The organism is Pseudomonas sp. B6001 (genome assembly GCF_013386015.1).
Lineage (GTDB): Bacteria > Pseudomonadota > Gammaproteobacteria > Pseudomonadales > Pseudomonadaceae > Aquipseudomonas.
In genome coordinates this window covers 1-43,498 of sequence record NZ_JACAOX010000004.1, presented here as the reverse complement: position 1 = coordinate 43,498, position 43,498 = coordinate 1, and the positions used below count along the sequence as shown (strand labels likewise).

45 protein-coding genes are annotated in these 43,498 nt (G+C 58.9%); 16 read left to right on the top strand and 29 right to left on the bottom strand.

Annotated elements, in window-relative coordinates; genetic code table 11:
* Positions 1-7: 7 nt before the first annotated feature.
* On the bottom strand, positions 8-787 hold the full coding sequence (locus HX821_RS06255) for an IclR family transcriptional regulator (RefSeq protein WP_008435411.1): 780 nt from the start codon (positions 785-787) through the stop codon (positions 8-10).
* 215 nt (positions 788-1,002) lie between these two features.
* On the opposite strand from HX821_RS06255, the gene HX821_RS06250 reads away from it, so the two are divergent.
* Genes HX821_RS06250 through HX821_RS06235 form a run of 4 tightly spaced genes read left to right on the top strand, consistent with a single transcriptional unit; the run spans position 1,003 to position 4,461 of the window.
* Positions 1,003-1,785 (top strand): ABC transporter substrate-binding protein, encoded by a 783-nt coding sequence (locus HX821_RS06250; RefSeq protein ID WP_177035429.1) that lies wholly within the window; start codon positions 1,003-1,005, stop codon positions 1,783-1,785.
* Positions 1,782-2,450, top strand: a complete 669-nt coding sequence (ehuD, locus tag HX821_RS06245; RefSeq protein WP_003211406.1) for an ectoine/hydroxyectoine ABC transporter permease subunit EhuD — start codon at positions 1,782-1,784, stop codon at positions 2,448-2,450. Before HX821_RS06250 ends, ehuD begins: the two co-directional genes overlap by 4 nt.
* Positions 2,447-3,199, top strand: a complete 753-nt coding sequence (locus HX821_RS06240) for an amino acid ABC transporter ATP-binding protein (RefSeq protein WP_008435413.1) — start codon at positions 2,447-2,449, stop codon at positions 3,197-3,199. The genes ehuD and HX821_RS06240 overlap by 4 nt, the downstream gene beginning before the upstream one ends.
* Positions 3,196-4,461, top strand: coding sequence for an FAD-binding oxidoreductase (locus HX821_RS06235; RefSeq protein ID WP_177035428.1), 1,266 nt, complete (start codon positions 3,196-3,198; stop codon positions 4,459-4,461). Before HX821_RS06240 ends, HX821_RS06235 begins: the two co-directional genes overlap by 4 nt.
* A 62-nt stretch (positions 4,462-4,523) precedes the next feature.
* On the opposite strand, the gene HX821_RS06230 is transcribed toward HX821_RS06235, so the two are convergent.
* Positions 4,524-5,210, bottom strand: a complete 687-nt coding sequence (locus HX821_RS06230; protein WP_177035427.1) for a M24 family metallopeptidase — start codon at positions 5,208-5,210, stop codon at positions 4,524-4,526.
* Positions 5,211-5,772: 562 nt separating this feature from the next.
* On the opposite strand from HX821_RS06230, the gene HX821_RS06225 reads away from it, so the two are divergent.
* Complete coding sequence (locus HX821_RS06225; protein WP_177035426.1) at positions 5,773-6,120, top strand: DUF6124 family protein; 348 nt, start codon at positions 5,773-5,775, stop codon at positions 6,118-6,120.
* Positions 6,121-6,180: 60 nt separating this feature from the next.
* On the opposite strand, the gene HX821_RS06220 is transcribed toward HX821_RS06225, so the two are convergent.
* Together HX821_RS06220 and glsB are read right to left on the bottom strand one after the other, a co-directional pair.
* Positions 6,181-6,741 (bottom strand): hypothetical protein, encoded by a 561-nt coding sequence (locus HX821_RS06220; RefSeq protein ID WP_177035425.1) that lies wholly within the window; start codon positions 6,739-6,741, stop codon positions 6,181-6,183.
* A 201-nt stretch (positions 6,742-6,942) separates the two neighbouring features.
* Positions 6,943-7,851 (bottom strand): glutaminase B, encoded by a 909-nt coding sequence (glsB, locus tag HX821_RS06215; protein ID WP_003211397.1) that lies wholly within the window; start codon positions 7,849-7,851, stop codon positions 6,943-6,945.
* 164 nt (positions 7,852-8,015) lie between these two features.
* Here glsB and lspA point away from each other — a divergent pair, with 164 nt between their 5' ends.
* Positions 8,016-8,519, top strand: coding sequence for a signal peptidase II (lspA, locus tag HX821_RS06210; RefSeq protein WP_256344162.1), 504 nt, complete (start codon positions 8,016-8,018; stop codon positions 8,517-8,519).
* Between the two features lie 166 nt (positions 8,520-8,685).
* On the opposite strand, the gene HX821_RS06205 is transcribed toward lspA, so the two are convergent.
* Genes HX821_RS06205 through HX821_RS06195 form a run of 3 tightly spaced genes read right to left on the bottom strand, consistent with a single transcriptional unit; the run spans position 8,686 to position 12,140 of the window.
* Positions 8,686-9,900 (bottom strand): nucleoside permease, encoded by a 1,215-nt coding sequence (locus HX821_RS06205; RefSeq protein WP_177008620.1) that lies wholly within the window; start codon positions 9,898-9,900, stop codon positions 8,686-8,688.
* A gap of 42 nt (positions 9,901-9,942) precedes the next feature.
* Positions 9,943-10,995 carry a sugar phosphate isomerase/epimerase gene (locus HX821_RS06200; protein ID WP_177035558.1) on the bottom strand — a complete coding sequence of 351 codons (1,053 nt, stop codon included), beginning with the start codon at positions 10,993-10,995 and terminating at the stop codon, positions 9,943-9,945.
* A gap of 14 nt (positions 10,996-11,009) precedes the next feature.
* Entirely contained in the window at positions 11,010-12,140 is a 1,131-nt protein-coding gene (locus HX821_RS06195) for a Gfo/Idh/MocA family protein (protein ID WP_177035557.1), read from the bottom strand.
* Positions 12,141-12,307: 167 nt separating this feature from the next.
* Here HX821_RS06195 and HX821_RS06190 point away from each other — a divergent pair, with 167 nt between their 5' ends.
* Complete coding sequence (locus HX821_RS06190; protein ID WP_177035424.1) at positions 12,308-13,303, top strand: LacI family DNA-binding transcriptional regulator; 996 nt, start codon at positions 12,308-12,310, stop codon at positions 13,301-13,303.
* On the opposite strand, the gene HX821_RS06185 is transcribed toward HX821_RS06190, so the two are convergent.
* Complete coding sequence (locus tag HX821_RS06185) at positions 13,297-13,707, bottom strand: hypothetical protein (RefSeq protein ID WP_003211385.1); 411 nt, start codon at positions 13,705-13,707, stop codon at positions 13,297-13,299. The genes HX821_RS06190 and HX821_RS06185 overlap by 7 nt on opposite strands.
* A 109-nt stretch (positions 13,708-13,816) precedes the next feature.
* Between HX821_RS06185 and HX821_RS06180 the strand changes: the two genes are divergently transcribed.
* From HX821_RS06180 to HX821_RS06160, 5 genes are all read left to right on the top strand, one after another.
* The gene (locus HX821_RS06180) at positions 13,817-14,668 is read left to right on the top strand and encodes a helix-turn-helix domain-containing protein (protein ID WP_003211383.1); all 852 of its coding nucleotides are present in this window, start codon (positions 13,817-13,819) and stop codon (positions 14,666-14,668) included.
* 291 nt (positions 14,669-14,959) lie between these two features.
* A complete protein-coding gene (locus HX821_RS06175; protein WP_003211381.1) occupies positions 14,960-15,688 on the top strand; it encodes a winged helix-turn-helix domain-containing protein in 729 nt (242 codons plus the stop codon).
* Positions 15,681-16,436 (top strand): EAL domain-containing protein, encoded by a 756-nt coding sequence (locus HX821_RS31640; RefSeq protein WP_008435428.1) that lies wholly within the window; start codon positions 15,681-15,683, stop codon positions 16,434-16,436. The genes HX821_RS06175 and HX821_RS31640 overlap by 8 nt, the downstream gene beginning before the upstream one ends.
* Positions 16,437-16,468: 32 nt before the next feature.
* The gene (locus tag HX821_RS06165; RefSeq protein ID WP_003211376.1) at positions 16,469-17,158 is read left to right on the top strand and encodes a winged helix-turn-helix domain-containing protein; all 690 of its coding nucleotides are present in this window, start codon (positions 16,469-16,471) and stop codon (positions 17,156-17,158) included.
* 220 nt (positions 17,159-17,378) lie between these two features.
* Positions 17,379-18,773 (top strand): undecaprenyl-phosphate glucose phosphotransferase, encoded by a 1,395-nt coding sequence (locus HX821_RS06160; RefSeq protein ID WP_087694227.1) that lies wholly within the window; start codon positions 17,379-17,381, stop codon positions 18,771-18,773.
* A 264-nt stretch (positions 18,774-19,037) separates the two neighbouring features.
* On the opposite strand, the gene HX821_RS06155 is transcribed toward HX821_RS06160, so the two are convergent.
* From HX821_RS06155 to HX821_RS06075, 17 genes are all read right to left on the bottom strand, one after another.
* A complete protein-coding gene (locus HX821_RS06155; RefSeq protein WP_177035423.1) occupies positions 19,038-21,128 on the bottom strand; it encodes a YjbH domain-containing protein in 2,091 nt (696 codons plus the stop codon).
* Positions 21,125-21,892 carry a capsule biosynthesis GfcC family protein gene (locus HX821_RS06150; RefSeq protein WP_134326352.1) on the bottom strand — a complete coding sequence of 256 codons (768 nt, stop codon included), beginning with the start codon at positions 21,890-21,892 and terminating at the stop codon, positions 21,125-21,127. Before HX821_RS06150 ends, HX821_RS06155 begins: the two co-directional genes overlap by 4 nt.
* Positions 21,889-22,548, bottom strand: coding sequence for a YjbF family lipoprotein (locus HX821_RS06145; RefSeq protein ID WP_305883257.1), 660 nt, complete (start codon positions 22,546-22,548; stop codon positions 21,889-21,891). Before HX821_RS06145 ends, HX821_RS06150 begins: the two co-directional genes overlap by 4 nt.
* 14 nt (positions 22,549-22,562) lie before the next feature.
* Positions 22,563-23,675 carry a polysaccharide export protein gene (locus HX821_RS06140; RefSeq protein WP_143495494.1) on the bottom strand — a complete coding sequence of 371 codons (1,113 nt, stop codon included), beginning with the start codon at positions 23,673-23,675 and terminating at the stop codon, positions 22,563-22,565.
* An 85-nt stretch (positions 23,676-23,760) separates the two neighbouring features.
* Positions 23,761-24,045, bottom strand: a complete 285-nt coding sequence (locus tag HX821_RS06135; protein ID WP_003211359.1) for a hypothetical protein — start codon at positions 24,043-24,045, stop codon at positions 23,761-23,763.
* 179 nt (positions 24,046-24,224) lie between these two features.
* Entirely contained in the window at positions 24,225-25,568 is a 1,344-nt protein-coding gene (locus HX821_RS06130) for a UDP-glucose/GDP-mannose dehydrogenase family protein (protein WP_003211357.1), read from the bottom strand.
* A gap of 12 nt (positions 25,569-25,580) precedes the next feature.
* Positions 25,581-27,008 carry a mannose-1-phosphate guanylyltransferase/mannose-6-phosphate isomerase gene (locus HX821_RS06125; protein WP_134326350.1) on the bottom strand — a complete coding sequence of 476 codons (1,428 nt, stop codon included), beginning with the start codon at positions 27,006-27,008 and terminating at the stop codon, positions 25,581-25,583.
* 54 nt (positions 27,009-27,062) lie between these two features.
* The gene (locus tag HX821_RS06120) at positions 27,063-27,539 is read right to left on the bottom strand and encodes a glycosyltransferase (protein WP_177035422.1); all 477 of its coding nucleotides are present in this window, start codon (positions 27,537-27,539) and stop codon (positions 27,063-27,065) included.
* Complete coding sequence (locus HX821_RS06115) at positions 27,540-27,995, bottom strand: hypothetical protein (protein ID WP_023658755.1); 456 nt, start codon at positions 27,993-27,995, stop codon at positions 27,540-27,542. It abuts the gene before it with no gap.
* A 35-nt stretch (positions 27,996-28,030) separates the two neighbouring features.
* Positions 28,031-28,993: a hypothetical protein gene (locus HX821_RS06110; protein WP_087694223.1), complete on the bottom strand. Its 963-nt coding sequence runs from the start codon at positions 28,991-28,993 to the stop codon at positions 28,031-28,033.
* A 54-nt stretch (positions 28,994-29,047) separates the two neighbouring features.
* Positions 29,048-29,590 (bottom strand): DapH/DapD/GlmU-related protein, encoded by a 543-nt coding sequence (locus HX821_RS06105; RefSeq protein WP_008435461.1) that lies wholly within the window; start codon positions 29,588-29,590, stop codon positions 29,048-29,050.
* Positions 29,591-30,436 carry a polysaccharide lyase gene (locus tag HX821_RS06100; protein ID WP_371316146.1) on the bottom strand — a complete coding sequence of 282 codons (846 nt, stop codon included), beginning with the start codon at positions 30,434-30,436 and terminating at the stop codon, positions 29,591-29,593.
* Positions 30,437-30,454: 18 nt separating this feature from the next.
* A complete protein-coding gene (locus tag HX821_RS06095; protein ID WP_023658752.1) occupies positions 30,455-31,606 on the bottom strand; it encodes a polysaccharide pyruvyl transferase family protein in 1,152 nt (383 codons plus the stop codon).
* Entirely contained in the window at positions 31,603-33,063 is a 1,461-nt protein-coding gene (locus tag HX821_RS06090; protein ID WP_177035421.1) for an oligosaccharide flippase family protein, read from the bottom strand. Before HX821_RS06090 ends, HX821_RS06095 begins: the two co-directional genes overlap by 4 nt.
* Complete coding sequence (locus tag HX821_RS06085) at positions 33,060-34,331, bottom strand: DUF6369 family protein (protein ID WP_023658751.1); 1,272 nt, start codon at positions 34,329-34,331, stop codon at positions 33,060-33,062. Before HX821_RS06085 ends, HX821_RS06090 begins: the two co-directional genes overlap by 4 nt.
* A gap of 105 nt (positions 34,332-34,436) precedes the next feature.
* The gene (locus tag HX821_RS06080) at positions 34,437-36,665 is read right to left on the bottom strand and encodes a polysaccharide biosynthesis tyrosine autokinase (RefSeq protein WP_177035420.1); all 2,229 of its coding nucleotides are present in this window, start codon (positions 36,663-36,665) and stop codon (positions 34,437-34,439) included.
* Positions 36,666-36,710: 45 nt separating this feature from the next.
* A complete protein-coding gene (locus HX821_RS06075; protein ID WP_032899408.1) occupies positions 36,711-37,151 on the bottom strand; it encodes a low molecular weight protein-tyrosine-phosphatase in 441 nt (146 codons plus the stop codon).
* Positions 37,152-37,383: 232 nt separating this feature from the next.
* Here HX821_RS06075 and rfaH point away from each other — a divergent pair, with 232 nt between their 5' ends.
* The 3 genes from rfaH to HX821_RS06060 all read left to right on the top strand — a co-directional run bounded on the left by rfaH (position 37,384) and on the right by HX821_RS06060 (position 38,666).
* A complete protein-coding gene (rfaH, locus tag HX821_RS06070; RefSeq protein WP_003211330.1) occupies positions 37,384-37,893 on the top strand; it encodes a transcription/translation regulatory transformer protein RfaH in 510 nt (169 codons plus the stop codon).
* Between the two features lie 120 nt (positions 37,894-38,013).
* On the top strand, positions 38,014-38,322 hold the full coding sequence (locus HX821_RS06065; RefSeq protein ID WP_023658750.1) for a hypothetical protein: 309 nt from the start codon (positions 38,014-38,016) through the stop codon (positions 38,320-38,322).
* Positions 38,319-38,666, top strand: a complete 348-nt coding sequence (locus HX821_RS06060) for a hypothetical protein (protein WP_102368810.1) — start codon at positions 38,319-38,321, stop codon at positions 38,664-38,666. The genes HX821_RS06065 and HX821_RS06060 overlap by 4 nt, the downstream gene beginning before the upstream one ends.
* Here HX821_RS06060 and HX821_RS06055 read toward each other — a convergent pair.
* From HX821_RS06055 to HX821_RS06040, 4 genes are all read right to left on the bottom strand, one after another.
* Entirely contained in the window at positions 38,618-39,241 is a 624-nt protein-coding gene (locus tag HX821_RS06055; RefSeq protein ID WP_008435482.1) for a hypothetical protein, read from the bottom strand. The genes HX821_RS06060 and HX821_RS06055 overlap by 49 nt on opposite strands.
* Before the next feature lie 69 nt (positions 39,242-39,310).
* Positions 39,311-40,300 carry an ABC transporter substrate-binding protein gene (locus HX821_RS06050; RefSeq protein ID WP_177035419.1) on the bottom strand — a complete coding sequence of 330 codons (990 nt, stop codon included), beginning with the start codon at positions 40,298-40,300 and terminating at the stop codon, positions 39,311-39,313.
* Positions 40,293-41,060 carry an ABC transporter ATP-binding protein gene (locus HX821_RS06045; RefSeq protein ID WP_008435484.1) on the bottom strand — a complete coding sequence of 256 codons (768 nt, stop codon included), beginning with the start codon at positions 41,058-41,060 and terminating at the stop codon, positions 40,293-40,295. Before HX821_RS06045 ends, HX821_RS06050 begins: the two co-directional genes overlap by 8 nt.
* A 1-nt stretch (position 41,061) precedes the next feature.
* Positions 41,062-41,925: an ABC transporter permease gene (locus HX821_RS06040; RefSeq protein WP_003211316.1), complete on the bottom strand. Its 864-nt coding sequence runs from the start codon at positions 41,923-41,925 to the stop codon at positions 41,062-41,064.
* 250 nt (positions 41,926-42,175) lie between these two features.
* Here HX821_RS06040 and HX821_RS06035 point away from each other — a divergent pair, with 250 nt between their 5' ends.
* Positions 42,176-43,264 (top strand): LLM class flavin-dependent oxidoreductase, encoded by a 1,089-nt coding sequence (locus tag HX821_RS06035; protein ID WP_177035418.1) that lies wholly within the window; start codon positions 42,176-42,178, stop codon positions 43,262-43,264.
* The last annotated feature ends 234 nt before the right edge of the window (positions 43,265-43,498 follow it).

The window sequence follows — 43,498 nt, the reverse complement described above, 5'->3', positions numbered from 1 at the left end:
GAGCGGGTTACTCCAGGTTACGCGCCGAATTGCTCAACGCCCTTGAGCACTGCAACAACGCCGGCGCCAACTGCTTCTCTGCATCCGCCCGGCTCCAGCGACTGGTCGGCGCCACCACATGCACCGCTGCCACCGGCCGACCGTTCGCCCCCAGCACCGGCGCGCCGATGGTCATGTCCCCCAGGAACAGTTCCTGGCCATTCACCGCATAGCCTTGCTCGCGCACCTGCTGCAACGACTCCATGATCCTGTCGACCTCAGTCAACGTCTGGCTGGTGTGCGCCACCCGCTGGCTGTGCTCGATCAACGCCAGCGCCTCATCCTGCGGCAACGCACTCAGATACGCGCGCCCCGACGCCGTGCAGTACATCGGCACCCGCGAGCCAATCGGCATGTGTACCGGCACGAAGCCCGAGCTGACAAACCGCGCGATATACGTCATGTCGTAACCCGCAGGCTCGGTCAGGCACGAGGTTTCTCCCGTCAGGCGGGTCAATTCCGAGAGGAACGGGTTGGCCACTTCAATCAGCGAATGCGCATCCAGATAACTGAAGCCCAACTCCAGCACCCGTGGTGTGAGTTGGTAATGACGGGTGCGCGAGTGTTTCCGAAGGTAACCCAGGCTCTCGAGGGTAAACACCATGCGCTGGGCCGAGCTTTTGGTCATGCCGGCGGCCTCGGCCACCTCTGCAAGGCTCATGCTGCGGCGCTGGGCGCTGAATGCCTTGAGCACCGACAGGCCTTTTTCCAGGGATTGGTTGTGCAAGCTGTTGCGTTCTTCGGACATGGCGAACTCGCGGTCAGGTCGATCAAGCGTGGCGATATTTCTACACGAAATCGCGAAATTCGACCACTAAAAATCGCATACCGATACAAATGGTTCATTTTATCTATTTTCTATAGCTTAAAACGATTTTATTTAATCGAAATGGCACAGAGCTTGCGGTTTGCTCGGTAACCGCTCGCGGTACTGACGATCCGTTTTCCTTCTGGAGTAACCCGATGAACAGTCTTTCGCCCTTGTTTCGCCGCCTCGCCTTCGGTCTTTGCGCCACCTTTTGCGTGGCCACCGTGCACGCCGCCGGTGCAGCCTCGTACAAAGTCGGTGCAACGGCCAGCGGTTCGCCGTTCACCTTCCTCGACATCAAGAGCAACAGCATCCAGGGCGTGATGGTCGACGTCGCCAACGCAGTGGGCAAGGCCGGTGGTTTCACCAGCGAAATCGAGCAGACCAACTTTGCCGCGCTGATCCCGTCCCTCACCTCGGGCAAGCTCGACTTCATCGCCGCCGGCATGCTCAAGACCCCGGAGCGTGCCCAGGTGGTGGACTTCAGCGCGCCGGTGTACGCCTACGGTGAAGGGCTGATCGTGAGTGCCGACGACAACGCGACCTATACCGACCTCAGCTCCTTGAAGGACCAGGTAGTGGGTGTACAAGCCGGCACGATCTTCTACGACATGCTCAACAAGCTGGGAATCTTCAAGGAAATCCGCACCTACGACTCCATCGGCGAAATGGTCCGCGACCTGAGCCTGGGCCGCATCAAGGCCGCCGTGGGTGACCAGCCGGTGGTGGCGTACCAGATCCGCCAGAAGCTGTTCAAGGGCGTGAAGCTCGCCGCCGACTACAAGCCGGTCAACGTCGGCGAGGTGTGCCTGGTGGTGCGCAAAGGCGACAGCGAAACCCTCGCACGCCTGAACCAGGCCATCGCCAGCATCAAGGCCGACGGCACCCTGGACGCGATCCTGAAGAAGTGGGGGCTTGATGCCCGGGTGCAGCCATGAACCCGGCTGAATTCCTGCAAAATGCCCGGGACTTCCTGCCGATCCTGCTGCAAGGCGCCTGGGTGACGATCCAGATCACCGTGCTGTCGTTCCTGCTCAGCAGCGCTATCGGCCTGGTGCTGGCGCTGCTCAAACTGTCGCCGATCAAGGCGCTGTCGTGGGCGGCGAGCACCGTGATCAATGTGATTCGCGGCCTGCCGATCATCGTGCAGCTGTTCTACATCTACTTCGTGTTGCCGGACATGGGCGTGCACCTCAGTGCATTCCAGGCGGGTGTGATCGGCATGGGCATCGCCTACTCGGCGTACCAGGCGGAGAACTTCCGTACCGGCATCATCGCCGTCGAACAGGGCCAGCGTGAAGCCGCCGAAGCCCTGGGCATGCGCTCGGTGCTGATGATGCGCCGGGTAATCCTGCCCCAGGCGTTTCGCATCGCCTTGCCGCCCTACGGCAACACCCTGGTGATGATGCTCAAGGACTCATCGCTGGTGTCGACCATCACCGTGGCCGAGATGACGCGCCAGGGCCAACTGATCGCCTCGTCCACCTTCCAGAACATGACCGTCTACACCCTGGTCGCCCTGCTCTACCTGCTGATGAGCCTGCCGCTGGTGTATGGCCTGCGCCGCATGGAACAGCACCTGGGCCGGAGGAAAAAAGCATGATCGAGATTCGCCAACTGCAAAAGCACTACGGCACCCATCGCGTGCTGCACGGCGTCGACCTGGACGTGGCCAAGGGCGAAGTGGTGTGCCTGATCGGCCCGTCCGGCTCGGGCAAATCCACCTTGCTGCGCTGCATCAACGCCCTGGAAGCCTACGACGGCGGCACCATCAACGTGTTCGGCGAAACCGTGCAACGTGGCAGCAAGACCGTACACGCCCTGCGCAGCCGCATGGGCATGGTGTTCCAGCGCTTCAACCTGTTCCCCCATCGCACCGTGCTGGAAAACGTGATGGAAGGCCCGGTGTACGTCAAGGGCGAACCGCTGCAACAGGCCCGGGAAGAAGCCTTGGCGCTGCTGGATAAAGTCGGCCTGTCGGCCAAGGCCGATGCCTACCCGGAACAACTCTCCGGCGGCCAGCAACAGCGGGTGGCCATCGCCCGCGCACTGGCGATGAAACCCGACGCCATGCTGTTCGACGAACCCACTTCGGCCCTCGACCCGGAACTGGTGGGCGATGTGCTGGAGGTGATGCGCACCCTCGCGGACGAAGGCATGACCATGATCGTGGTGACCCACGAAATGGGCTTTGCCCGGGAAGTGGCCGACCGCGTGTGCTTCCTGCACGGCGGCTACATCGTGGAGAGCGGGCCGGCCGAGCAGGTGCTGGGCAACCCGCAACAACCGCGCACCCAGGACTTCCTGCGCCGCGTGCTGCACCCGACGGCCAATACCCGGAGCCTGTCATGAAGTCACTCTGGGCCGCGACGGCGCCCGCTGCACCGCCGACACCCGCGCTGGCTGAGTCATTGAAGGTGGACGTGGCCATCGTCGGCGCCGGGTATACCGGTTTGTCCACGGCGCTGCACCTGGCGGAGCGCGGCGTCAGCGTGTGCGTGCTGGAGGCCAACGAGCCCGGCTGGGGCGCGTCGGGGCGCAATGGCGGGCAGGTCAACCCGACACTCAAATACGACCCGGATCAACTGGTGCAGATGTACGGTGCCGAGCGCGCCGAGCCACTGATCAACACCGTGTCCAACTCGGCAGACCTGGTGTTCAACCTGATCGAGCGCCATGGCATTGACTGTGCGCCCACACGCAAGGGCTGGATGCAGGTTTCCTATTCCGAAAAAGGCGTGGCGGGCCTGCACGCCCGGGCCGAACAGTGGGCGCGTCGCGGGGTGCCGGTGCAGCGCCTGGATGCCGGCGCGGTGTCCGCCCGCATGGGCAGCCAGGCGTTTGCCGGTGGCTGGCTGGACGGTCGCGCGGGCGCCATCCAACCCTTGGCCTATGCTCGGGGCCTGGTGCGTGCAGCCCAGGCGGCGGGCGTGCGCATTCATGGGCAGAGCGCAGTGACCGCGATGCAACAGGCGGGCGCGGGCTGGAAGTTGCAGACCGCGAGCGGCGCGCAGGTGTCGGCCGGCCAGGTGGTACTGGCCACCAACGGCTACAGCGGCGACTTGTGGCCCGGCATGGCCCAGAGTGTGCTGGCGGCCAACAGTTTTATCGTCGCCACCCGGCCCTTGAGCGGGCCTGCGGCCGAGAGCATTTTGCCGGGGCAGGAAACCGTCTCAACCGCACAGCGCCTGTTGCTTTACTTTCGCAAGGATGCCCATGGCCGCCTGCTGATGGGCGGGCGCGGGTTGTTCGAAGATCCCACCGGGCCCGCAGATTTTGCGCACCTGGAACGTTCGCTGGCACTGTTGTTTCCCCAGCTGGGCAAGCTGGACTTCGAGTACCGCTGGGCGGGCCGGATCGCGATCACCCGGGACTTTATGCCCCACGTCCACGAGCCCGCACCCGGCCTGACCCTGGCATTGGGCTGTAACGGACGCGGGATAGCCCTGTGCACCAGCCTCGGCCAGCAACTGGCCGGACGCCTGTGTGACAGCCGCTCCGACTTCGCTTACCCGGTAACGCCTTTGCAGCGGTTGCCACTGCATGGCTTGCAACGCTTCTACATCGGCGCGGGCGTGGCGTGGTACAGCCTGCTGGATCGCCTCTCCCTGTAGGAGCGAGCTTGCTCGCGAAAAAACCGAAGGCGCCGCGTGTCCTCAGGAGACCGGCGCCTTCGTCAAAGCTCGCAGACCTTTCCCTCATCACTGAAGAAATAGATATTTTCATGCTTGTAGCCCCAGCGACCGCCTCGCTCGCGAGCATGCGGCTCGAAGGTAAAGCACGTCACCTCCTCCAGGCGCCGATGATTGCCCGCCTCGATGTAGAGCCTTTGGTCACGCTGCTCGCAGATGCTGTGGCCGACGTTGCCGGCGAAATCGAGGTTCTCGAAACCCTCGGATGCGATCAGGTCATTGGCGAACGCGTGGAGATCGTTGAACGTGGTTTCAGGCCGGGCGAATGTGCGCATCATCGCGTGTAGCAGGTGCTCGACTTCATAACCCCTGCTGAACTCGGCCCCCACCGGCACCGCCCGGCACACGCCCTCCTCCACATAGAAAGAGCGGGCACAGTCGCCCCACACATTGCCTCCTCTCGGGCTCAAATCCACCGTGATCAGATTGTGTAAACCAACGGCTTCATCACTGGGCCGATAGTCGCGTCCCGACACCGAAAGCGCACTGCGCGAACCCAGCAATACAAAGGCCGGGCAGTCGTAATACCAGGTCTGCGGATAGCCGCAATCCGCGAGCATCTGCGTCGCCATTTCGGCGATGGAGGCTTCGGTGGACTGTGGCGTGATCCGCGTAACGAGCTGCTGCAGCACCGACTTGGCGGCGGCCTGGACCACGCGATTAGGCAACATGGATTGTCTCTGACTGATGAGGGATTGCGTCGATGGTAGCAGCACTCTCCTCGACAGCGAGACGTGCTCGGATTTTAAGCTCGTTCCCACGCTCCGCGTGGGAATGCCTACGGTGACGCTCCGCGTCACAAAGGCAGACGCAGAGCGTCCAGGGCTGCGCTCCCACGCAGAGCGTGGGAGCGATCAATAGCCGGAGCACCGACTTGGCGGGGCCTGGACGACACGATTGGGCAACATGGACCGTCTCTGACTGAGGGAGACATGCTCGGATTTTTCCGACAACTGTTTCAGGTTGTCGGTCGGACCCGGGCTGACTAACCTCCCGCAGTCGCTGCCAATTCAGCGACCGGATTTGACCGTCCGCAACCATAGAACAACTGCGCCAAAACCGATCTTGGGCGTTTTTTTTACGCCTGATGTATTGTGTCGCGGCAGCTGTACGCGGGATACCTTCGGGTATGCCGGTTTTGTTCTTTGGGCCGGTCGGTCAACCCGCGTATAGCTGCCACCCTAATCGTTTGACCGCGAATCGTGGCAGCTCCATTCACAAAGGAGCTTCACCATGATTAAAGACAGCCCAAATCCCCCACCGCATACCGACCGGCTTCAAGAAGCCGCTTACCGCGCCATTCACCACTATCTGAAACCTGACGCCCAACCCCAACCGCCTGAACCCACCGAGCTACCGTTCGATGGATTGTTTACCGTGCGTAAGGACCTGGACACAGAAACCTTGCTGGCCAATGCATCGCAAGACCTGGCGTCGATCAATGTCATCGCAGCTCACCTGGCATTCGAAGTAGACGGTACCCAACGTAACGTGGCGCTGGGCATTTGCCGGATGCTGGAAGGGGTACAAATGCTAGTGGATAAAGTGTTGGACGGGCACGCGGAAACTGCACCAACATAAAACTCACGGCGCTAACCGTTCCCATGCGAGCATGGGCACGGTTAGCAGTAACTCTTTGCCTTAAGGCAAGCATTCCCATGGATTAAGGTTGAGAGTTTCAGGGCCCGGTTTTGCAACACATAAAACAAATTCAGCGCCATAGGGAAGACTGAAATGATGGAAAGTGCCATAGACGATTTCCGCACGTTCTGAGAAAACCTTTCGGCCATTCAGTGTCGCGCCATCAAGAGTCCAAACTGCCTTATGACCACTTGTACCTTGAGGGTTAGCTGTACCGACTACTTGCTTATCACCAATATCGTAATCAAAACCAACATTTACGATAGCAGTTTTTTGTCCGAGACTAGTAACCGTGACATTACTGTCAAATTTCGCTTTTCCAATTTCACACTCTGTTCTTTCTTTATTACAAACGCGAACACTTGCAACAGAAGACTTGAAATTTTCCGGCTCAGCGCCTTTCACCGTCGCGATCCGTGACTCCCGAGTCACGTTAGCGGATGGAAAAATCCCGTTTGAATCTTTAAAGCTTGATACTGCGACGATAGGTACTGGCTGTGCGGCGCAACCGCCAAGAAAAATCAAACCAAAGACCGACGCACACTTTAAATAGTTTTTCAAAGCCAACTCTCCTTATGACTACAAAGTCCATTATCAAAGATAGGGAGGATGTGTATCTACCTCCCAACGCGGATTGTTATTTTGCGGTTTGCCCAAATAAAGGCAATAAGCCATCATACCCCGATTCAGTTAAAATCAACAATAAATGTCTATTACCATAACGTGAAAAAATCATGCGTTCGTTTTTGTTCATTTTCGCATTTAAAAAACCGACCACCCAATCCGCTCGCTCAACAACTCCAACGCCTTCATCCCCGCCAGGGAATTGCCCGCCGCATTCAACTCCGGCGACCACACGCACACCGTAAACTGCCCCGGCACCACCGCGAGAATCCCGCCGCCTACCCCGCTCTTGCCCGGCAAGCCAACGCGATACGCAAAATTCCCCGCCTCGTCATACAGCCCGCTGGTGGCCATGATCGAGTTCACTTGCTTGGTCTGGCGCGCCGTCAGAATCTGCTCGCCGCTGTGGGTGCACACCCCCTCATTCGCCAGGAAGCAAAATGCCTTGGCCAGGTCCAGGCAGCTCATCTGCAATGCGCAATAGTTGAAGTAGCTGTGCAGCACTGCATCCACGTCATTGTGGAAGTTGCCGAAGGACTTCATCAGGTACGCCATGGCCGCATTACGCGCACCGTGCTGGGCTTCGGATTCGGCCACCACGCTGTTGACCAGGATCTGCGGGTTGCCCGACAGCCGCCGCACAAAATCACGCATGGACAAAATCGGCACGGCAAAGCGCGATTGGTTGATGTCGCAGATCACCAGCGCACCGGCGTTGATAAACGGGTTGCGTGGCCGCCCGCGCTCGAACTCCAGCTGCACCATGGAGTTGAACGGCTGCCCCGAGGGTTCGTGGCCCAGGCGTTCCCAGATGCTCTCGCCGCCATGGTCGATGGCCTGCACCAGGCTGAATACCTTGGAGATGCTCTGTACGGAGAACAAGGTGTGAGCATCGCCCGCGCAGTAGGACGAGCCGTCATTGCCATACACGGCGATGCCCAGTTGCTGGGCCGGCACGTCGGCGAGCGCGGGGATGTAGTCGGCGACCTTGCCGAGGCCGATCAGTGGACGGACTTCGTCGAGGATCGACTCCAACAGGGCCTGCATGTTTTGTTCTGGCATGGTATGGGAATAGTTGTTGAGCGGGGCGCGGAGGATACCTGAAACGCCGGAGCCAGGCAGGCTGCCGGTGCAAAGATGGACGCTGTGCAGGCCGTGCTATATCTTCGGGGCGCCGCCGGCTCAGGCGAAAAACATGAAGGAGTGAAACGTTGAAGAAGCAGGACGCCTTGAGAGGAAGAAGCTTTGCGGTGCTGATGGGCATTGCGTTTATCGCCGTGGACCAGTTGATCAAACTGCTGGCGCTGTTTTCGCTTCAAGCCACAACGTTCCGGTTCGGTTCAAGCCCGGTCAACATGGCCTTGGAGCTGAGCTTGAACCCGGGTGCGTTCCTCAGCTTGGGCGCTAGCCTGCCAACCCAGGTCAAGCAACTGATCTTTATCGTCGGCGTGGCCGCGGTGGTGTGCTGGGCGGGTTATTGGGCCTGGACGAACTGGAACCACTCCCTGCGCAAGGCCGCAGCACTTTTCCTGATTGCCCTGGGCGGCGCCGGGAACCTGATTGACCGGGTCTTTCGCGACGGCCATGTCGTCGATTATCTGGTGGTGAATGTCGGCCCGCTGCATACGGGTGTGTTCAATCTCGCCGATATCGCGATCACTCTGGGTGCGTTGTTGCTGATGCTTGATCTGTTCAAGAGCCCCGGTAAAGCCTGAGTTCCACACCAGCCAACAACACGCTCAAACAGGCAAAGAGAATCAGTGTGGGAGCTGGCTTGCCTGCGATGCAGACACCTCGATGTATCAGTTGCACCGAGGCGATGCTATCGCAGGCAAGCCAGCTCCCACCTTTGATTTTGGCTGGCCTTGACATCGTACTCAGTCAGCCCGCCACCCGCTCCCGCCCCTTGAACGCCAGCGAAAAACAAAAAAAGATCACCAGCGCAAACCCCGCCGGAAACAACCAGATGCTGCGCCAGTCATGGCTGCCACCCGCCGCCACATAGTGGTCGGTCACCTGCCCCGCCACCCAGAACCCAATCAACATGCCCACACCGTACGTAGCCAGGGTAATCAGCCCCTGCGCCGAACTCCTGAAGCGCTCCGGCGCTTTCGCGTCGGTGTAGATCTGCCCCGAGACAAAGAAGAAGTCATAGCAGATGCCATGCAGCGCAATCCCGGTAAACAGCATGAAGGCCAGCTCGCCGTTATTCCCATAGGCGAACAGTGCATAGCGCAGCGCCCACGCCAGCATGCCCACCAACAGGGCGACCTTGATGCCAAAACGCTGGATGAACAGCGGCAATAGCAGCATGAACAGCACCTCGGACACTTGCCCAATGGCCATTTTTGCCGTGGGGTTGGTCACGCCGATTTCCGCGAGAAACGGGTTGGCGTTCTGGTAGTAGAACGCCAGGGGAATGCAGATCAGGATCGAGGCGATGAAGAACACCAGGTAGCTGCGATCCTTGAGCAACCCCAGCGCATCCAGCCCGAGCAGTTGCTTGATATCACCCTTGCCCGCCTCGGCTTTCAAGGGCGCGGTACGCGGCAAGGTGAAGCTGTAGAAACCCAGCACCACTGACGCGATGGCAGACATCAGGAAGGTGTTGCGCAACGCGCCTGTGGTGATCGACTGCTGCGAATCCCAGGCGAACACAAAGCTGATCACCAGCCCCGCAACAATCCAGCCCAGGGTGCCCCACACACGGATGCGCGAAAACTCCTGGGCCGGGTCGCTCATTTGCCGGAAGGCCACCGAGTTCACCAGTGCCAGGGTCGGCATGTAGATGACCATGTATGCCAGCACGTAGGGATAAAAGCCGACGAAGTCCGGCGCGCGGTACAGCTGGTACAGCAGCACCGCGCCGATCAGGTGCAGCACCGCCAGGATGCGCTCGGCGTTGAAGTAGCGGTCGGCGATCAGGCCGATGATAAACGGGGCGATGATCGCCCCCCACGACTGGGTGGAAAACGCCATGCCGATCTGCCCGCCGCTGGCCCCCAGGTTGCTGGCGAGGAAGGTGCCGAGGGTGACGAACCAGCCGCCCCAGATGAAGAATTGCAGGAACATCATGACGCTCAGTCGCGCTTTCATTGTGGTCACCGTTTTATTGTTATTTTGAGTCAGAAGCGCTGTTCAGGCGTCGGGCAGGCCCAGCAGCCGTCGGTTGGATTGCTCGTCGGATGTCACGCCGGCGAAGTCATCGAATGCCTTGCTGGTCTTGCGGATCATGTGCTGGCGGATGAACTCCGCCCCTTCTGCCGCGCCTTGTTGCGCGTCCTTCAGGCAGCACTCCCACTCCAGCACGGCCCAGCCGTGGAAGTCGTATTGGGTGAGCTTGCTGAAGATCGATTTGAAGTCGATCTGGCCATCGCCCAATGAGCGAAAACGGCCAGGGCGGTCGACCCATCCTTGGTAGCCGCCATACACGCCGGAGCGCGCGTCGGGGCGAAACTCGGCGTCCTTGACGTGGAACATGCGGATGCGCGCGTGGTAGCGGTCGATGAAGCCCAGGTAATCCATTTGCTGCAGCAGCAGGTGGCTGGGGTCGTAGAGAATGTTGGCCCGGGGATGGTGGTCGACGGCTTCGAGGAAGCGCTCGAAAGAGGCGCCGTCGTGAAGGTCTTCGCCGGGGTGGATTTCGTAGCACAGGTCGACGCCGGCCGCCTCGAAGCAATCGAGAATCGGCAGCCAGCGCTTGGCCAACTCGGCAAAGCCTTGCTCCACCAGGCCGCTGGGGCGTTGTGGCCAGGGGTAGATGTACGGCCAGAGCAGCGCGCCGGAGAAGGTCGCGTGGGCCGTCAAGCCAAGGCGCTGGCTGGCGCGGGCGGCGAGTTTCAATTGGTCGATGGCCCACTCGGTCCGTGCCTGGGGCTGGCCGCGCAGATGGGCCGGGGCGAAGTCGTCGAACAGCGTGTCGAATGCCGGGTGCACGGCCACAAGTTGGCCCTGCAGGTGGGTCGATAGCTCGCTGATTTCGACGCCGGCATGGGCGCAGGTCGCCTTGAGTTCATCGCAGTAGGCCTGGCTTTCTGCAGCGCGGGCCAGATCAATGTAGTGGGTGCCGAGTGTGGGCAACTGGATCGCCTTGTAGCCCTGGGACGCCGCCCATTGGGCGATGTTGGCCAGGGTGTCGAAAGGCGCTTCGTCCGAGATGAACTGGGCGAGAAAAATGCCTGGGCCGCGCATGTCTGTAGTCTCCTTCATGGGTGGTTCGCCAGGGTGGTCCACTTCGCCTCGCCGCGATGGTTGGCGATCACCGCTTCGATAAAGGCCATGCCGCGCACGCCGACTTCGATGCCGGGTACACCTTCGGCCTCGGTGCCCTGGCGAATGGCCTTGGCGAAGTCGCGGTAGAGGTTGGCCATGGCTTCCAGGTAACCCTCGGGATGCCCGGCGGGCAGGCGCATGCGCTGCAATGCCGCGTCGCACAGCCAGGGCTGGCCGACGCCGGAACGCAGGATGCGCAGCGGTTGGTCGAGGGAACGATGGATCAGACTGGCGGGTTCTTCCTGGCGCCATTCCAGGCCGCCCTTGTCGCCATAGAGGCGGATCTTCAGCGGGTTCTCTTCACCGGCACACACTTGGCTGGCGATCAGCACGCCGCTCGCGCCGGAGGCCATCTTGAACAGCATGGCGGCATCGTCATCCAGTTGCCGGCCGGGTACATGGATGCCCAGGCTCGCGCAAAGCTGTTCGATCGGTTGGTCGGCGATGAACTCGGCCAGGGAAAAAGCGTGGGTGCCGATGTCGCCGATGCAGCCGCCCAGTCCCGACAGCTCGGGCCGGCTGCGCCAGTCCGCCTGTTTGTTGCCCTGCCCGGCCACGTCCTGGCTGAGCCAGCCTTGTGGGTACTCGACGATCACTTTGCGCAACGCGCCGATCACGCCATTGCGCACCATGTCGCGGGCCTGCCACACCATCGGGTAACCCAGGTAGGTGTGTGCCAGCCCATAAAGCCCGGAACTGTTTTTGACAACGTCTGCCAGCGCCTGCACTTCAGCAAGATTGAGCGCGGCCGGCTTCTCGCTGAACACGTGGAAGCCCGCCTGCAGCGCCTGGGTCGCAATCGGTGCATGCAGATGATTGGGGGTGACGATCACCAGCAGCTGCATGCGCTGCTCGGCCGGGAGCGCCTGTTCAGCGGCGAGCATCTGCTGCCATTCGCTGTAACAGCGGGACGCGGGCAGGCCCAGCGCATTGCCGGTGCTCCGGTTGTTCTCGGGCTCACGGCTGAAGGCACCGCACACCAGTTCATAACACCCATCCAGCCCCGCCGCCTGGCGGTGAGCCTGGCCGATGAAGGCGCCTTCGCTGCCGCCAACAAAGCCCATTCTTATTTTTTGCACAGCAACCGTCATCGCAAGTCTTCTCTTTATGGGCAATTACCGATCATGATGTAACCGGTTACATCGTGCCGGAAATTTAGGCCTGGTTGCTCGCGGTGTCAAACCCCGACTGCGGTAAACTTGCAGGCTGCTGTTCTGAAAACGAGGTGGTCTTGTCCAATATTCGTGAAGTCGCCCGCCTGGCCGGGGTCTCGGTGGCCACCGTGTCCAGAACCCTGGCCAGCCCTGAACGCGTGTTGCCCGAGACCCGCGACAAGGTCAACGCCGCCGTGGAACAGACCGGCTACCGGCCGAACCGCATGGCGGTGCAATTCCGTTCGCGGCGCACCGGTAACCTGGTGATCCTGGTGCCGGCGATTGCCAACACGTTTTTCGCCCGGGTCATCAGCGGTGCACAGCAAGCGGCGCAGGCATCGGGTTATCGGTTGCTGTTATGCGACACTCGGGGCCAGGCAGAAATCGAAAAACAGTTCGCCGAACTGGTCCACGCCCATCAGGCCGACGGTGTGATTCAGTTGCGGGCCTCAGACCCATTCAGCGACTGCAGCGACTCACCGCCACTGGTGAACGCCTGCGAGGTGATCCAGGACGGTCGCCACCCCACCATCAGCCTCGACAACCGTGGCGCCGCCCGGGCCATGACCCAGCACTTGATCGACCTCGGCCACCGCCGCATCGGCTTGATCAAAGGCCCGAAAAGCAGCCCACTGACCCGTGACCGCGTGGCCGGTTATGAAGATGCCTTGCTCGCGGCGGGCATCCCCCGCGACCCGGCGCTTATCTGCCACGGCGACTTCACCCTGCACGCCGGTTTCGAGGGCGCAGGCAACATGCTCGCCCTGCCCGAGCGGCCCACTGCGCTGTTCTGCGAGAACGACGAAATGGCCATCGGCGCCTTGAAGCGCATCAAGCAACAGGGCCTGCGCGTGCCCCAGGATATTTCCCTGGTGGGCTTTGATGACATCCCCTTCGCCGCCTACTGCGACCCGCCGCTGACCACCATTGCCCAGCCTGCCGAAATCTTCGGACGCAAGGCCGTGGAGATGCTCATCGCACTGATCGAGAAAACGCCGCTGCCGGAGCGTCAGGTAGTGGTGCCATTCGAACTCACAGTACGCGGCAGCACGGCAGCGCCCCACACTCAGTAGTGCGCCACATCCGACACCTGGGTATCCAGCACGTCCCGCGCCAATGCCCAGGCCTGATCCGTGGATTCCACCACCAGCAACGGGTAGCCCCACGCCTTGCCGAACATCACGGCAAACGGCTTGAGCGCCAGGCGCTTGGCTGCGCTGGGCTCCACCTGAATCATGCCTTTGACGAAAGTACGCAGGGCCACCTTGTGCTTCTTCATCCAGATCGAGGCCTGTTTGCGCTCTTCGTGGGAGTGCTCGTGAGTGCTTTCATCCACGGCTTTCTCGTGCAGCAGGACGAAGGGTTCCTCGCGCTGCAACAAGGCCTCGAATGCGCCAAAGGTATCTTGCGGGGGGGTGTCGCTGGGGGCGTCAAACACGATTTTCACCACGGGGAATGTTGAACTGTCGAGTTGCATGGGAAGCTCCTTTAACGAGAATGTTTCTCATGATAGCCATGCCATCACTGGACGCCATTGCACAGAATGGCCAGAATGTTTCGCATTCCAGCCAAGACGCCGCGCCGCCATGTACAACCACCGCCTCGAAACCCGTGACCCCTTGCGCCCGGCCCTCGCCGATGCAATTCCCCGTGCGGTGGTTGCAGTGAGCGCCTCAAGCACTTCTGCGAGTTGGGAGCACGCACCGCACCAGCACCGCAAAGGCCAGTTGATGTACACGTTGCGCGGGGTGATTCATTGCGTCATCGAAGAAGGTATCTGGATCGTGCCCCCCCAGTGCGCGTTGTGGATTCCGGGCGGCCTTTCCCATGCCGCGCGCGGGTCGGGGGCAGCGGATATCTACTGTCTGTTGGTCGACCCCGACGCCGCCGGCGCCCTGCCCCGGCAATGCTGCACCCTGGCGGTATCGCCGTTGTTACACGAATTGATCAGCAAGGCCGTCAGCTTCCCGCCGCTGTACGACACCGAGGGCGCCCAGGGCCGGTTGGTGGCCACGCTGCTGGACGAACTGGCACTGGCACCGGTGGAGGCCCTGCACCTGCCCATGCCCCGGGACACTCGGCTGCGGCGCCTGGCCGACAGTTTGCTGGCCAACCCCAGCGACAAGGCCACCCTGGGCGAATGGGCCGTACGCATCGGCATGAGCGAACGCAGCATGACGCGCTTGTTGCTGGAGGAGATCGGCCTGAGTTTCGGCCGCTGGCGCAGGCAACTGCATGTGATCCTGTCACTGCAGCGCCTGGCGAAAGGCGAAAGTGTGCAGACGGTGGCACTGGACCTCGGCTATGAAAACGCCAGCGGCTTTATCACCATGTTCCGCAAGGCCATCGGCCAACCGCCGGCGCGCTACCTGGCCGACCGCGCGAGCATCCCCCAGCACACGACGCCCGCTATCGCCTTGCTGGATTATTATAAATAGTCACGTATAAGCATTTTTAGAGCTAAGGGACTAGAAGGCTTAAATCATTCCAGCCAAAAAAAATCAACCCGCCTAAAATACTTATCGCACACTAAAAAATTTGCACTAGCATATGAGTACTCCGGTCCACAAACCCGCTCTCAACACCCGCCTGAAATCCGCCTTACCCCCCGCAAATAAAGTGCCGAATGTTAAAATTTGTCACGTTTTGGCGTATTCAATTCGATTAACATCTAAACGCCTGCAGCGATTGAATTGACGGCCTCGCATGCCGGAAAAGGGAGCAACGTGATGCATTTTTCCAACGTCCTCGCTATTGCACGGACCCCATCGAAATCCGAGGACTTCAGCGAGCTTATAGTTCGTACTGTACCGAAAAATCTAAAAGTCGATACACGCTCCTACGGCCAACTAATCGGTCCCTATGCAAGCCATGGACATTACCGTGCCATCATCATAGAGATCGACACCCCCTCTGCCAGCACCCAAACGCTGGACATCATTAAAAAAACCAGATCGGAAAATCCTGGCAGCACCATTTTCCTGGTTGTCACCTTCGCCACTACACTAAGCAAAACCAAATATTATCTCGCAGGCGCCGATTACTGCATAAAGGTCGTCGAGAGCTCGCCCGAGAAAAAACTTGCCCTGTTTGCCGCGTTCCTCAGCGAGACATACTGGCTAAGTAATACTGATTTGCTACTCGATCAGGATCGCATGTGCATCTACGGGGGTGGCAAAAAGCTCGAAGTGTCCTTTGTCGAAATGAAAGTACTGGAAGCGCTCATTCATAATCGATTGCTCAGCCATGATGAAATCGCCGTTGTAATGGGGCTGAATCCCCGATTTTATGATTCAAGGGCCCTCGAAAAATCGATTAGCCGGTTACGTGGCAAAATAAAATCACATTACGGAAGCAATATAATTCAGAGCATTCGCGGTTACGGCTACAAACTAAGCAGAGGGCTGGCTTCGGTTAATCATATCCACCCCGTCAGGGAGCGGTCGAACCGTGAATAGCGGAACCTTATTACGTGAGGCGTCAGCCTGCTTCACCTTTTCGCGGCAAGCGATACTTGAACGAAGTTGCACGCTGTGGGGCAGTGAGATCCGCGTCCACGCCGAGCCTGCGCTCGACAGCCCGCGTGATGACGCCTGTCCGTTTTATTCCGAACAACTTAAAGACGCCTACAGCGAAGCCCTGCAACATGCCAGGCCGAGTTCATTTGCCCGCACAAGTAAACGTTTGCGCGCGGACAAAAGCCCGGGCCTCCACAAGTTTTTCCGAGTTGAGCAATCGCTGTTGATGAATGAGGACCTGCTCAAGGAAATTATCGATACTTCACACACGCTGGAAAAAAACAGACAACAACTCATTGTCAGCGTTGAAAACACGCTGGACACCCTTCCGGGCCCGCTGGAACGCCGGAGCATGATCCGTCAACTGTATAGCCTGAAAGACCAGAGCAACCTGAAGCTTGCCTATAACAATTACACATTAAATACAAAAAACACCGACCTGCTGATCGACTTGAGTCTTTATGACTATATAAAAATGCCTTTTCCAGACTCGGCCCTCAGGCTCAGTCTGAACACCCGCTCGGGCCTGTTCGACCGGCTTTACGACCAGATGCTGGGGCTGATGAGCACCACCCGGGTCTCCTTCATCGCCGACAACGTCGAGCACGCCGACAGCGCACTTCTCGCCAGACGCTTGCCTTTTGACTATTTTCAGGGCCCCTACTTCTCCCCTGCTGATAGTTTATGAACCCCCGTACTTTCCTGGAATCGGTGAATGCCATGAGTTCTCTCAAGAAACACACATTTACATCGACGTACCCGTCAATCGCACTGCACGATTTCACGCCAAATGTGGCATTTTTACATTACGACGTCGACAGCGGGCCGCTGATCGAAACCGTGGAAAAAACATCGGACGCTTCGACCAGTTCCTACGCCGTTACCAAAGAGCAGAATTTCAATCTGTGGCTCAGTAACTATGTCGCCGCCAAAAGACTTTACGAAGCCAGTAATCGGCTGACCCGACAACTTTACGACGCATCAAAAAAACCTAACATCACGGCTCTAAAATCAGACGTCACACACACGGACCTGAATAACACCACCGCGGAAACAGTTAACTCATCCTCTGCATTACGCGGCCCCGATGTCTGGCTACTTACCCAGCAAGATCGTGCGCTGGTGAAAGGTGGGCTACGCATTTCCTTGACCACTATTGAGTCGGCATTGATCAAGAAAATGTTGAACCATGAAGAACGTGTGGTCAGCAAGGAAGAACTTATCCGCAACATCGGACGTGAGCCCGACCTCTATCGCGGGCTTGAAATGTGCCTTAGCCGATTGCAGGACAAGTTCAAGCGCGTGAATGATGGCGAACGCCTGTTCCGCGCGGTGCGTAACCGTGGCTACTGCCTGACACAAAAAATAAAAAGCCCGCTGAGCAGTCGCGCAAACGTCACAGAACAATAATTATTTCATAAAAATTACAATTCACCCTGCCTATTAGAACGCCTTTCTATCTGCCATTTTATAACAACATGACCGCGTTATAAGTCGTCAGCCATTGCTCCCTGCCATTTATTACTATCAATACGCACGCCTACGCGTGCGCCTGCCATTTGATAGTCATTAAAACCACGCCTCGCTTTAACCTGCCAGCACGTGAGTGGATACCACAGGGAGCAGAAGTATGCTTAACAACAGAAGAATGCATCGTAACCTTACACCCAAAGGCCTGACCTTTTGGGGACAGTGGGCAATTGCCCTGAGTGTGGTCGTTGTACTTTTGTTTTCACTGGTACTTTTCAAGACCGGGCAATTGGAATCCCATTACCGGATATTGGCAGCCATTACAATACTGGCCTCTATACCGGCCTACATGTTATGTGACGTCTATAGCAAAAAAGATGACTTTTTTGTTGGGCTGGGACGATTATTCACCGGCTGGTTATTGACCCTGGGCATATTGTTCGCGGTCGGCATAGCCTGTAATGCCAGTTCGCTGTTTCCCTTCGAGATCCTGCTACTCTGGGCTGCTGTCAGCTATCCAATACTAGCCCTTTGCTACATTCCCATTCACAGTCTATCCAGGTACTACCACCGGCAACTACATGAGCGCCAGAAATCGCTGATTATTGGTACGGGAAAACTTGCAACCGACTTGGCCAATACTCTCGCCAGGCAAAAACGCTCCCCTCTGGTCGGTCTCGTAGGTCCCCGCACCACCTCCCCCCAGGCCGGCACCCAGCCTCAGATCCTCGGTGACTTGCCCGATCTTCCCGCGCTGATCCGCCAGCACGGTATCCGCCGCCTGTACATCACTCACTCTCTCCAGGAAGCGACCCACATCGAGGCGCTGTACCTCAACCTGCTGGAGATCAGCGTGGACGTGATCTGGGTGCCCGACCTCAACAACATGCTGCTGCTCAACCACAGCGTGGCCGAGGTGGATGGATTGCCCGCGATCTTCCTCAATGAAAGCCCGCTGACCAGCCGGCCGACCGCAGCACTGAGCAAGTCGCTGCTGGACAAGAGCCTGGCCCTGTTGGCGATCATCCTGCTCAGCCCGTTGCTGCTGCTGTTCGCCCTGCTGATCAAACTTACCTCTCCCGGCCCGGTAATTTTCAAGCAGGATCGTCACGGCTGGAACGGCGAGGTGATCAAGGTCTGGAAGTTCCGCTCGATGCGCGTGCATGACGACCACGAAGTGCGCCAGGCGAGCCGCAACGACTCACGCATTACCCCCGTAGGGCGCTTTATCCGCCGCACCTCCATCGACGAGCTGCCCCAGCTGTTCAACGTGCTGCAAGGGCATATGGCACTGGTCGGCCCACGCCCGCATGCCGTCGCCCACAATGACTACTACTCGGGCAAGATTCGCGCGTACATGGCGCGGCATCGCATCAAGCCCGGCATCACCGGCCTGGCGCAGGTCAATGGCTGCCGGGGTGAAACCGAGACCCTGGAGAAGATGCAGCAACGCGTCGATATCGACCTGCGCTATATCAACAACTGGTCGCTGTGGCTGGACATCAAGATCCTGTTCAAGACGCCGTTTACCCTGCTGTCCAAAGACATCTACTGACCCCGCCCTTCCCCGTGCCGCTGCATCGGCGGCGCGGGGCACCAGGCGCGTTGTGCGCCCTCCCCGCCACCGCTCCCCGCAAGACGCAACGATAGCGCCCACAGCAACGCCCGGGCCCGGGCCATTCGCATAGTCATCAAAGAGGAAAGTCAGGCAAGTGTTGCGCGCCGGCATTGCACCTGGCGCTGTAGCTTTCTGGCTTGGCGACTGCCCGGCGCATTTAACGCCGGGCAGTCGATAACCTTGTCGGCAGATGCCGCACCGTCACTCCGTGATCTTCTCGAAGTTGTTATAGAACAACTCGCTGTCACGCCCGTCAGTCATGGTCTGCAGCGAATAGCCGCGGTTCAGGCGTGCGCCGCCGTCACGGGTCAGTGGCGCCCATACGACGTTGGCCCGACGCATCGTCGAGGTGCTCATCAATTCGTCGAAGGGGACGGAAATATAGATACCCTTGTCGAAGCTGCCTTCGCCATATTCTTCCTTCGAGGCGGTGGTCAGCGTCACCCAGCCACCAAACTTCACGCCGTTCTTGAACTGGCGCGAGATGTCGACGGTGGTGCCCCAGTCCCGCGCCAGGTAACGCCCCACACTGACGGCGGCCAGGGTGTCATAGGGCAGCTCGGTATAGCTGGTGACATGGCCGGTGATGGTCTGGTAATCCCGCAGGCCGAAGCCCTGGTTGAAATCACGCTGGCGCACGAAGTTCAGGTCTGCGCCCACTGACCAGTGCTTGCCCGCCGGCCGGAACAACACCTCGCCGCCCACCCCGGCGTACATGGACTCCAGGTAGCCGCCGTAGACCATGCCATACAGGTCGCGGTCCAGGCGCTGCGCATGGTTGACCTGGAAGTTCGGCATCGTCACATCGGACGTGGTCATGTATTGGCGCAGGTCGGTGCGTACTCGCGGCAAGCCGCTGGGTGCGTCGTAGGTGAACTTGTCGTAGTTGTTCAGCAGGTTGGCGCTGAGCAAGCCGCTCCACCAGGTATTGCGGGTAAAACGGTACTCCGCGTCGGCGTCGGCAGTGAACTGATAAAGCAAGCCGTCGGGGCCACCGATGTTCTGTTTGTAACCCAGGCCAAGGCCATAGTTGAACGGCTCGGATTTTCTGCTGTAGAGCGTGGTTTCCCGATGGGCAACCGCCGGGTTGACCTCGGTATTACGGTGCAGGTCCGTCAACGGCTGCTGGTTGTTCACCACTGCGCGGAAGGTGTCACGGGGCACGCTGGTTTCTTCGATGGGCATGTCATAGCGCTTGTTCACCAGGGTGAACCAGTCGATATCCTGATTGGCGCTGTTGTCGAGAATCCGGCTGGCGCGTCCCACGGCCTTGGCTGAATAGAAGTAGCGTTGCTGCTCGCCATACACCATCAATTCCGAGCCGCGCCGGGCAATGCGCTCCACCTTGTAGCCGGCATTCTGCTGCAGCCTGTCGGCGACGTTGGCCCAGTTGACCTGGTCGGCCGGGGTGGTGGGCATGCGCGCCGGCAACGGTTCGGCGGGCGGGTCATAGGTCTTGACCGGTGCCTTGCGGCTGACAAAGTTGGTGTGCAGGGTGATGCCGAACATCGCGGTATTCCCGCGTTCCCAGGCCGCACTCAGGTCGACGCTGTCAGCCAGCTTATAGACCACGCCAATGTTTACCGGCGAGTCCTGCTTGATCGGGTTGTCCAACGGCTCGTGCTTGTAGTCATTGCCCTCGTATTCGAGTTTCAGGCTCAGGGGTTCCCAGGGCGTTTGATAGGCGATCCCGCCGAACAACGAAGGGCGGCCCCTGAAATAGGCGTTGGAGTTCACGTCCCCTGCCCTGGCGACGACCGCAGTGCTCTTGGGCCGGTCGTTGAACTTGCTGCCGAACACCGACAGCGGGTTGCCGAAGTCGCCTCGGTTTCCCAGGTAGCCCCAGGCGATGCCTAGGCTGAAATCCAGGTTGCCGTGGCGCTTGTTGGCGACAAAGTATTCGCTGGAAAACAGCCCGGTACCGCCGATGTCCCGGGCACCGAAAGCCACCTGCGGTGCCCACCGGCTTTCCTCCCAGAGCCGCGCCTTGAAGTCGATGGCCTTGTCCTTGAAGCTCTGGCTTCCGCTCAACGCCTCGGCGCCGTACCTGCGGTTGCTGATGGCGGTATAACGAAACGAACCCTCCAGCCAATCAAACGGTTGCAGGGAAAAACTGTAGCGCGAGTAGGGATCGGTGCGGTTGGCGTTGGCGCTCAACTCTCCCGCCGGGGCCATGCGTGCGGTGGGGGTCTGTAGCAGGCCCACGCCGCCGAAATCATTTTGGGTGTAACGGGGGTCACCGTGAGCCAACCCGCAAGGCAACAGCAGTACAGCCGCAAAACGTAAATTCAAGGGTTCACCTCAGCCAACGGTTGAGTGGCGAAAAACTCGGCCAGTTGTTGGTTGAGATCAGGGGTCGGCGTCTCAAGGTCGTCGCTGCGGATCGGCACCAGGATCCTGCTGCCGGGGGCCGCCACCACGCCGTCCTCGCGATTCCACGCCGCCACGCCCACGCGCCGTACCTGGCCGTCGGGCTGGATCAGCCACAGGTCATCGCGCTCGGCGTCATCGAGGACCGTGCAGTCGCCAACATAATCCCGCACCTCGCGCATGGCCCGGTACGGCACATCACAGGACTGCGCGACCGCCCCGAGCACCTGCACGGTGGACGGCCTCACGGGGTAGACCAGCCGGTCCCCGTCATCCAGCAATGCGTTGCGCGCGAACCCCGTCTCCACGGCGATCGGGTCCAGCACTTGCACCTGGCGGCCGGTGACCGGCAACTGTTCGACCTGTCGATACAGACGCGCACTCAAGTCCGCCCGGGAGCCACGGTCATCCAGCAAGGCCCCTCGTTGCAGCAGTTTCAGATCGAACAAAACCCCTGCCTTCAAGCGTTCCTGCGTGCTCACCAACGACTGGTGCAGCCACGCGGCGCCCAACCAGTAGCTTTCTGCATTGGGTTGGGCCACACGAATAACGTCCAGCAAACGCGCCCCCGGCTTGACCTCGAAGGCGCCGGGGCTGCGCACATCGCCACTGACTGTAACGGCCGCCTGGCCAGTGCCGGGGCCGATCAGCAACAGGCCCAGCCATAAAAGCTTCGAACACTTCATCGGGCTGCCTCCCGGTCGGGACGCAACTGCACGATTTTCAGGGCCAACCGGGGCGTCAAATGCTGCTCGCTGCGCCAGATGAAACCATCCTGCGGGTCGACCCAATAATGGTTGGTGGCGCGGAAATTCAAGGTGGGAACGTCCACCTGCTCGTCGATGCGCAGCAAGGCGTAATCCTTGTCCAGAATGCGGAGGGTCTCGATACCGTGGCTGCTGAAACGGCTGTTGACCGCGATACCGATTCGGTTGCCGTCGTAGAGGTCGATCCAGCGTGTGCCGGTGTAGCCGTCGGGCAGATGCTGGAGGCCGCGCTTGAACGGCGATTCGCCACTGAAACGCGTGCCATCCAGGGAAACACCCAGCCCGACAGTGCGTACCACCAGGCCGTCACGCATCATCACCACTTGCTTGCCGGAAGCGACCCAGAACTGCAGGTCGCCCCGGCGCCGGGCCATGGCCATCACGCCCTCGCTGACGGCGGTGGTCACCAGGATCTGCGGGTATGGCACCGCGTCGACCTGGGCGCGGGTCACGTTGATCGGGGCCGGGCCCGTCACAGAGGTTTCGAGGGTGTACCACGACGCCCTCATCAACGGGTTACACCCGCACAACAAGAGCGCCATCGACAGGCAGGCGCTGGTAGGCAACATTTTCACCACGGGATAACGCCTTATCTGCTGTTGACTTCGCTGAGGTCATTGGCCGATCGGGCACCAATTCCAATGGCACTGGCGGTCGGCAGCAACTGGCTGATCAGGCGGTTCCAGCGCGTCACGCCGGCCGGCCCGACGTACACGATGTCCTGGGGTTGCAAGTCGAACCGGGTGGCCAGCACCAGCGCGGAAGGTGACTGGGCATCGAGCTGGAACACCTTGGCCGGTTCGGCTTCCAGGTTGTCCACGCCGCGAATCACATAGACCGCATTGCCATTGGAAGTGGTCTGGTTCAAGCCGCCTACGGTACCCAGGGCATCGGTCAGGTTGATCGACTTGCCCTTGAAGCTCAGGGCCCGGGGCTGATTGACTTCGCCCATCAGATAGACACGTTTCTGGTCGTTATAGGGCAGGTACAACCGGTCGCCGCCCTTGAGGTAGATGCCCTGCAGTTGCGAGCCCTGGCGATTGAGGCTGTCCAGGTCAAGCGTGTACTCACGGCCGTCGCGCGTCAGGGTCAGGCTCGAAAGGTCGGCATTCGTGGGGTCGACACCGGCGGCCCCAATGGCCTCGACGGCGCTCAATGGTGTGGTGGTGATCGGCTGTTGCCCGGCCTTGATTACCGCCCCGGTCACCACCACTGTCTGGCTGGCAAACCGCAGGACGCTGACGTCGACCTGTGGGCTTTCAATAAATTGCGACAAGCGCCCGGCGATAAAGGCCCGCAGCTCTTCAATGGTCTTGCCGGCCACCGGGACGTTGCCGATATACGGATAAAACAACGTGCCATCGGGGCGAACCAGGCGCCCGTTGGCGTCGATCTGCTGTTGCGGCCCGGACGGTGCCGTCAACTCGGGATGGTCCCAAACCGTGATAAACAACAGGTCATTGGCACCGACGCGATAGCCACCGGGCACATAAGACAACAGTTCTGCCGGCACCGATTCACGAACATGCGTGGCGGCATCCATGGCAATCAATTTGGGGGTGATGGGAATCAACTCTACCCGAGTACTTTCGGAAGAACCCTCACTGGACATTTGACTGGTGTCCATATGTTGACCAGGCGAAAACATGCAGCCGTGCAAGCTGAAACTTGCCAGCAAAAGAACAGGTAACCTACGAATCATAATGGCACTACGCTAGTCGAGGGCGAGTCTAAAAAAGATCACCCAGAAGTTCCGGGTGATCTTGAACAACACACATTGCGGGTTATTAGTTGGTACCGGTGGTACCGCCTGTACCGGTGGTGCCGCCGGTGCCGGAAGTACCGCCATTGGAACTGCCGCCCGAGTTGGAAGCCGCCGCCGCAGCGCCGACTACCGCGGTACCGACCCCGACGGTTTCACCGAGCGTCACGCCGCCCACGAGCGGGGTGCTCAACGACAGGGGCTCGCTCGCGCCGGCCGCATCGCTCAAGGCCTCGCTCGCGACTTCACCTGCCGCCAATGCCGCAGTACTGCTAAAGGCCAGCACGCCGGCCAACAGTATTTTCCTCATATCAGACTCCTTCTCGATATTTACCCCTTATCAAATAATGCAATAAGGGCGTAGTGATGGAACGGAGATAAACAGGCTATGCAAACTGCGCAAAGATCCTGTTGGATCACGCACTTAACCTCCTCGAAATCATCTCACTTGTGGATAGCTCAAACCACCAATGTTAATAATCGTCAGGATTAAACAACGGGGCGTACCGATAACCCGCGACCAATACCGTAATACTCGAAACCATTGGCTTTCATACGCTGCGGATCAAATATATTGCGGCCGTCAAAGATCACCGGCGTGCTCAGTTTTTCTTTTATCAAGTCCAGGTCCGGGGCCTTGAACTCCCGCCATTCGGTCACGATCACCAGCGCATCGGCACCTTGCAACGCCGCTTCCTTGGTGCCCATCAGCAACAGGTCTTCGTTCATCCCGTAAATGCGCTGGGTCTCGGCCATCGCTTCGGGGTCGAATGCCTGGACCCGGGCACCCACGCTGCGCAGTTGTTCGATCAACACGCGGCTCGAGGCTTCGCGCATGTCATCCGTATTGGGCTTGAAGGCCAGGCCCCAGATGGCGAAGGTCTTGCCCTCCAGCTGGCCGCCGAAGTGGTGGTGAATATGCCCGAACAGGTGCTGCTTCTGGCGCTTGTTGACTTCCTCGACGGCAGACAACAGCGTTGCCTGATAGCCGATCGACGACGCGGTGCGCTCCAGCGCCTGCACATCTTTCGGGAAGCACGAGCCGCCATAACCGCAGCCTGGGTAGATAAAGTCGTAGCCGATCCGTGGATCGGAGCCAATGCCTTTACGAACCGCCTCAATGTCGGCGCCCAAGCGTTCGGCGAAATTGGCCATTTCATTCATGAAGGAAATCTTGGTGGCCAGCAGGCAGTTGGCCGCGTACTTGGTCAGCTCGGCACTCCTGATGTCCATCGTGATGATCTTTTCGTGGTTGCGGTTGAAGGGTTCATACAGCTCCCGCATGCGGTCCACGGCGTAACTGCTGTCGCTGCCGATAATGATCCGGTCGGGCCGGGTGCAGTCGGCGACCGCCGAACCTTCCTTGAGGAACTCGGGGTTCGAGATCACGTGGAACTCCACCTCGAGCCCCCGCGACGTCAACACCTCGGACACCTTCGCCCGGACCTTGTCCGCCGTCCCCACCGGCACCGTGGACTTGTTAACGATAATCTTCGGCTCGGTCATGTTGAGCGCAATGGTCGCGGCAACGGAGAGCACGTACTTGATGTCGGCGCTGCCATCGTCATCAGGCGGGGTGCCCACGGCGATGAACTGCACCTCTCCATGCCGCACGCCTTGCGCGGCGTCGGTGGTGAAGTGCAAGCGTCCGGCATCGTGGTTCTTCTGGACGAGCGCACTCAGCCCGGGCTCAAAGATCGGAATAATGCCGGCCTTGAGGTTCTCGACTTTAGTCGCGTCCACGTCGACACAACACACCTCATGCCCCGCGTCGGCCAGCACCGCTGCCTGCACCAGACCCACATAGCCGATTCCAAATACAGTTACATTCATTTCAATCTTCCTTTAAACAAGCTCGAGGCGGCCATAGCGGTCTTCAAAGCGGATGATGTCGTCCTCGCCCAGGTACGAACCCGATTGGACTTCAATCAGCTCCAGCGGGATTCGCCCCGGGTTTTCGAGGGAGTGCACAACGCCAATGGGGATGTAGGTGGACTGGTTCTCGGTCAGCAGCACTTGCTTGTCGGCGATTTGCACATTCGCGGTGCCGGACACCACGATCCAGTGCTCGGCCCGGTGGTGGTGCAGTTGCACCGACAGCTTGTGCCCCGGCTTCACCGTGATCCGCTTCACCTGGTACCGATAGCCCTGGTCCACCGAGTCATATTTGCCCCACGGCCGATAGACTTCGCGGTGGCTGGTGCTCTCGATCCGGTGCTTTTCAGTCAGCTGCGCGACTATTTTCTTGACGTCTTGCGCGTGATCCTTGGTGGTCACCAGGATCGCGTCGGCGGTCTCGACGACTACCACATCATTGATCCCTGCAACCGTGACCAGGCGGTGGCTGGCATGCACATAGCTGTTGGTGACGTCCTGCAGCAGCACGTCGCCCTGGGTGCAGTTCTGGTTCTGATCCTTGAGGCCCGCTTCCCACACTGAGTCCCAGGCACCCAGGTCGCTCCACGGCGAATCGAGGATGACCACCGACGCGATGTGGGTCTTTTCCATCACCGCGTAATCGATCGACACGTTGGGCGCGTTCACAAAATCCACCTGGCTGAGCCGGGTGAAATCCTGGTCATGGGCCGCGTTGGAGAGGGACAGTTCCGCGGCCACCATGATCTCCGGGCTCAGGCGCTCCAGCTCGGCCTTCATCACCGAGGCGCGGAACATGAACATGCCGCTGTTCCAGAAGTAGTTACCTTGTTCCAGGTAGCCTTGCGCGGTCGCCAGGTCGGGCTTTTCCACGAAGGCATCGACATGCGCGGCGCCGTCCACCGCAGCCGCTTGAGTACGGATATAGCCGTAGCCGGTCTCCGGCTTGGTGGGCACAACCCCGAAGGTGACGATCTTGCCTTTGTTGACTTCCACCTTGGCCAGCGTCAAGGCCGCATTAAACGCTTGGGTATCGCCGATCACATGGTCCGCCGCCAGCACCAGCAGGATCGGATCGTCCCCATCCGCCAGCGCCGACAGGGTTGCCGCCGCAATCGCCGGGGCGGTGTTGCGGGCGGTCGGCTCAAGGAGGATTTTCTGCGGGATCACGTCCAGTGATCGACTTTGCTCGGCCACGATGAAACGGTGTTCTTCGTTGCACACAATAATCGGCGGGCTGACGGTCTCGCCCTCTATCGACAGGTTCTTGATGCGATCCAAGGTGGCTTGAAACAAACTCAAGTCACCGTGCAGTGCAATAAACTGCTTTGGTTTAAGCGCTCTTGAAAGCGGCCACAGGCGCGTGCCTGAACCGCCAGACAATATAACTGGGATCATAACGATTACTCGATGATTAAAGGCAATAAGAGCGGATTGACAAACAGCCGAAACTTAAGAAGTGAATGACTTCACATAACTGATCAAGCGGTCCCTTTCGGTAAAGTCCAGTGAACTTTCGGCACTGCTGTAGTTAAGCGCCGAATCAATCGCCGAAAAGAACGCATCTTTATCATGGGCGATAAACACAGAGGGAAGGTCTGCAAAGTTTTCGGCGGTGTCGTACTGGTGATTATTGATGTGTTCACCGCGCCGACTGTCGCGCGGGACAATAACAATCGGTTTGCCCAGTTCAAGGGAGCGAATGATATTGCCCATGCCTGCATGGGAAACAATCACCTTTGACGCATTGAAGTTCTTGGAAAACAGCGGCTCGGCGATGGTCTTGTAAGCCGTAATGCGCCCCAGGTCATTTTCGTTATTGCCCACCTGGGCAACAATCGGGACCTGCGGGTTTGCATGACTCCACTCATGCAAGTAGCCGAGCATTCTTTCAAAGGGTGCTTGAGTGCCAACGCTGCAAAATATCATTTATACAATCCTCCCTTTATATTGGGCGCGGCTGTTTTGCGACAGCGTGGGCCACTGGGTCAGCAACTCATCGACAAAATACACAGCGATCCTGCCGGACAACGAGAGCTTCTTGGGATTGGCAATGCTGTCGATCCACAGGGTCTTTTTGCCCATCAGTTTTCCCGCGACCAGCCCCAGCAACCCCGGTGCCGCCCCGGTGGAGATCACGTACCTGGCCTTGCTGCGGTAAACGATCGCAAAGATCTGGCAAAAGCCCTTGATGATCTTCAACGGTTCACTGCGATTAAAGTCCGGGACTTGCGCGAAGGCATGGGTTGGATACTGCGAGCCAATGCTGATATCCACGGTGGCGATGGTAACTTTTTGACCGTCGAAGGCAGGCAGCAACTTGCTCATTTGTACCCAGTGCCCACCTCCAGAACAAATCAATAAAACATCACTTGATTGACTCATGACGGTTCCCTTCCTGTCAGGTGTAATAGACATCATTAAATAGTGGCGGCAGTTCTTAACAGTTGGGCCTGGCCTTTCCAGCGGGTTATTCGCTTGGCTTTGAGCAAGGCCGATTTCTCTTTATAGGTTTCTTGATTGGCGATGAGCTGCGCGACGCCGGCCTTGATGGACAGCGGGTCCAGGGTGTCGACAAACACCGCCGCCTCGGAAAACAACGAGCGCAGTACCGTGGTATTCGAAAGCGCCATCGGCCTGCCGGCGCTGACCGCTTCGTTGGCCACGCTCAGCTGAACGTTGTCGCGGGTGGTCAGGCCGAGCACCACATTCGCGTGGCACAGCAGCTGTTCAAAGGTCGCCTTGCTGAGGAAGCCGGTCAGCTTGATGTTCTCGGGGAGTGACGCCACGAGCTCCTCGGAGAGCTTGCCCTGATGCTTGCCGGTGATCAGGAAGTCGACACCGGGCATTTCCCGGGCGGCGTTGATCACGATCTCGATCGGTTCATCGATATCAAACGAGCACGGAAACAGTACATAGGGTGTCTCGCGCTCACTGGCGGGCGCCGCGTGAAAGTCACACGGCAAGTCTTCCAGGATAAAGATATTGGTGTCCTTGACGCCCAGGCCGGCCAACTCTTCTTTGACTTTAAAATTATGAACGACGACGGCATCGATTCTATTCAACAGCGCTACCGTGCCCGGAAAGCCTATCCATTGTTTGCGCAACAGGCTGTTGTGGGCATCGGCGATAATCTTCAGCCGCCGGTTGAATATAAACTTGTAGGCCAGTGCTATATGCAATACCGGGCTCGGCGGCAACTGCACCCACAGCACGTCAGGCGAACCGGCCAACAGGGTCTTCAGGGTTTTAAACGACTTGATCAAGTAATCCAGCGGCCGCGCGGATTTCTTCTTGAACTGGTTGGGCAGATGCAGAATGTCATACGCCCAGTATTGCTTCATGGTATCGGCGCGTCGTTGATAGCCAATCCATGCAATCATTAATGATTTCACGTCAGAGTCCTGCATAAATAAAGGTGGGGCCAGTGAGATTGCTTACACTGCAAACCAGATCGGAAAGTCGGCGTTGTATCGAATAGTGTTGTTTCTGAAGCGGATATGTTTGGCCGGATTGCCTCCCACGATCGAATACGCTGCAACGTTGCGCGTGACCACACTGCCCGGATAAACAACCGCGCCTGTTCCGATGGTGACGCCTGGCATCACCATCACATTGGGAAAGATCCAGGCATTGTCTTCAATCAACACCGGCTTCCCCACCAGGCCACTCATGGGGTCATCAATATCGTGGCCCAGCGTATAAATCCGGGTGTTATGGGAAATATTGACGTTGTCGCCGATGCGGATGCCCGCCCGGTTATCCAGGTAGCAGTCGTAATTGACCGTGCAGTTTTTCCCGACCGAGAAGTTGCCGAAGGAGAAAAACACCACGTTGCGGTGGATCGTGGTGCGGGCGCCCACCCGGCATCCGGTTGCCCGGAGCAACGCGCGTCGCAGATTGAAAAACAACGCCAGGCTGAGCAGCGTATTGAACAGCGCAACAGCGGCCTTCTTGATGTTCAGTTTCAGGTTCTTCATCTACTCGCCCTGCCCTGAAGTATCCGTTACGCGCTGTGAACTCATCACAAAATTCCTGAAGCGGATATTGGTACTCACCGGCGTGGCGAAAGACGGGTTATTGCCACCGAAGAACGTCGAAAACAGCAAGCCGTCGATGGTGATCTCCGGCGTGTCTCTAAACGTCAGCCCGGTTTCCGAGTGCACCAGCTGGTTGTCGTACCAAATGGAAATCACACCGTCGGCCTGCCCCGGCGTATTCAACTTCACCAGTTGCTCCAACCTGTGCCATTGCCCCACCGTAAAGATCCAGGAACCCAACCCGACTGCCGTGCCCCAGGTTTTACTGGTGGGCAAATACGCGTAAATGGCGCCGACGCCCTTTTCTTTCCAGATGTAGCGCGTGGAAAAGCCGTCATGGCCGTTCGGTATCTTGCCGCCCGTATTGCCGGTGCCACCGTAGAGGCCCGGGAGCTTGCCGCCTTTTACAAAGTCGAAATTCCTGTCGAACTTCAACTCATAGGTCAGTACCAGGCATTCCCTGCCCGGTTGCGGCAGTGGGGATTTGAATTCAATGCCGCCGTAGGGCAACCCAAGGCGCACCATCGAACCCGGGTCATAGGAGCCGGCCGGAAAATGCACGGCAATGTCCTTGATCTTTTGGCTGTAGGCCTTGTTCGTCAGATTGGCCCTGCCCTTTATGCTGCTTTGCGCCTGGGGCCCGTCGGCCATCTGCGAAACGTCCGGCAGTGACGGGTAGATGTTCTTGATGCCTGGCTCGCAACGGTCGTTCAACTCAGATGCGCCGCTGGCAGCCACCTGCAGGGCGAACGCCACAATGAGTAGCGTCGAGGCTGTCTTTTTCACGTCGGTTGCCCCTCCACTTTATTTTTCATCGACCCATTTCAAAAAGTCGTCGACCGCTTTTTGCGCAAGGGAAGAACGCTGGGCGATCTCCTGCTTGAGGTGCTCGGCCATTTGCGCCTTGGATTGCCGGAATTCGCTGATGGTGGCCTTGATCACCTCAGGGTCTGGGGTGCTGACCAGCCGGGTGCCCTGCGGCAGCATTTCATGGACTTTTTTCAGCTTGTTTTCGATTTCAACCGCGATGGTGGGAAAGCCCAGGGAAGCCGGCAGCAGTACACCGTGTGCACGGGCGCTGATGATCACGTCGGACTCGACGATCAGTTTCGCCATGAAGGTTTCGGGCGTATCGCCCGCCGCGTCCCAGCACAACCATTCGAACCTGTGGTACTTGTCGATCAGGTGCTGGTCACGTTCCTTGTACAGCGAGACCAGGCGTACCTGCTCGCCACGCTTGGCGAGCTCATCCGCGGCCTGGACCATCGCCTTGATGAACTGTTGCCCGTTCGCGTCATGGGGCCAGTCGCGCAGGATGAAGGACAGGTACTTGCCCTTCTTGAGGCTGCCGACCTCCAGGTCTTTGCTGGAGATCCACAGGTCGGAAAGCAGGCTGGGGTCGGTGTACACCTCGACGTCGGACTTTCCGAAGGCCTTGCAATGCTGCTGGCTGGTACCGTCCCGCACGGAAATGTAGTCACAGCGATTGATCACGCTGACGGCGCGGGTCAGCAGCTTGCCGCCGCCATCGAAGGGGCCCAGGCCAATGCAGAACGCTGCCAGGCGCCGGTGGAAATAGATCCTGTCGACACCACCGCGCAACCCGACATACAAACGCAGAAGCGTGGACTTCAGGTCGGTCTGCGCCTTGATGCTCTTGCACAGCTTCGCCACGATGCCTTTGTTGGCAGCCGCCTCTTTGGCCGGTGGAATGAACGAGAAGAACTGGCCCCCACCGCCCAACACCACCAGGTCAGCCTTGACCGGCTCCTTGATGTGCAGCCACTTGATACGCGGGTTGAAGTTCCTGGCGATCTGCGGATGATCGACACCCACCGCTATATCCGATTCCTTAAAGCGTTTTTTCAGAATATTGATCACGCATAGCATTAATACGTCATCACCCAAATTACCAGGACCGTATGCCCCCCGGATATATACTTTGCTGACATTCATGCTGGGCTTCCATTTTCCACGGGGTCATTAAACACGGCATTCAAGGCAAACGTTGTTGCGAGAATGTAGATAAATATCAGCGCCATGATCATTAATCGATACAGCACACTTTCGACATAGGCGCTTGATATGAAACTGATGAAAGGCAATGTCCACAAGATCAGGATCCTGGGAGATACGAGCAACTCCAGAGGTAATATCTTCTTGTAGACGAAATACGGCAGTCCCAGCAGGAAGTGAATAAACTGCGAACCAATAAATGCCTTGGCAATCCCGATTGCACCTTCTTCCCGAAGCCACAGTGCTCCGGCAATGAATAACACTCCCCATAGAATGTTACTCATCACACTGAACCAGGCCAGGTTCATCACGATCATCTTTCTTGAAATACCGGACTTGAATGCACTGAGCAGCGAACCCAGGATTACCAGAACCAACGTCACTTCAAAATCCCGCCCCAGGAAACTGCTGCCATACAGTTTGGCCAGCAACTCGGGGAACATGATCACCGGCTGTATGATCACCAACACCACCAGCCAGCCCGACAGAAAGTTCAAGGCGTCCAACTTGCGGCTTTTACCGCCCAGCGCGGCGGCCAGCATCGGCACCAGCACAGAGCCCAACACCACGGAAACATGGGAAAAGATCGCGTTCCATTGCATCGCGGCGGCGTACATGCCCAATGCGGCAAGGCCGTTAGTTGTTTCCGCCAGCAACTTATTGGCGAACCAGTTCATCGGGGCGACCATCAACCCCGTCAGCAATACCGGCAGGCCAACCGACAGCACTGCGTGCTTTTCAGTCATTGCACCTTTGAAACTCAGCGTGGTATTTCGGGCCTTCAAAGTCTTCCAGCAGGCCAGTGCGCTGAAGAACACGATCAGCAATTGAGAACCGGCCAAGCCCAGCAGCGCACCGTTGAGTCGGAACTGCAGGGTCAGGAAGTACGTCGCCGGGATCGCGACAATCGCAATGATCCCGTTGATGGTCGCGATTGTCCGGTATTGGCCCCAACCGGTCAGGCAGCCCTGGGTCCATCCCGACAGGATAATCAACGTGATGGTGCTCAATACGATCAGCGATGCAGCGCTGAGGCTGTCTGCCCCCAGGATAACGCTGGAGAAAAAGTGCGGGAAAAACAGCGCTGTCCCGATGATCATCCCGCTGAACACAACCGAGAACAGCAGCGTCAGCGCGATGCCCCTGCCGGTCTTCTCGGGACAGGTCTCCTTGAACTGCCCGATATGCTTGGCCGTCGCCGTGGTGGTGGCTTGGGCGGCGACGTTGGCAAGCATCACAATCGCGCTCTGGATCAAACCATACTCGCCAAACGATTGCGCACCCAATACCCGGGCAACCAGGATGCCGGTGATGACCACCGACACTTTGGTGGCCACGGCAGAAACGAAACTCCATGCCGTACTGGACACGAACTTTCTCAACAGTGTGCTGTTCATCCGGCATTCACCTGCAAGGGTGTGGTTATCAGCGGCTGGTCAGGCTTGAGGATCTTTTTGCGTTGCCTGGCGGTGTGTTCGGAACAGACCCGCAGCACAATCGCGCCATACGCGATACCGATGGCGTACGGCTGATAAGGCGTGGCCGAGACAACGAACATCACCCCCAGAAAGATGGCGATCGAAACCGCCACCCGGCTGTTCATGTGCTGGGTAATCGAGGTAATGAACACGTACAGCAAGTACACGCCGATCAGCCCGTACTTAACGAAGTAGGTTAGGTAGGCACTGTCGATATTCGAGTTCTTGTCATCGAGGCCACGGTACTCGAACCAGGGAATCTCGAACGGCGTGCCCGCGCCCAGTCCCACAAAGTAATGCAGCGGGTTCATGCCGCGGATCAACTCCAGCGCCGGGCTGAAGCGCGTGGCCAATTGGGCGGCCATGCCTTCGGACGACAAACCATCATTGATTCGATCAGCCCCGATCATATTGCTGATGCCAATGAACGCCATCAGCACCACCGCCCCGGCCAGGGCAACGCCTATCATGCGGGCCGGCCGGGTGTATTGGTGGATGATGATCGCCGCAAACACCGAGACAAAGATGAAGCGAGAGTTGGCAATGAACAAACAGATGAATGAAGTGGCCAGGCAAATGCTTGCGAGCTTTTTCCTGTGTTCGAACAGCCGTGGGTCTATGAAGTAATAAATCAGATAGGCCACGGCGGCGTACGTACCGCCGTCCAGGTAGCGGTAGGCGTTTTCTTCATAGTAGACGTCTTGAAACTTGTACAAGCCCAAGCGTAACCAGGCAATGTCCAGCACATTGAAGGCGGTCATCGCGATCAATAGCAGGAGCACTGTCTGCAACTTCAGCGTTTTTGCGGCAAGGGTCGCGATGTTCGAGAGCACGATAAATGACAGGATCATTATAAACGGCCGAACATCCTTCAACAGGTACTTGTTCGAGGACTCCAGCAGGCCGCAGGCGAGTAACACCACATACAGCCCGCACCCAAAAAGCAGGCCGCCTGGCACCGTCAATTGTTTCTTCTGTGTAGCCACCTGCCGGATCAGCAGTGCGCCCAGCCCGCCCACGATATAAAAGTCAAAGAAGTAGATACCCTTGAGCGAGATTATTTCGCTGTAGGAGTTACCCGTGGGAATAACAGCCAGCATTATCCCGAACACTACGATTGAGTATTTTGGATTTTTCGCCGCGAGCAAACCCGCTGACAGCGCGATAAGGGATAACAGGTAAAACATGGCTGGGTATTCTTTATGCTGATTTGAATTTGGCACGCTACCGCCCCAGGATTTTTCGTTCATTTCCTGAAAACGTGACCTCTATCCTGCAATTACAGTGGTGAATCAGCTCCGATCAGCCTGGTATTCGTACTGGTAATACCCGTAGTTGCCGTAGCCATATTTGGCCGACGCTTTCTTTTCAACGCCGTTGAAGATCGCGCCCCTGAGCACGATGCCGTTCTGGGCAAATCGGCGCATGGTGTGCTCGATCTCTTTTGCCGGGTTCAAGCCATAGCGGGTGACGATCAGGTTGGTCCCCGATTGCCGTCCCACGATGGCTGCGTCGGTCACGGCCAAGAGCGGTGGCGTATCCAGAATCACCAGGTCATACCGTTCGCTGACCTGCGCCAACAGCTCGGTCAGGTTGCGGTGCATCAGCAGCTCGGAAGGATTCGGCGGTATTTGCCCGCGGCTGATGATGTCGAGGTTTTCAACGCCGGTTTTGTGGATGGCGGATTCAAGGGTGCATTGATTGGAGAGGATGTCGGAAAGCCCATCCTTGGCCGGCACACCCAGCACTTTGTGCAGGTAGCCCCGTCGCATATCCACGTCAATCAACAACACGCGCTGCCCGGTTTGCGCGATGACCGCCGCCAGGTTCACCGAGACAAAGGTTTTACCCACCTCGGGGCTGGGGCCGGAAATCATGATCCGGTTATTCGGCGCCTCGAGCATCGCGAAGTGCAAACTGGTGCGCAAACTGCGCAAGGCCTCCACTGCCAGGTCCGTGGGGTGACTGATGGCCAGCAATGAAGAACCGGCATCGGCACGCCCACGCCCGCGGCTGATTTTGTCTTCTTCGACCTTTTGCAGCGTGCTGTACGGAATCGACGCGTACACCGGCAAGCCCAGTTGCTCGATGGCCTCGGGGCTTTCCAGGCCACGGTTCAGCGCCTTGCGCAGCAGCACCAGCGTCACCGCCAGGAAGCCGCCCAGCAGCGTCGCGATCAGCACGATGAGGATCTTTTTCGGCTTGATCGGCTTGAAGAAATTGACGTCTGCGGTGTCGATCAGGCGCACGTTGCCCACGGTGCCCGCGCGCATCACATCGAGTTCCTGGGACTTGTTGAGCAACTGGGTGTAAATGGCCGTGCCGACCTCGACATCCCGGGTGAGGCTCAGCAGCTCCTGCTGGGTGGAAGGCAGGCTCTCGACCCGGCTCGCCAGGCTCTGCTGCTTGCTGGTCAGCTCGCCGATCTGGGTCAGCAATGCGCGATACGCGGGATGCTGGCGGGTGAACTTGCGGTCCATCTCGGCCTGTTGCAGCTTCAGCTCGGAGATGCTGGTATCGAGGCCCACGATCTGGTCGAGAATCGCCTTGGTTTCCAGGGTGATGTCCACCGACTTGCTGCGGGTCTGGTATTCATTCAAGGCCTTCCCGGCTTTTTCCAGGTCCTTCTTGACCTCCGGCAGTTGCTCCTTGAGAAACGCCAGGCTTTGCGCCGCCTCAGCCGAGGTGCGCTCCACGTTCTGCCGCACGTAGATCGCCGCGATCTGATTGAGGATTTTGATCGCCTGGTCCGGCTCGGTGCTTTCCAGCGCCAGGCCGATCATGCCCGACTCCTTCCCTCGCTCGACCACATCCAGGTTCTCCTGATAGTCGAGGATGCTGGTCAGTCGCGCATTGCGGATCACCCGGAAACGCGTGCCGGGCTTGGCGCGCAGTTCTTCAATCTGGAATGCCACGCCATTTTGCTCGAACGGCTGCCCGGCCTCGCCGGCCGCCAGCACCTGGTCATCTTCATCCACCAGGGTGTAGTGCGCGTTTTCACCCACGGTCAGGGTCAGCTTCTTGCCCAATTGCCCGTCGGGCAGGTCCAGCTTGAAGATCTTCAGCGACTCGCCGCCCCAGGCGAAGCTGTCCAGGCCCAGCAGCGGCTCGGCGATTGCACCGGGGTTGGCCTTCTGGAAGCGGCGCGCCAGGAACTCACCCACTACCGGGAAGTACATCGGCTGTACGACGATATCGAGTTTCAGGTTGTCGACGGTTTTGCCAATCACGTAGCGGGACTGGATCAGCTCGATCTCGGTGGCCGACGGCGACTCCTTGCCCAGCATCCCGCCGATGTCCGAGAAGCCCAGCAAGTCGTTCTTTTTCGCTTCGACCTGCAGCAGGGCATTCGCCTGGTAGACCGGGGTTGCCAGCATCGCATAGGCGGCGCCAGTGACCATAAAGGCACCGGTCACCGCAGCGATCAGCCATTTATGGTCGATCAGTGTTCCAAACAGACCGAGGAGATCAATCTCCCCGTTATCGTCTTCCTGTACGGTGACTGCTGGCGTTTGCTGCATAAGTCGGATTCTTAGCCTTTATTTCGATTCAAAAAGTAGTGGCGATCAGCGTGCAAGACGCTGCGCCCATGCGTTTACAGCTTCTTCGATCAACGCATAAGCGTGCACAAACGCGGCCTTGCCTTGACGGTACGGGTCGCTGATCTCTCGCTCGTTTTGCCATTTGCCCAGCAGCAAGACCTTGCCTCGTGCCTCGGGCGCCATGCTGAGCACGGCATTGATGTGCTGTCGTTCCATGACCAGGATCAGGTCGGCTTCACTGATCGCCTGTGGCGCCAACTGGGTGGCCTGGTGCTTGTCGGCCGGATGACCGTGGGCTTCGAGTACCGCACGGGCGGTGGTTTCAATCGGCTTGCCGACCAACGCGGCAATACCTGCAGAACTGATCTTGATATCGGAGCACGGGAGTGCGCCACGCAAAAGACTTTCCGCGGTGGGACTACGGCAAATATTGCCAATACAGACAATCAACACTCTTTTAAACAAGGCACTATCCCCGGGCCATCCATTACCCCATGAAGCAACCTCTTCAACTTTATTACTTCACGGCAGTATTTATTAACACGTAACCCTTACTTCCCCCAAAATTATCTCCGGACGAAAAATAACAACCACCGCCTTCAACCCGACAATTTATAACATTCATTACTTCATCACCCCCATCGGCTTTAAATTACAGCCTTGTCACGTATCGCCTTATATAGGAAGAGGAACTCCCATGAGCGCAAATGCCAACAAAGCCTGGTACCTGGTCCAGTGCAAATCCCGGCAGGACGAGCGCGCCGAGGAGCACCTCCAGCGCCAGGGCTATACCTGCTTCCGGTCTACCTATAAACGCGAACGGCTGTTGAAGGGCCAGCGCAGGACCACCCGTGAATCGTTGTTTCCAGGCTATCTGTTCATTCAAATGAGCCAGCAGGACAGCTGGAGCTCACTGCGCTCGACCCGCGGTGTGTCGCGGGTGGTGGCATTCGGCGCGCACCCGTTGCCCATCAGCGACACGCTGGTGGACGAACTCCAGGAGCGCGACCACCAGGCCGTGGTGAGCGCCCTGTTGCAGCCCGGCGAAAGCGTGCGCATCAATGAAGGGCCGTTTGCCGAACTTGAAGCGGTCTTCCTGGCCATGGACGGTGAGGAACGTGTGGTGTTGCTGATGAACTTCCTGCAACGGGAACAACGCATCAACTTGCCATTGGCAGAAATCAGCCGAGTGCAAAGAAGTGACTGATAGCGGCGCCGAACAGACAAGAAATAACATTCAACTTAATAACAGACTAAAAATAACATCCGCTTACTTTTTCACCTCTTGAGAATAAAGTAATACGTGAATTAACAGCGAGGGACGGCCATGAAAAGTTCAAAGCTATTGGTAGAGCGTATCGGCCTGTTTCCTTCTTCGGGAAACATTCACGTCAAGGTTAATAGTTCAACCACCGTTGTAGAACGCATGCAGGTGTTATACGCCGGCCATTCCCTGGACAGTGACGAATCCTGTACCGGGCTTTCAATGGTGTTTGCCGACTGGCGCTTCAAGTTGCAGGTGAGCAATCCCCTGTCCATCTGCCTGTGCGTGGAGAGCCGCGGCGACAGCCACCTGATGCAAATGAAGACGGCCGAACTATTGGCGAATATTTCCTGCACCGAGGAGCGGCCATGAGCATTTATGAGGATCTGAAACGGGCCTACGCCTTGAAAAGGCTGACGAACACGTTTGAAGGTTTCGTGGGCCTGGCACCGCACGAACAACTGCCGGCGGAGCAATATGCGCGCAACACCCGGATCATGTCCCACTGGCTGGATCAGTTGCGCGGCAACTCACCGCAGGACATAACCGACACGTTGTTCAAGCAGATGAAGCGTTCGCAGCGCCGTGGCGATGCCCGGCGCTTCAATTGCCAGACGGTCCTGCTGGAGCTGCTGGTGGAAAGTAACCTGGCCCTGGACCTGGCCACTTACTCGGCGTTCAACTGCATGGAAGAGGTCCGCCAGGAAGGCTCCTGATGGGCCTGGTCGGCACCTGATACGGCCACTGCCACATGGTTGAGCAGCTTCTCGGCGTTGTACTTGGGTGCCATCGCACTTAACAACAGGATCACCATTCCCCCACCGATCAACGATGGGGAAACCCGCACTTCAACCACCTCAAGGCGCCATAGAAACGCCAGTGCCGCCATGCCGCCCAAAAAGCCACCGGCCAGTGCTTCGTTGAGTGGATGAATATAGGGTGCCACGCAATAAGCACTGAACCAGCCGGCGATCAACATCCCGGCGATAGCTGCGGGCCAGCGCCACTCGGGGTTGACCCGGCGCGCCACCAGGCTCATCGCCACGGGCACCATCAACGACGTATTCATGGCGTGACCGCTGAGCACCGCAATATCCAGCTGCTGGAGCGCCACGCCCCAGCCCTTGAACAGCAACTTGCTGAACGCCACGATGGAATAGGTGCAGGCGATGGTCATCAGCCACCACTTGACCGCCTGGGGCCGGGAATACCAGAGCCAGACGGCGATCACCACTGCGGCCGGAATCATGACGGTGATACCGCCATATTGCGCCAGTTCTTCCCGTATCAAGTGCTGTTCCCTACCCGCAAGTTTTTCCCGGACCCATGAGACCTCAGGTCCGGGCAAAACACAACGACTTCAGGGCGCGCCAGCCAGCGATTGCGGCGAAAACACCTCGGTATCCGTCAGTTTCCGTACCTCTACCCGGTGCGGGAAAATCTTCTTTTCCACAAACAAATCATCCACCTGCTGCAACGCCTGCACATCCCGCTCCTCTACCGGCAGCAGCGACTCATCACCCCATGTGCGCAGCAACTGTGAAACCTTGAGCGGGATATCGTTGACCGTGGCAAACACCCGTGCGTATTCCTCGGGGTTCTGCTGCGCCCATTCAAAAGCCTTGGCGAACCGCTGCAAAACGTCACGCAACGCCTGGCGCTTGAGCGGGTCGCTGAGCACTTCATCGGACGCGGTAATAAACGTCAGGCCGGTATTGATGCCCTCCCCGCTGATCAGCACCCGCGCGCCCTGCTGTTCGGCGAACGCCTGGTACACCCCGAAGGTCGCCCAGGCTTCAATCTTGCCGGCGTTGAACGCAGGTAATGCATCGGTGGGCAGCACGAAGCCGACGTTGACGTCCTTTTCATCCACGCCGGCATTCGCCAGGGCGCGGATCAGCAGGTACTGGGAAATGCTCCCACGGGCCGACGACACCACCACATTGCGTCCTTTCAGATCGGCCACGCTGTGGATCGGTGAATCGGGCGGCACCAGGATCGCAATGCTGCGCGCCTGACTGCGGCGCACCGCAACGATACGCAGCGGCGTGCCTCCGGTGGCAGCCGCCAGCACCGGCGTATCCCCGGCCGGGCCGAGGTCCACGGCGCCGGCGCGCAAGGCCTCGAACAGCGGCGCGGCGCCCTGGAAGTTGGCCCACTGGACCTTGTAGTCGATGCCATCCAGGGCGTGGGCGGCGTCCACCACCGTACGCAAGCCCTTGGCCTGGTCACCGAGGATCAAGGTCACACCCGACAGATCCGATGCAGACTTCGGCGCTTCAGCGGCTTTGTCGCAGCCGCCCATCAGCAGTGCAGCCGCCAACAGGCAAAGGGTTCTGAATTCAACCATGGGCAAACCGCCTGACGCTGGCGTTCGCAGGCTGGGCGGCCGGGGCGTCCACTTCAACCCCCAACAGGCTCAGCAAGCGGGCGCGAATCGCCTGGAAACCGTCCTGGCCGGTATCCCGTGCACGGGGCAGGTCGATGCGCAGTTGCTCGGCAATCTTGCCCTCCGCCAGCACGATCACGCGGTCGGCCAGCAGGATCGCTTCGTCGACGTCGTGGGTCACCAGCAACACGGCCGGCGTGTGTTTGCGCCAGAGTTCGATGATCAGGCGATGCATCTTGATGCGGGTCAGCGCATCCAGCGCGGCGAACGGTTCGTCGAGCAACAGCAGCTTGGGCTCGCGCACCAGGCCGCGGGCCAATGCCACGCGCTGGGCCTCGCCGCCGGAGAGGGTCGCCGGGTACGCCTCCAGCCGATGGGCCAGCCCGACTTCCGTCAACGCCTGCACCGCACGGGCCTTGGCGTCGGGAACCCGCAGGCCGAGAATCACGTTTTTCCAGGCGCGCTTCCACGGCATCAGGCGCGGCTCCTGGAACACCGCCGCCCGGGCCTTGGGCACGCGCAACTGGCCGCTGTCGATGCTGTCCAGGCCCGCGAGGCTGCGCAGCAAAGTGGTCTTGCCGGACCCGCTGGCGCCCAGCAACGCAACGAACTCCCCCGGGGCGATATCCAGGTCCAGGCCGTCGATGACCCGCTGCTGGCCGAACTGGCGCACCACATTGCGCAACTGCACCGGTGCTGTTGAAGCTTCGAGAATCGACATGTCAGTTCCTCACAAACGATGGGCGCCAGGCCAGGGCAAAACGTTCCAGGGTGCGGATCAAGCCGTCGATCAGCAGGCCCAGCACGCTATAGATCAACAGGCAGATCACGATCACGTCGGTGCGCATGAAGTCCCGCGCATCACTGGCCAGGTAGCCGATACCGGCGGTGGTGTTGATTTGCTCGACAAACACCAGGGCCAGCCAGGAGATGCCCAGGGAATAGCGCAGGCCGACAAAAAACGAAGGCAACGAGCCCGGCAGGATCACGTGCCAGATCAGCTCGCGACGGTTGAGGCCGAGGGTGTTGGCGGCCTCGATCAGTTTGGGGTCGATGTTGCGGATGCCGGCGAACAGGTTGAGGTACACCGGAAAGGTGGTGCCGGTAACGATAAGTGCGATCTTGGTGAACTCGCCGATGCCAAACCAGAGGATGAACAACGGCACCAGTGCCAGGGAAGGAATGGTGCGCAGCATCTGCATCGGTGAGTCGAGGATTACCTCGCCGCGCTTCGACAGGCCGGTGATCAACGCGGCCACCACCCCGATACTCACGCCGATGCTCAAGCCCAGCAGCGCCCGTTGCAGGGACACCAGCAGGTGCTTGCCCAGCTCTCCGGAGACGATCATTGCCCACAGGGTGCCGCCAATCTGAGACGGCGCGGCGATGATCCGTGCCGGGATCAAGCCCAGCTCGGAGGCCAGTTCCCACAGCAACAGCAACACAATCGGGCTGACCAGCCGCAGCAACACATCGGGGGTGCGCCAGTTGCGCAGCCAGCGCGGAATCAAGCGGGATGCAACGCCGGCTTGACCCTCGGCCTTGTCGACGGAAAACGAACTGGCGTTAAGGGACTTTTCAGTCATCGGGCTTCCTTCCTCATCAAGAACACGGCCAGGAGCGCCGCTGCGGTTTCATGCTATTCGCATAAAAAACCTCAGTGAAATTCTATTTGGGAATAACCTAATGCGATTAAAATGCGCATTACTGATAACAATCTAAAACTATGATTCTGTATTTTTATAATTAGGATAGAACCAATCGGCATTTTACAGGCTCGGGTACGGCCTCTATTTTCGATAGCAGCTTTATTCCTGCCCTCAACAAGGACTGACCATGAGCATCGAATTTATCGGCTATATCGGCGGCCACCACGCCTCCGAGATCCACCCTCGCAGCGGCCCGACCTTGCAGCCCGACTACGTGGAGACCGTGGCCCGCGCCCACGAAGAGGCCGGCTTCGACCGCGCGCTGGTGGCCTTCCATTCCAACAGCCCGGACAGTACGTTGATCGCTGCCCATGCGGCCAGCGTGACGAAAAAGCTGCAGTTCCTGATTGCCCACCGGCCCGGCTTCGTCCAACCCACCCTCGCTGCGCGGCAGTTCGCCACGCTGGATGTGTTCAACGGCGGGCGCACCGCGGTGCACATCATCACCGGCGGCGACGACCGTGAACTGCGGGCCGATGGCAGTCATATCGACAAGGATGAGCGTTATGCGCGCACCGACGAGTACTTGAGCGTGGTGCGGCAGGAATGGACCAGTGAAAAGCCCTTCGACCATCACGGCACTTACTACCGGTACGAGGGTGCGTTTTCGACGGTGAAGTCGCCGCAGCAGCCGCATATACCGTTGTATTTTGGCGGGTCTTCAGCGGCGGCCATTGCGGTGGCGGGCAAGCATGCGGATGTGTATGCGCTGTGGGGTGAGACCTACGAGCAGGTGAAGGAAGTGGTCACCCAGGTGCGGGCTGAGGCGGCCAGGCATGGGCGTACGGTTCGCTTCAGTTTGTCGTTGCGGCCGGTTCTGGCAGAGACTGAAGCGCTGGCTTGGGAGCGTGCGGACAGCATCCTGGAGCAGGCGACGGCGTTGGCTGAGAAGAATGGGTTTGTGAGGCGTGAACCGCCGAATGAGGGGTCGCGGCGGCTGTTGGCGGCGGCGGCCCAGGGGGCGCGGTTGGATAAGCGGTTGTGGACCGGGATTGCGGGGTTGCTGGGGGCCCAGGGTAACTCTACATCGCTGGTGGGTACGGCCGATCAAGTGGCCGAGGCGTTGCTGGATTATTACGACCTGGGTATCACGACGTTTTTGATTCGTGGGTTTGATCCGCTGAATGATGCTATTGATTACGGGAAGAGGCTGATTCCGCTGACTCGGCAGTTGGTGGCTGAGCGGGAGCGCCAGGCGGCTGGAAAAGTGGCCTGAGGGAGGGGGACCGAGTACATATCCGTTTCTTCGGTAACGGCGGCTTATGGTTCCGCTCTTACAGCGGGTCACTTTTGGCAAACGCCCGGAATGCCGGCCCAGCCAAAAGTAACCAAAAGGTCTTTGCCCCACCACTCGGTGCCTCGCCTAGGCTCGGCATGCCCGCACTCCGGCCCGGTTCCGCGGGCCGCCGCGACGGGCCATCCATGGCCCGGCGCGGCTAAATCGGCATCC

Bases quoted from the DNA above. Each gene is read 5' to 3' on its own strand.
- HX821_RS06255 (WP_008435411.1), bottom strand. From the start codon at position 787: ATGTCCGAAGAACGCAACAGCTTGCACAACCAATCCCTGGAAAAAGGC.
- HX821_RS06250 (WP_177035429.1), top strand. From the start codon at position 1,003: ATGAACAGTCTTTCGCCCTTGTTTCGCCGCCTCGCCTTCGGTCTTTGC.
- ehuD (WP_003211406.1), top strand. From the start codon at position 1,782: ATGAACCCGGCTGAATTCCTGCAAAATGCCCGGGACTTCCTGCCGATC.
- HX821_RS06240 (WP_008435413.1), top strand. From the start codon at position 2,447: ATGATCGAGATTCGCCAACTGCAAAAGCACTACGGCACCCATCGCGTG.
- HX821_RS06235 (WP_177035428.1), top strand. From the start codon at position 3,196: ATGAAGTCACTCTGGGCCGCGACGGCGCCCGCTGCACCGCCGACACCC.
- HX821_RS06230 (WP_177035427.1), bottom strand. From the start codon at position 5,210: ATGTTGCCTAATCGCGTGGTCCAGGCCGCCGCCAAGTCGGTGCTGCAG.
- HX821_RS06225 (WP_177035426.1), top strand. From the start codon at position 5,773: ATGATTAAAGACAGCCCAAATCCCCCACCGCATACCGACCGGCTTCAA.
- glsB (WP_003211397.1), bottom strand. From the start codon at position 7,851: ATGCAGGCCCTGTTGGAGTCGATCCTCGACGAAGTCCGTCCACTGATC.
- HX821_RS06205 (WP_177008620.1), bottom strand. From the start codon at position 9,900: ATGAAAGCGCGACTGAGCGTCATGATGTTCCTGCAATTCTTCATCTGG.
- HX821_RS06200 (WP_177035558.1), bottom strand. From the start codon at position 10,995: ATGCGCGGCCCAGGCATTTTTCTCGCCCAGTTCATCTCGGACGAAGCG.
- HX821_RS06195 (WP_177035557.1), bottom strand. From the start codon at position 12,140: ATGGGCTTTGTTGGCGGCAGCGAAGGCGCCTTCATCGGCCAGGCTCAC.
- HX821_RS06185 (WP_003211385.1), bottom strand. From the start codon at position 13,707: ATGCAACTCGACAGTTCAACATTCCCCGTGGTGAAAATCGTGTTTGAC.
- HX821_RS06180 (WP_003211383.1), top strand. From the start codon at position 13,817: ATGTACAACCACCGCCTCGAAACCCGTGACCCCTTGCGCCCGGCCCTC.
- HX821_RS06175 (WP_003211381.1), top strand. From the start codon at position 14,960: ATGCATTTTTCCAACGTCCTCGCTATTGCACGGACCCCATCGAAATCC.
- HX821_RS06165 (WP_003211376.1), top strand. From the start codon at position 16,469: ATGAGTTCTCTCAAGAAACACACATTTACATCGACGTACCCGTCAATC.
- HX821_RS06160 (WP_087694227.1), top strand. From the start codon at position 17,379: ATGCTTAACAACAGAAGAATGCATCGTAACCTTACACCCAAAGGCCTG.
- HX821_RS06150 (WP_134326352.1), bottom strand. From the start codon at position 21,892: ATGAAGTGTTCGAAGCTTTTATGGCTGGGCCTGTTGCTGATCGGCCCC.
- HX821_RS06140 (WP_143495494.1), bottom strand. From the start codon at position 23,675: ATGATTCGTAGGTTACCTGTTCTTTTGCTGGCAAGTTTCAGCTTGCAC.
- HX821_RS06135 (WP_003211359.1), bottom strand. From the start codon at position 24,045: ATGAGGAAAATACTGTTGGCCGGCGTGCTGGCCTTTAGCAGTACTGCG.
- HX821_RS06130 (WP_003211357.1), bottom strand. From the start codon at position 25,568: ATGAATGTAACTGTATTTGGAATCGGCTATGTGGGTCTGGTGCAGGCA.
- HX821_RS06125 (WP_134326350.1), bottom strand. From the start codon at position 27,008: ATGATCCCAGTTATATTGTCTGGCGGTTCAGGCACGCGCCTGTGGCCG.
- HX821_RS06120 (WP_177035422.1), bottom strand. From the start codon at position 27,539: ATGATATTTTGCAGCGTTGGCACTCAAGCACCCTTTGAAAGAATGCTC.
- HX821_RS06115 (WP_023658755.1), bottom strand. From the start codon at position 27,995: ATGAGTCAATCAAGTGATGTTTTATTGATTTGTTCTGGAGGTGGGCAC.
- HX821_RS06110 (WP_087694223.1), bottom strand. From the start codon at position 28,993: ATGATTGCATGGATTGGCTATCAACGACGCGCCGATACCATGAAGCAA.
- HX821_RS06105 (WP_008435461.1), bottom strand. From the start codon at position 29,590: ATGAAGAACCTGAAACTGAACATCAAGAAGGCCGCTGTTGCGCTGTTC.
- HX821_RS06095 (WP_023658752.1), bottom strand. From the start codon at position 31,606: ATGAATGTCAGCAAAGTATATATCCGGGGGGCATACGGTCCTGGTAAT.
- HX821_RS06090 (WP_177035421.1), bottom strand. From the start codon at position 33,063: ATGAACAGCACACTGTTGAGAAAGTTCGTGTCCAGTACGGCATGGAGT.
- HX821_RS06085 (WP_023658751.1), bottom strand. From the start codon at position 34,331: ATGTTTTACCTGTTATCCCTTATCGCGCTGTCAGCGGGTTTGCTCGCG.
- HX821_RS06080 (WP_177035420.1), bottom strand. From the start codon at position 36,665: ATGCAGCAAACGCCAGCAGTCACCGTACAGGAAGACGATAACGGGGAG.
- rfaH (WP_003211330.1), top strand. From the start codon at position 37,384: ATGAGCGCAAATGCCAACAAAGCCTGGTACCTGGTCCAGTGCAAATCC.
- HX821_RS06065 (WP_023658750.1), top strand. From the start codon at position 38,014: ATGAAAAGTTCAAAGCTATTGGTAGAGCGTATCGGCCTGTTTCCTTCT.
- HX821_RS06060 (WP_102368810.1), top strand. From the start codon at position 38,319: ATGAGCATTTATGAGGATCTGAAACGGGCCTACGCCTTGAAAAGGCTG.
- HX821_RS06050 (WP_177035419.1), bottom strand. From the start codon at position 40,300: ATGGTTGAATTCAGAACCCTTTGCCTGTTGGCGGCTGCACTGCTGATG.
- HX821_RS06045 (WP_008435484.1), bottom strand. From the start codon at position 41,060: ATGTCGATTCTCGAAGCTTCAACAGCACCGGTGCAGTTGCGCAATGTG.
- HX821_RS06040 (WP_003211316.1), bottom strand. From the start codon at position 41,925: ATGACTGAAAAGTCCCTTAACGCCAGTTCGTTTTCCGTCGACAAGGCC.
- HX821_RS06035 (WP_177035418.1), top strand. From the start codon at position 42,176: ATGAGCATCGAATTTATCGGCTATATCGGCGGCCACCACGCCTCCGAG.